34 protein-coding genes and 3 pseudogenes are annotated in these 41207 nt (G+C 45.5%); 19 read left to right on the plus strand and 18 right to left on the minus strand.

Translation table 11 applies throughout. The annotated features are described in order from the left end of the window. Positions 1 to 137: 137 nt before the first annotated feature. The 6 genes from ACE1CM_RS29010 to ACE1CM_RS29035 form a co-directional block, all read right to left on the minus strand. Entirely contained in the window at positions 138 to 386 is a 249-nt protein-coding gene (locus ACE1CM_RS29010) for a hypothetical protein (RefSeq protein ID WP_374882326.1), read from the minus strand. Between the two features lie 123 nt (positions 387 to 509). Then, positions 510 to 1679 carry a DUF3616 domain-containing protein gene (locus ACE1CM_RS29015; RefSeq protein WP_374882327.1) on the minus strand — a complete coding sequence of 390 codons (1170 nt, stop codon included), beginning with the start codon at positions 1677 to 1679 and terminating at the stop codon, positions 510 to 512. Positions 1680 to 1736: 57 nt separating this feature from the next. Next, positions 1737 to 3782 carry a S8 family serine peptidase gene (locus tag ACE1CM_RS29020; protein WP_374882328.1) on the minus strand — a complete coding sequence of 682 codons (2046 nt, stop codon included), beginning with the start codon at positions 3780 to 3782 and terminating at the stop codon, positions 1737 to 1739. A gap of 158 nt (positions 3783 to 3940) precedes the next feature. Then, the gene (locus ACE1CM_RS29025; protein ID WP_374882329.1) at positions 3941 to 4330 is read right to left on the minus strand and encodes a hypothetical protein; all 390 of its coding nucleotides are present in this window, start codon (positions 4328 to 4330) and stop codon (positions 3941 to 3943) included. Positions 4331 to 4386: 56 nt separating this feature from the next. Further along, the gene (locus tag ACE1CM_RS29030) at positions 4387 to 4794 is read right to left on the minus strand and encodes a hypothetical protein (RefSeq protein ID WP_374882330.1); all 408 of its coding nucleotides are present in this window, start codon (positions 4792 to 4794) and stop codon (positions 4387 to 4389) included. 103 nt (positions 4795 to 4897) lie between these two features. Next, positions 4898 to 5446: a hypothetical protein gene (locus ACE1CM_RS29035; RefSeq protein ID WP_374882331.1), complete on the minus strand. Its 549-nt coding sequence runs from the start codon at positions 5444 to 5446 to the stop codon at positions 4898 to 4900. A gap of 297 nt (positions 5447 to 5743) precedes the next feature. Here ACE1CM_RS29035 and ACE1CM_RS29040 point away from each other — a divergent pair, with 297 nt between their 5' ends. The 3 genes from ACE1CM_RS29040 to ACE1CM_RS29050 all read left to right on the plus strand — a co-directional run bounded on the left by ACE1CM_RS29040 (position 5744) and on the right by ACE1CM_RS29050 (position 9410). Continuing rightward, entirely contained in the window at positions 5744 to 7660 is a 1917-nt protein-coding gene (locus ACE1CM_RS29040; RefSeq protein ID WP_374882332.1) for a CHASE2 domain-containing protein, read from the plus strand. A 386-nt stretch (positions 7661 to 8046) separates the two neighbouring features. Next, positions 8047 to 8709: a LuxR C-terminal-related transcriptional regulator gene (locus ACE1CM_RS29045; protein WP_374882333.1), complete on the plus strand. Its 663-nt coding sequence runs from the start codon at positions 8047 to 8049 to the stop codon at positions 8707 to 8709. A 236-nt stretch (positions 8710 to 8945) separates the two neighbouring features. Continuing rightward, on the plus strand, positions 8946 to 9410 hold the full coding sequence (locus tag ACE1CM_RS29050; RefSeq protein ID WP_374882360.1) for a CBS domain-containing protein: 465 nt from the start codon (positions 8946 to 8948) through the stop codon (positions 9408 to 9410). A 186-nt stretch (positions 9411 to 9596) separates the two neighbouring features. Here ACE1CM_RS29050 and ACE1CM_RS29055 read toward each other — a convergent pair. Continuing rightward, positions 9597 to 9789: pseudogene (locus tag ACE1CM_RS29055) on the minus strand (zinc ribbon domain-containing protein); the annotation flags it as partial. Positions 9790 to 10440: 651 nt separating this feature from the next. Between ACE1CM_RS29055 and ACE1CM_RS29060 the strand changes: the two are divergent. The 9 genes and pseudogenes from ACE1CM_RS29060 to ACE1CM_RS29100 all read left to right on the plus strand — a co-directional run bounded on the left by ACE1CM_RS29060 (position 10441) and on the right by ACE1CM_RS29100 (position 21650). Further along, positions 10441 to 10737: a hypothetical protein gene (locus ACE1CM_RS29060; protein WP_374882334.1), complete on the plus strand. Its 297-nt coding sequence runs from the start codon at positions 10441 to 10443 to the stop codon at positions 10735 to 10737. Between the two features lie 138 nt (positions 10738 to 10875). Further along, the gene (locus ACE1CM_RS29065) at positions 10876 to 12471 is read left to right on the plus strand and encodes a peroxidase family protein (RefSeq protein ID WP_374882335.1); all 1596 of its coding nucleotides are present in this window, start codon (positions 10876 to 10878) and stop codon (positions 12469 to 12471) included. Between the two features lie 149 nt (positions 12472 to 12620). Next, entirely contained in the window at positions 12621 to 13379 is a 759-nt protein-coding gene (locus ACE1CM_RS29070) for a peptidylprolyl isomerase (protein WP_374882336.1), read from the plus strand. Next, positions 13328 to 15898, plus strand: a complete 2571-nt coding sequence (locus ACE1CM_RS29075; RefSeq protein ID WP_374882337.1) for a type I secretion system permease/ATPase — start codon at positions 13328 to 13330, stop codon at positions 15896 to 15898. Before ACE1CM_RS29070 ends, ACE1CM_RS29075 begins: the two co-directional genes overlap by 52 nt. Before the next feature lie 569 nt (positions 15899 to 16467). After that, a complete protein-coding gene (locus tag ACE1CM_RS29080; protein ID WP_374882338.1) occupies positions 16468 to 18381 on the plus strand; it encodes a pre-peptidase C-terminal domain-containing protein in 1914 nt (637 codons plus the stop codon). A gap of 224 nt (positions 18382 to 18605) precedes the next feature. Beyond that, positions 18606 to 19016: a hypothetical protein gene (locus tag ACE1CM_RS29085; RefSeq protein ID WP_374882339.1), complete on the plus strand. Its 411-nt coding sequence runs from the start codon at positions 18606 to 18608 to the stop codon at positions 19014 to 19016. A 221-nt stretch (positions 19017 to 19237) separates the two neighbouring features. Next, positions 19238 to 20432, plus strand: a pseudogene (locus ACE1CM_RS29090) (RNA-guided endonuclease InsQ/TnpB family protein). Between the two features lie 222 nt (positions 20433 to 20654). Beyond that, positions 20655 to 21065 (plus strand): annotated as a pseudogene (locus ACE1CM_RS29095) (C2 family cysteine protease); the annotation flags it as partial. Between the two features lie 177 nt (positions 21066 to 21242). Next, positions 21243 to 21650, plus strand: coding sequence for a hypothetical protein (locus ACE1CM_RS29100; RefSeq protein WP_374882340.1), 408 nt, complete (start codon positions 21243 to 21245; stop codon positions 21648 to 21650). A gap of 324 nt (positions 21651 to 21974) precedes the next feature. Here the strand turns inward: ACE1CM_RS29100 and ACE1CM_RS29105 are convergent, their stop codons facing one another. The 6 genes from ACE1CM_RS29105 to ACE1CM_RS29130 form a co-directional block, all read right to left on the minus strand. Next, complete coding sequence (locus tag ACE1CM_RS29105) at positions 21975 to 23474, minus strand: HlyD family efflux transporter periplasmic adaptor subunit (RefSeq protein ID WP_374882341.1); 1500 nt, start codon at positions 23472 to 23474, stop codon at positions 21975 to 21977. Positions 23475 to 24189: 715 nt separating this feature from the next. Then, entirely contained in the window at positions 24190 to 25257 is a 1068-nt protein-coding gene (locus ACE1CM_RS29110; RefSeq protein WP_374882342.1) for a hypothetical protein, read from the minus strand. Next, a complete protein-coding gene (locus ACE1CM_RS29115) occupies positions 25254 to 26684 on the minus strand; it encodes a hypothetical protein (RefSeq protein WP_374882343.1) in 1431 nt (476 codons plus the stop codon). Before ACE1CM_RS29115 ends, ACE1CM_RS29110 begins: the two co-directional genes overlap by 4 nt. A 134-nt stretch (positions 26685 to 26818) precedes the next feature. Then, positions 26819 to 28291, minus strand: a complete 1473-nt coding sequence (locus tag ACE1CM_RS29120; RefSeq protein WP_374882344.1) for a polyprenyl synthetase family protein — start codon at positions 28289 to 28291, stop codon at positions 26819 to 26821. 145 nt (positions 28292 to 28436) lie between these two features. Further along, entirely contained in the window at positions 28437 to 29018 is a 582-nt protein-coding gene (locus tag ACE1CM_RS29125; protein WP_374882345.1) for an RICIN domain-containing protein, read from the minus strand. A gap of 221 nt (positions 29019 to 29239) precedes the next feature. Then, positions 29240 to 31177, minus strand: coding sequence for a DUF4912 domain-containing protein (locus tag ACE1CM_RS29130; RefSeq protein WP_374882346.1), 1938 nt, complete (start codon positions 31175 to 31177; stop codon positions 29240 to 29242). A 769-nt stretch (positions 31178 to 31946) separates the two neighbouring features. Here ACE1CM_RS29130 and ACE1CM_RS29135 point away from each other — a divergent pair. The 3 genes from ACE1CM_RS29135 (at position 31947) to ACE1CM_RS29145 (ending at position 34145) form a co-directional block, all read left to right on the plus strand. Then, positions 31947 to 33290 (plus strand): glycosyltransferase, encoded by a 1344-nt coding sequence (locus tag ACE1CM_RS29135; RefSeq protein WP_374882347.1) that lies wholly within the window; start codon positions 31947 to 31949, stop codon positions 33288 to 33290. Next, on the plus strand, positions 33287 to 33433 hold the full coding sequence (locus tag ACE1CM_RS29140) for a hypothetical protein (protein WP_374882348.1): 147 nt from the start codon (positions 33287 to 33289) through the stop codon (positions 33431 to 33433). The genes ACE1CM_RS29135 and ACE1CM_RS29140 overlap by 4 nt, the downstream gene beginning before the upstream one ends. A gap of 160 nt (positions 33434 to 33593) precedes the next feature. Then, complete coding sequence (locus ACE1CM_RS29145) at positions 33594 to 34145, plus strand: hypothetical protein (protein ID WP_374882349.1); 552 nt, start codon at positions 33594 to 33596, stop codon at positions 34143 to 34145. A gap of 284 nt (positions 34146 to 34429) precedes the next feature. Here ACE1CM_RS29145 and ACE1CM_RS29150 read toward each other — a convergent pair whose 3' ends face one another. Continuing rightward, entirely contained in the window at positions 34430 to 35608 is a 1179-nt protein-coding gene (locus ACE1CM_RS29150; protein ID WP_374882350.1) for an alpha/beta hydrolase, read from the minus strand. A gap of 246 nt (positions 35609 to 35854) precedes the next feature. Here ACE1CM_RS29150 and ACE1CM_RS29155 point away from each other — a divergent pair, with 246 nt between their 5' ends. From ACE1CM_RS29155 to ACE1CM_RS29170, 4 genes are all read left to right on the plus strand, one after another. Beyond that, a complete protein-coding gene (locus ACE1CM_RS29155; RefSeq protein ID WP_374882352.1) occupies positions 35855 to 36418 on the plus strand; it encodes a hypothetical protein in 564 nt (187 codons plus the stop codon). Between the two features lie 543 nt (positions 36419 to 36961). Then, positions 36962 to 37654 carry a DUF305 domain-containing protein gene (locus ACE1CM_RS29160; RefSeq protein WP_374882353.1) on the plus strand — a complete coding sequence of 231 codons (693 nt, stop codon included), beginning with the start codon at positions 36962 to 36964 and terminating at the stop codon, positions 37652 to 37654. Positions 37655 to 37700: 46 nt separating this feature from the next. Further along, positions 37701 to 38381: a DUF305 domain-containing protein gene (locus ACE1CM_RS29165; RefSeq protein WP_374882354.1), complete on the plus strand. Its 681-nt coding sequence runs from the start codon at positions 37701 to 37703 to the stop codon at positions 38379 to 38381. 348 nt (positions 38382 to 38729) lie between these two features. Then, positions 38730 to 40109, plus strand: coding sequence for a calcium-binding protein (locus ACE1CM_RS29170; protein WP_374882356.1), 1380 nt, complete (start codon positions 38730 to 38732; stop codon positions 40107 to 40109). A gap of 51 nt (positions 40110 to 40160) precedes the next feature. On the opposite strand, the gene ACE1CM_RS29175 is transcribed toward ACE1CM_RS29170, so the two are convergent. From ACE1CM_RS29175 to ACE1CM_RS29190, 4 genes are all read right to left on the minus strand, one after another. Beyond that, positions 40161 to 40319 (minus strand): hypothetical protein, encoded by a 159-nt coding sequence (locus ACE1CM_RS29175; RefSeq protein WP_374882357.1) that lies wholly within the window; start codon positions 40317 to 40319, stop codon positions 40161 to 40163. 41 nt (positions 40320 to 40360) lie between these two features. Then, positions 40361 to 40564, minus strand: coding sequence for a peptidoglycan-binding protein (locus tag ACE1CM_RS29180; protein WP_374882358.1), 204 nt, complete (start codon positions 40562 to 40564; stop codon positions 40361 to 40363). A gap of 204 nt (positions 40565 to 40768) precedes the next feature. After that, complete coding sequence (locus ACE1CM_RS29185) at positions 40769 to 41029, minus strand: peptidoglycan-binding protein (protein ID WP_374882359.1); 261 nt, start codon at positions 41027 to 41029, stop codon at positions 40769 to 40771. Positions 41030 to 41093: 64 nt separating this feature from the next. After that, positions 41094 to 41207: peptidoglycan-binding protein (locus ACE1CM_RS29190; RefSeq protein WP_374882361.1), on the minus strand; the 114-nt coding region annotated here is incomplete at its 5' end.

Here is a 41207-nt window from a genome sequence, read left to right on the forward strand (position 1 = left end):
AGGAACCATGCCTATGAGCAAACAAGTATTCAGTTAAGTTTGTTCGACTTAACTCAGTATACTGTTGCTGACATTCGGAAATCCAGCAAATACGGCAGAAAATCTGGAGAATCCGCGCAGCTTTAGCTCGCGGAGTGTCAATCTGGAAATCCAGTCACCTCTTGAGTGGCGCGTGCGCGTTTGGCAGATTCTTCCTCAACCAGCACTCGGTAACCACCCTCAACCAACCGCTCAATTTCTGCTAAAGTGAGCAACCCCTCAATGGTAAATTCATCATTTTCTGAGGCTTTTGCCGTTGCCTGGAACAAATCTAAGTGGTAATCACCAAGGTTAATAAGGGCGCGTCGGTTGGCAGCGAATACTGTGACAAAAAATTTCCGCATCATAATCACAATCCTCCTCTTGGTTTTCCAAGTTTATTATCAAAATTGCTCGCACTTTATGCGTCGATTATTCATGGCATCGATTTCTCAGTTTCGGATTTTAAATCAGTCCATGAAGCAGTTACATCACGAGAAATTTTCACCCTCGCTTTTTTCTTGATCGCAGTAGGGAAAAACATCAGCATCAACCCCAACAACAGTATCCCGCTCGCCCGCAATCAGACGTTCCTCTGCTGGGCTATCATAGACAACGAGAATGGATTTTGCTCCTCCATAGAGAGTCAATCCTTCAGCGCGATCGCGCTTTTTACCGTGAGGAATATCTCCAAGATATTCTAATTGCTCATTCTTTTGACTAGAAAGGCTGTTATCTTTCAAAGTCAAAGGCTGTTTTAATCGGAATAAGGAATGGGCACCATCACGATCCATTGTTGGCCCTGCGAGAATGAGCAAGTCGCCACTATCTCCCTCCAAACATAGCTCCCGAATTCCCAATCCATCGAGATCGAGGAAATGTCGCTTGTATTCTCTGCCATTGTCGCCAATTGCTTTGAGGTTTAGCTGATTAGACGATCCTGCTTCGACTTCAATTTCTAGCAAGATGGCGATGCCGCGCAGCACCGGCCCTCGTAAGCCAATGAAAACTTTGTTGCCACGAACTGCTAATCCTTCAATATCAAGACCATTCTCTTTGCTGGGAAGATAGAAATAAAATTCTTTTCCCGCTAAAGAATTATTATCCTCACCTGCAATAATCTGTGGAATATCTAGATATTCGTCTTTTGCTAGTGCTTTGGTTAGCGAATTATTACTGCCATGACGCTTTAACCAGGCTCTTTGTGGAGAGTTAGCTTCTAGATCGCCAGCTTCATTAACAGGAATCCGAGCTAATAGATATCGGTTTTCTTGGCGTTCTATCTGTTTAAGCTCTTTTCTTTCGACTTGAAATTTATCTCGAGCGATTTTGACTTTTTTGCGCTTACTACTGTGAGAGCCGATAATCCAAAGAAACCCATCACAATAGTCTATTCCTTCTACATCCACTTCTCCTTTATCTTCATCAAAATCATCAATGAATTTTTTAAATTCAAAGCGCTCGTGTTTGCCAAATCCTCCATCTTCTAGTCGAGTGAATCTCTCTATTGCTGTCAATTCATCAGTACCTAACCATAGATACTTGCCTTGATGGGATACAACCACCCCCGATAAATTGTTGACTATCTGGTCTATAACTTCAGATTTCAGCTCGGGATCGCAGAGGATTTTTACTCGCTCTAATTTGGTCAATTCTGCCATTTTCCTCATCCCTCCTTCAATAAAATAGATACCTCAGAACCACTGCCAAAATACTCACTACACGGTGCGAATAACCAAGGCATAGGTCTGCGCTGGCAAGGCACGATAGGCTCTGACGACTATCTCAACGTTGCCTGTTGGGATGCCACTCCACAGAACCTGCTCCACATTATTAGTGCGGTCAAATTCTGAAGAAGTAGATGGCACATTCCCGTGACGTTCTTGCCCTGTTGCACGAACAATCAGGTCAAGATCGTTTTGTAGAGCTGCTCCTGGTGGATCTGTCCAAACCAAAGTTACCTTGAGCAAGGTCACTTTTGAATCTAAATTTATCGTGATGCTTTCCTCTTCTCCAGTGCGGAGAGCGCGATTCTCATCTCGAAATTCAATGGTGACATTGGGATCGAAAGGCCCTACGGTAGCTGCCAGATTAACTCGACCAAATCCTTGGGAAAAACTTGGGATAATACCTGCTTCTGAAGGGCTGTACTGTCCGGTTATTTCCTCGGCACCGTTAATCAGCATCGCCTTGACTAAAGCCGCACTAGGATTGGGATGAGCGCGATCGCGGATGAAAAACTCTCGCACAACTGCAACGCAACCTGCCACCAGAGGAGTTGCCATACTGGTTCCCCCCATAAAACAGAACAACGGATCGGTTGATTCTCCCCAAAAGGCTCCTACACGAGCATCGCGAGAGTGGGTGGAAAGAATTGCCGTACCTGGTGCAACAATGTCGGGTTTAATCCGGTTCCCTTGGACTGGACCGCGACTGCTAAATGCAGCCATTCCATTTACATTGTCTGCCCACAGGTCGTCCTCAATCGGAGGGACTGGAAAGTCAATATGCCAGGGATTGCCATAACGTGGTTTGCCATCGCCATAAGAAGTTGCTTTGTCTGGACGATAGCTTTCAGATGCGCCGACAGTGATGCAGTTTTTAGCTGTAGCAGGCGAACCTACAGATCCAGCGTCAATAGTACCGTTGGCATCCGAGTCGGAACCAGCATTGCCGGCGGCGAAGCAGATGACACAATCGCGGTGATTAAACACAAACTGATCAACTTCTTGGGAGTTGGTGGTATATGCACCAAAAACATCAGCTCCCCAGGAATTGGTATGTACTCGAGCATTATCATTCTGATAGGGTTCAATGAACAAATCATTCAAGTTTGCCGGTAGACCCCCTAGTCCACCTCGCCAGTCAAGAACTGACTGGAAAACGAGCTTTGCCGCAGGGGCTGTACCGCGAATCGAACCTCCCATCGTTGCGGAATATCCATCCCCCAAAACAGAACCTGCTACGTGAGTGCCGTGACCATTAGGATCGTTTTTTTTGCCATTTCGCCCTGAAGAACCATAGAGTTTAAGCACGCGACCGACGAATGCAGGGTGAACATTAGTTGTATCTCCCTTGTCGAAGCCAGTATCACAAATGGCTATGACCTGACCTTCTCCCTTAAGGTTTGAGTCATTGTGTGTTCGATCGGCACCGATAATACCGAGGGCAACATTATTGAATAGCTTGTTTTCTGGAACCTTTTGGATTGTTTTTACTTCGTCGATGGCTGCTAAATCTTCCAGAGCCTGTGGGCGAACTGTTAGTCTAATTTTGTTGCTAGAAACTTGCAGATCGTCAGGATCTAATCTAGATGCCTGGGCTATCCTCGTGCGTACAGCTTCAGCATCAGCCCCATTGTGAAGCACAACATCGATATCAACAGGTTGTTGTGCCATCGATGTTTCGATCGGACCTAGTTCTAGAAGGTTAGCTGTAGCAACAGCTGACGACGAGCGTAATGGCAGAGCTACTTTAACCTCTTGTGGGTAGACACCTGCAAACTCTACATAGGGAAGAGCCTGAACAGCAGCCAAGGAAGCAGGAGGAAATCTGCATACGTAGGCATTCTCAGGATGATACTCCAGAATCTCTAGTCCCAAACTATTAAGTTCGCTCTCTTGGGCAGGCGTAATAGGAGCAGTAAACTGAACGATCGCATAGTTTGAACCAAAACTATCAGGACTATCTAAGCCAGCGTTTCTTACTGCCCTAGATTGAGTAGTGGGATCAAAATAAATATTGTTAATCGTGATTCTAGACATTGTTTTACCTCAAGTTCAACCTAAAATGTAGAGAGGGTTAGTAATAGCGTAACCACCGAATTAATCATAGGGGTAGATTTGATGGTGCCCTGCACTTTGTTAACGCACTCCACAAGAGCTTTTATGCTGGCTAATACACGTTTATCATAACCAGGATATTATCCATTTTCCATAGACTCAAATCCTGGTCGATGCCACACAAGTTGCTGAATGTCATTGAAAGAATATTCAGCCAGCATTTTAATCTTAGGTTCACCTGTTGATCCATGTACACTTACTCCCATAACACCATCAGGTAAGTTCTCCCAAATAAAAGTAGTGACCACAGGCGTAACAACTGGTATTACAATTTCACTTGGAGCTTCGGCTACAAAATCGAAATCATAAATTCCATCTTGTGGAGGAATAAAGTAATAATAGGGGATAAGTGTAGGGTGGCTCCATTCAGTATAATTAACTACACCGGAAGCAATAATAAAAAGCTGTGGTGGAGAACTTTTTAGAATGCCTACACCTACATCAACTACTTGCCAGACTTTTGTTTGCATTGGAGTGCCTCTTAAGTTTTATTTTTAATCACAAACATTGATGTATTTTTCTCTTCTCAGCGTCTAATCCATACAGAGGTTTCCGTAAAATTTGCAGGCAGATCGCATCTACCATCGGAGCCGTACACTTCTGACATCAGTCGAGAATTATCTAGTTTATAAAGCCTACCATACATTTGAGTTGTACACCCATTCCTGATGTTTCTGCGGGATACTCTATAGTCAAAGTGTCCTTCCGTCCATTGACCAGTTATCAAGTGGTCAAATCCACCTGAAGGTGCGTCAGCACTTATATTACAGCCATTCTGGTTCCAGTAGATTATCAAGTTGTCACCAGGGCGTTGATATGCTCCTGCTATCCTTGGACATTGCTCGGCAGTATTAGCATATACAGGATAAGTTATAGAAGAAGATACAGTTATAACTGCCGCAAAAATTAGTACTGGATTTAAGGTTTTATTCATACAAAATACTCGCTTGTATTTACGTAGGTTGTAATTCAAAATCACAGTTAATACTTCTCTTGAAAAGGATGGGTTAAACCGCCAACAAAAATCCAATATTTGTTTAAGGCCAAGCGTAAAACTGAAAAGTCTTATCTTGATAGCCCCAACGCCCAAGTTGATATTCTGGCACTGAGCCTTCGGGAAGATTTATCCAATCTTTATCACTAGGCTGAAACCAACGATAAACTGACACTCCATTGGATAAGGGAGTACGGCTTACATAACATTGAAAAGTTTTACTTTGATAACCCAATTGATACATTTTCGTGTCAGGTATCTCGTCTTTAGTGATAGTAATCCAATCTTTATCATTAGGTTGAAACCAACGATAAATGGCAACACTATTTGCCAAAGGGGTTAAAGAACATGAAAAAGAATATTGCTTATCCCGATAGCCCCATGAGCCAAGCTTCCAGTCTTCAATTTCACCTGCTCTAAGAGTAATCCAATCTTTATCATTAGGATTCCACCAACGATAAACAGGTACAAGTTGGTTTGTCTGTGCCAAAATAACAGGTTTCTCTAAAGCACCAGTGTTGTTTTGAGAGAAAGATGCAGTAGCAAATAATAGATAGGAACTAATTGCAGCAATACTCACAAGCTTATTCATATCTACCTATTCCTTAAAATTTATCAATCGGCGGTATTTAAAACCAGTGTTTATGAGCATTTCTAAGATACTTGCAATATCTTCTTATATGAAGTAAGGATTTAGGAAAATAAAATTGCGGTTTAGCGCAAATGAAAATGCAATCATCTGCACCAAAACAACTCAGAAATTTAGATATTATTTACTAATAGATATAAATTTTTAAGTGTTAAGATAAGTAAATTATTCCGGACGGATTTAGATAGCGATCGCACACCGAACACTACCGTTCCCTAACTTCATCCCAATGCAAACAAAATGGTACTCCGCAAAACATGGCAAGCAACTGGCCTTTGGCTCGGAATAGGCTGGAGTATTTTGTGGAGTGTGGTGCTGTCCGAACTGCCCCTGATTCAACAACTCGACCTCGCTCAACGCGATCGCCTAATCCGCCTCAACCATTCCCGCACCCCACCCCCAGAAATCGTCCTAGTCACTATTACCGCAGCAGACTTAAAAACCTGGGGATTAGCCAACGAACCGATAATTTATAGCAACCTGGTCAATCGCCTGCTCGACGCAGGTGCAGCGGTGGTGGTGCTGAACTTACTACCCAATTGGCTGCAAACCTCAGATCATCCCAATAACCCGATCAAAACACTTGTTCAACGGCATAGCGATCGCATAGTCCTCGTTCTCCCCACCTCCAGCGCCACGAAACCCAACCCCACCGAATGGCGCAATTACGAATATTTCCTCCCTTTAACCAACAAAGGCAAACCCCTGTTTCCACCCCAGTCAATTCTAGGCTTTGCTGAATACGAGCCAGAAGCCAAACATCCTCAGAGTATCCGCAGTACCGCTCGTCAAGCGAGTTTATCTGGGCAATTTACCCTCACTCACAGTTTAGAACGCATCCAAGTCCTCGATTCAGCCGCCTTACTCACGCTCAAGAAATTTAAACCCCACAAGCAACCCCTGCAAACCCCTCAGACTCCGATTCAAATTCATTTTTGGGGAGCAACGGGAACCTTCCCAAACCTTAAAGTTCAATCGCTTTTGAGCAACAACCCATCAATCTCACAAATTCGCAACAAAATCGTCCTACTGGGATTTTCAGATACTAATAATCCTGATGCCTTTGCGATTCGCTCTCCCTTTGGCGAACTGATGCCCGCAGTCGAATTACAAGCCAACCTGCTGGCGAGTTTGCTAATGGGATCTTTTGCTCAAATAGTTCCAAGCTGGCTGCAAAAAGCCCTGATTGTATTGGGCGGAATCTTAATTAGCCAATGGATAGTCTTTGGTAAGCTTGATAATCGTGCTAAAAGGCGATGTTGGTATTGGCTTTATCCCGTCTTGGGATTGAGTGGATTTAGTCTTGTCAGCCTTGTGCTGTTTGGCAAGGGCTGGATTCTACCAATTACACTGCCCCTATTTACCTGGACTGCAACGGTCGTATCTGTATTTATCTCATTAGTGTTGGTTGTCCAAAAAGACCTCATCCACCAGCAACAGTGTGAAATTGAGCGCCTGCATTCTATTGAGCAAGCGGCGGCAATATCCCAGGCGAAAAAAATGCTACATCGGATTACTGCCAATATCCACGCAGGCCCCCTCCAAGAACTAAAGCTGGTCATGGATCGACTAGAAATGCTTCAGTTTAATGGAGGAGAATTCAACCTCGACCCCGTTTTAGATCAACTCGAAAGTCTGGGGCATCACCTGCGCCAGCAGCTGAATCAAACCCGCGCCATTACCCTAGAAATTACACCGGAATTAAAAGCGGGATTAGACGCTGGCATTAGGGCAAAACTACAACAACTGGTTAATTCTGGAGAACTCACCCTGCGAGTGATTCAACAGTTGCAACCCCTAGAAGAACCGGAATTCAACAGCCTTTGGCTGGAAGCTCGCGAGGATATTTACCATTTCTTTTGTGAAGCCATTCATAACGTCATTCGCCATGCCCAATCTCCTCACGGAATAGCCACCCATGTGCAGGTGAGCTTGTGCCAGCAAGATCGGCAATGTACCCTAACGATTGAGAACGATGGCGCAAAACTAGAACCCTCAATTTTCGAGTCTTCGACGATGCCCAGAACGCGGGGCGGGTACGGGATGAAATTGATGAAAATGATTGCTGCGGAACTTCCCAATGGAACTTTGGAGTGCGTTGCTTTGCCAGAGGGAGGAGTGCGAGTACAACTCTCTTGGAATCAAGCGTTTAATTAGTTGAACTCGTTCAACCCTTTTTAGCCTCAATTTTCCCAGGGAGACAACGAAACTTATCATCTACAGAGAGATTTTAGGACTACGATAAATAAGTAGGTAGGCGTGAATAAAGTCAACATATTTGTAGGGTGTGCATTGCCTACAAATATTGCTGCATATAAGTTTTAGCCTTTTGGTAGGCAATGCCCACCAAACGTTTAACCCTTGCCTAATACCGTTTTCCCTTCAATATGCAACAGATCCCCCTAAATCCCCCTTAAAAAGGGGGACTTAAACTTTTCCGGTCCCCCCCTTAGTAAGGGGGGTTAGGGGGGATCGGATCTGTAGCATCAAGACGGGAAAATGATATAACTACTTAAAACCAGTTCCAGTAATGCTTGGAGGCTATGAAATCTAAACCTCCTCTGTTTGTGATCCTCGAAGATCACCCAGAAGTCGCCCAGAACAACTATCTGTTTCTGCAAAAGCTAGAGCCAGAAGCGATTTGTGAGATGGCTCAGACTCATACTGAAGTCTTAGAACGTCTGCTGTTAGAAACCCCCGATCTCGTCATCATCGATCTGCTATTTGGCACCGCGACGGGCGAACAATCCGCGCAAGCGAGCCTAGTGTTGTTGCAACAGATTTTTCAGGACTATCCGATGCTGAATATCCTGATCTATACCAGCGAGTATGGATATTTAAAGCCGCTGATCAAATCGATCGGTCGCCACCAGGGAGGGTTTGTCGTCGTCAGTAAATTGGAACGACGGAAAGCATTTTTAGAGGGAGTCAGACACGCCTTGGATGGCAAACTAGAGATTCCCAGAGAACTGCGTTACGACATTGATTTAGATGAACGAGAGATGCAAGTGCTGATGTTATTGTGTCGGGAATCTCTCACCGATAAAGCGATCGCAATGCGTCTGAACTTATCCTTGAAAACCATCCAGAATTGCGTACAACGCCTCAAGGCAAAACTGAGCATCGACTATCTCGATGAAAACGATACCAGCACCCGCGTTGCCCTCTGCATGGAAGCCGTTCGGCGCAAACTGATCGTGCTATAACTCAGACGGGCTTTCCTGCCCATGCCACAAAGCCCAAAAAATTCTTGTGAGGTGGGCAACATGAGAATCAACGGGGTAGGGGCACGGCATCAGTAAGTTTTGTCATCAACTCAAATTTTTCCCGATGCCGTGCCCCTGCAATGTTGTGTTGCGCCCAATTGAAAAACCCGATAAACCTTGTTTCCCGTAATTTCATACAATTAATATAGAGGACTTACAAGAGAAAACAGCCAATGATGCCTAATACCGTTGCCGATGTGATGACCCGCGATCCCATCTGCGTGCGGCCCGAAACGCCCCTCAACGAAGCGATTAAAATTCTCGCAGATCAACGCATCAGCGGTTTGCCGGTAGTGGATGATTTCGGCAAACTGATCGGCATTCTCTCGGAAACAGACTTAATGTGGCAAGAATCGGGGGTTAATCCCCCAGCCTATATCATGTTCCTCGATAGCGTGATTTACTTGGAAAATCCCGCTAAGTACGAGCGAGACTTGCACAAGGCGCTGGGGCAAACGGTTAAGGAAGTGATGACCGACCAAGTGGTGAGCGTTCACCCAGACAAACCCTTGCGCGAAGCCGCAAAAATGATGCACGCAGACGGGTATCGTCGCTTGCCGGTAACTGATGCCAGCGGTAAAGTGATTGGCATTCTTACCCGTGGAGACATTATCCGGGCAATGGCAGCCAGTCAGGAATAAGCCGATCTGCCTTCAAGTTGCATCATGCAGATTGCCCCAAAGACGCTCTGACGGGGAGACGGGGAGACGCCCTGATGCAATTTCAATCACGATTAGCTTAGCTAAACCTGTCATTCATCCCACGTCTGACCCGTAGGGCAGCGTGGGATGAATGACTCTGCAATTAAGGCGCGTCCCCCGACCGATGACAACCTTGCCACAGTTAGAACAATTTTGACTGGTATAGTGGGGCGGCACGGCAACTGTTACCACGCCAAATACTTTACCAAAATACTCAATCCAAGTCCTTGCATTGCGTCCACGCTGCATCCGAAATAGATTTGGCGATGTGGCGATTTCTCACCATATTACTCACCTGCAAGTCCTCATACGCAATCAGTAAAAATCCTATATTAGAAATTAGCAATTAGCAAGCTGGCAACACCGAAGTTTATAACTAGCAACTTGCATTAATAATAAAATTTGTAACTTGCTTTGAGGTGAAAAAGTAGGAAAAGTAAAAAAACTAAGCATATCTTGATATTTTTATCCGCATATCAGGGGATAAAAAGTAAAATAAGTCACATTAATATCGAGTGATTAAACGGAAGACGAATATTAAGGTGGCGAGTAAAAATTCAGAGGAGGAGCTGACAGAAATTGTGCAGAAGTGGCTCGCACCTGCACTAGAGTAAGGCTGCAAAAGGGTAGAAAAATTAAATTCCCTGCCGTGCATACTCCCAAGGCTTTGGGAAAATTGATTGAAACCAATCAAGTCCAAAAAAGGAGAACATTACGTGGTGGCTAAATTCCGAATTATTTCGATAATCAACCGAAGAGTTATCTGAGAATTGACCTGATGCTGAAAAAACCAAAAATAGTGCAGATGGATAATGGGACAGCAGCAAACACCAAAGCGGCAGAGTGAAATAGCCGCAAACTTGATGATTTAGTGGACATGCTGCTGCCAAAATCATATTGGTGTGCAAGGCATCGTTGGGAAAGAGAACGGCTTGGAGTTGCGATCTTTGGTAATTTGATCGTTTCTTTTATGCAAAGTCAATCCTTTGAACGCCACGCTCAATTAGCTCAATGGCTGCACCGCCTAGTGGAAATCCTGCGTACTACTGGCGGTGCGACTTGGGAAGCATTGTTAGAGACATTAGACGAAAAAACTGCCATCATTGACCTAGATGGGGTTGTGTTGCGAGTGAGAGCTTTCGGCGGGGAACAACTCCAAGTCGAGAGCGCATATCCGCTGGCGCAAACAGGCATCTACTTTCCCAGCAACGGCGAAACGCTGCGACATGCGATCGCAGGCAAATTGACCTTCAAGTTGACCCACTAGGTCAAAATCAGTTTGGTTTGTAGGACGCATCGCATAAATTTTGATTTTTACCAAAAGATTGTAGCCAGCCGCGTCCCTACAGTCTTCCCTAGGAAATATCTATTCTCTCGCTTTTTACATGGAGTAAAAAAGAAAATCATGGCAACCAAACAAAGAGACAAATCCAGAGACGGTTTTAAGAACAGATTAGAGTCTTATGCTTTATCCCACCTGAAACCGATATGGGACTTTATTCAAAGCAACGAAGGTCTGAAGAAGGCAGTCAACAAAAAGTTGATCAACAATGCCATCTACAAAGTTCCCACTCGTCCCTATCCGTTTAGTACAATGGCTCCCTACACCTCTTGGGATTCATTAACCGATCGTACCTATTCGTCATTGCATTTAGGGCCGGTTGAAAAACTTCCCGACAACCTTCCCTCTGCCGAAGCAGCGGCTGATTTGTTCCGCAAAATAGACGGAAAAACAAAATACTCTCCTAAATCTACCGTCCTGTTTCCTTATTTTGTCCAATGGTTTACGGATGGATTTCTGCGAACAGACCGCACCAATCATTTAAAAAATACCTCGAACCACCAGATCGATTTGTGTCCCCTTTATGGATTAAACCATAGCATTACTCAAATGCTGCGATCGCATCAAGGCGGCAAGCTGAAAAGTCAATTCATCAACGGCGAAGAATATCCTCCTTACTACTACGACGAAAACGGACAAGTCAAAGAAGAATTCAAAGACTTACCCCACCTCCGCACCGAGGATAGCTCCTCACTTTGGGATAAACTTCCCGCAGCACAGAAGGAAAAAATGTTTGCAATGGGGATAGAAGTGGAACGAGATAACGTGCAAATTGGCTACGTGATGCTCAACACTCTTTTCTTAAGAGAACACAATCGCTTGTGCGATTTGCTCGCCAAAAATTACCCCACTTGGGATGACGAACGCCTGTTCCAAACAGCCAGAAATATCGTCATCGTTTTGTTGATGAGAATTGTGGTCGAGGAGTATATCAATCACATCACTCCCTATCACTTTAAATTCATCACCGACCCCCTGGCATTTACCAATGAAAAATGGTATCGCCCTAATTGGATGCCTTTTGAATTTTCTTTAGTCTATCGTTGGCACAGCGCGCTTCCCGAGACGCTAACCTACGACGGCAAACAAATGCCTATGGCGGCGACGATGTTTAACAACGACCTAATTACCAATAAAGGTTTGGGCGCTTTATTCGAGGAAAGTTCTTCTCAACCTGCGGGGATAATAGGTTTGTTCAATACCGCTGATTTCTTGATTCCGACCGAGATAGCTAGCATCCAAATGTGTCGTGAAGCCAAGTTACGCAGCTACAACGATTACCGCGAAATGTGTGGGTTTCCCCGCGTCACAGATTTCAACCAAATTACTGGAGATGAAATTGCTCAGGCAAAACTGAAACAATTGTACGGTAACGTTGACAATATTGATTTATACGTCGGATTGTTTGCCGAAGATCGTGCCTGGGAAAATTCGACTGTGCCTCCCATGATTGCGCGAATTGTCGCCATTGATGCCTTCTCCCAAGCTTTAACCAATCCCCTGTTAGCGTCAGGCATCTTCAATGAGAAAACATTTTCACCCGTCGGTTGGGAAGTAATTAACACCACGAATACTCTGACGCAGGTTGTGCATCGGAATATTCCCCAGAAAGATCGGCAATTTAAGGTTACCTTTGACCTCAAACCACGCGAGGTTTAAGGCAAAGAAACCCGGTTTTTAGGAAACCGGGTTTCTATTGCGTTTTATCTGGCTCCCAGTAATCTTATACTGGGAGCGTTTCCCATATTTGTGCATCTGACAGAAATCTTGAATAATAGATATAGAAAAACTACCTATCTGGTTCGCGCATGGAATCCCAACCATTCCTGACCATTAATGACCAACCCATTTCTCTGACACAAGCAATCCAATATTTGCAACTATCTGGCAGACTGGGAGGTTTCATCCGAGATATCCTGCGCGAGTACGTCCTAGAGCAGGAACTCAAACAAAGAGATAATTTAAATATCGACCCGGTATTAATTGAGCAGGCGGTGATTGATTTTCGCTTGCAACGTCAATTAACTGACCCCAAGCGGTTCCAGGAATGGCTCGCCAGCAATCGGATGGATTATCCTACTTTTCACGCTCAAGTTACCTCTGGGTTTAAACTCGCCAAACTCAAAGCTGAGGTAACCGCACCCAAATTGCCAGAATTCTTTATTGAACGTAAGATTTTTTTAGATCGAGTCGTTTTGTCGCGGATTGTTGTTGCCCAGCGGGAACTGGCTGAAGAACTACGCAGCCAAATTGAAGAGGGAACGGCATTTGAAACTCTGGCAAGAGATTATTCGCTCACGGAAGACCGAATAGTCAACGGCATGATGGGGCCGGTGAGTCGGGGAACGCTGCCAGATATAATTAGGGCAGAGATCGATAAAGCCAGTCCTGGAGAATTGATCGGACCGCTAGAACTGGAAGGCCGCTGGGGTTTGTTTCGAGTAGAACAAATTCTGCTAGCCTCGTTAGAAGACGCTCAACTAAGTGAAGCTCTGCAAAATGAGCTGTTTGAGCTATGGATAACCGAGAAGATGCAACAGATGATGGTCAAGCTGGAAGTCATCTAAAAAAAGTTGACGACGAACGTAACAGCTTAAATTGGGATAAACCGCCGCTTTGCTGGCTGAGTCCCGCACAGCAAGTTTACTTCAAAAATCAAGCCCAGACTCATCGCTACAAGCTGGGGGAGAAAATTTGGTCAAAAGGCGTGCCAAAACACCAGTTTGTCGTTGTTTTGGGTAAGGTGCGCTGGCGGGAAGAAGAAGCGGCTAAAGCGCTGGCTACTTTAGCGCCAGGAGATTGGTTTGGCGAGTTACTCAAGCTTTCTGGTGGCTTCAAAGCAGTAGCTGCGAGCAAAGAAGTGGTAGTTGTAAGTTGGGATGCCGCACTTTGGAGCGAAATTTCCTCCCCTCAAATCGAGGGTTTTTGGCAGGAAGCGCGAAGGCGTTTGGAACCGCAAACTCCTGACGCACCCCAGATGGTATCGGGCTATCCTGTTGTGCAAAGCCTCAACGCGGCGGCGGCTTGTTTAACAATGGTGGCACAACAGTGGCAATGTCCAGTGCAACTCGACTGGGTGCAGCGCCGATTGCGGGGACAGCGCCCCAAACATTTGGTGGAAACTGGGGAAAAATTGGGGTTGCTGCTGAAACACTTGCGAGTAACTTGGAATGATTTACCGCAACTATCGTTTCCAGTGTTGATGCATTGGGAACAGAAAGATTGGGTGGTATTGTATGGGGTTAAAGGCGATCGCATCATCATCGCCAATCCCACCCACCCCAATCAAACTTGCGAAAGCATCCCTCGCTCAATGCTAGAAGCCGCTTGGGACGGTCAATTGTGGTCAATTGAACCGATTCGGCGGCAGGAAAAATTCAACCTATCCTGGTTCTTACCAGCAGTTTGGAACTACCGAGGGTTGCTGTTGGAGGTGCTGCTGGCTTCTTTCACCTTGCAGGTGTTGGGGTTAGCCACGCCAATTATCACCCAGGTAATTATCGACAAAGTGATGGTACAGGAAAGCCTGTCCACTTTGGATGTGATGGCGATCGCATTACTAGGCGTCGCTACTTTCGAGGCACTTTTGGGCATCTTGCGACTATTTATTTTCACCCACACCGCCCGTCGCCTCGATCTGAGTTTATCAGCCCAAGTGTTTCGCCACCTGATGCGGTTGAATTTGGCTTATTTTGAATCGCGGCGGGTGGGAGATACAGTCGCCAGGGTACAGGAACTCGAACATATCCGCCAGTTTCTCACCGGCACTGCTTTAACTGTGGTTTTAGACTCTATCTTTGCAGTGGTGTATCTGGCGCTGATGCTGTATTACAACGTGCAACTGACATTAGTTGCCTTGGCGGTGATGCCGTTATTTGCTATTCTGACGCTGGTATCGACGCCGGTACTGCGCCACTGGCTGAATCAAACCTTTAATCGCGGGGCTGATACCCAGTCTTTTTTGGTAGAAACGCTGACGGGAATACATGCGGTAAAAGCTCATGGTGCCGAGAAGACAGCACGCGATCGCTGGGAAGGATTGTTCGCCCGTTTCATCCGCACCGGCTTCAAAGCTTCTACTACTTCTAATATTAGTAACAACATCGCCAATTTTCTCACCAGTTTTTCCTCCCTCCTAATTCTTTGGTTTGGAGCCAAATTAGTAATCGAACACGAGTTTACCGTCGGTCAGTTAGTAGCATTTCAAATGCTTTCTGCCAGAGTCACAGGACCCCTGTTGCGGTTAGTTCAACTGTGGCAAAATCTGCAACAAGTCCTGCTTTCTGTAGACAGAATTGGCGATATTCTCAACGTTGCTCCCGAAGCCGAACCGGGAACGGGTTTAGTTTTACCCCCCTTGCAAGGACAAGTAACTTTTGACCAAGTTTTCTTCCGCTATCGACCCAACCAAGACGCCATCCTGCGGGGAATTTCCTTTACAGTACAACCCGGTATGCTCGTAGGAATAGTCGGTCGCAGCGGTTCTGGAAAAAGTACCGTTTCTAAACTATTGCAACGTCTCTACCAACCCGAAGCAGGGCGGATTCTGCTGGATGGTTTTGATATTAAAACCGCCGATATAGCTTCCTTGCGGCAACAAATTGGCGTCGTTCTGCAAGAAGATTTTCTGTTCAATTCTTCGATTTTGGAAAATATTACCCTCGGCAATCTGGACATCACCGCCGAGCAAGTTGTAGAAGCCGCTCGATTAGCAGTTGCTCACGATTTTATCAGCGAATTGCCCCAAGGTTACGAAACCAATATTGGAGAACGCGGCACCGCTTTATCCGGCGGACAGCGACAGCGACTTAATCTCGCTCGCCTGTTTCTTTCCCAAGCGCCCATCTTGATTTTAGACGAAGCCACTACGGCTTTGGATAGCGAAACCGAGCAACAAGTTTTGCAGAACCTGCAACGAATGTTTCAGAACAGAACTGTTTTTTGGATCGCCCATCGATTTGATCCGCTCAAGCGGGCAGATTTGATTTTAGTCTTAGATAAAGGAGTTTTGATGGAACAAGGAACCCACGCAGAACTAATCCAGAAAAAAGGATTGTACTGGTCGCTCTACCAGCGTCAGCAATAGCAATCAAACTCGGCTTTGTTAGTAGTAAGCGCTTCAGCGCTTCAGCGCTTACTACTAACCGCTCAAGTAGGGTGCTAGTATCAAGACTTTGCAAAGATCGAACTATTATAAGTTTTTATAACTTTTTAGTCGTAATCGTATAATTTAATCCAGAATTTTTATCCTCATGCTAAGACTGAGGTAGAGCGCAGGCCGGAATCAACCGGAATTTCTAGAAGAGAAACGAGAATTAAACCCTCTATAAATGCGGATCTGGCTTCCAGCGCGTGGTAGTAAAGAGAGCCTTTCCCAAATAGAAGCTCTTAAAGACTGGCTTTGTTTTGAACCGGAGCTGATATCATGTCCCTGAGCAAAAGTTGTGTAAGTGCTAATAGCTAATCGCTAATGGCTGCTCTGGAAGCAATTGACAATTAGCAATGAGCAATTAGCAATTAGCCATCCATTTTTTAGAGAAACCCGGTTTCTTTACGTAAGTCCGATATCAGGCTTTAAAGCAAGCCTGAATACCATCGTGCAAAATGCACGATGTGCGAATGTTCTCTCCAGATTTTTAACTGGAGGGCTGTAAAATGTTGAAACCACAAGAATTCGATCAAACTATCTCTTCCAGCGATGCAAGTACCAGCGCGTGGTCTGCTTATCAACCACAATTAGATACAGCAGTAAAACCTACAAGCGTCATGGCGGAACTGGTGGATCTCCCCATTAGTATCAGCCAAGCTAGCTTTGAGACAACTGTTGTACCAGATCCTGGCAGCACCCCGGCGACGGCATACAATGTTGGTACTTTGACCGCTACTCCCAGAGTTCTTACTGACTCTGTCACTAGCACTGACATAGACTACTACAAATTTACCTTGAGCGCCGCTAGCAACTTCAACCTGTCTATGACAGGAATGAGTGCGGATGCAGATGTGCGGCTTTTTGCCAGCAATGGCACCACCGAACTCAACATCTCGAACCGATCTGGCAGTGCGGATGAAGCGATTAACCACACCTTGAGTGCTGGGACTTACTATCTCAAGGTCTATCCTTGGTCTGGTGCTAACACTGCCTATACTTTAAGGCTGTCTGCTACGTCGCCGAGTCCCACCAGTTCACCCAGTAACCTGCTACCGACTGAAACCAACATTGGTACTCTGATTGGTACTCGCATCTTCAGTGACTCTGTTAATAACACTGACACCGCTGATGTCTACCGCTTCAACCTCGGTGCTACGAGTAACATTAACTTGACCGTAGCGGGTTTGGGTGCTGATGCCGATGTGCGTCTGATTCGAGATGTCAACAATAATGGCATTGTTGATTTGGGTGATGAGCTGCAACGTTCGCAAATCAGTGGTACTCCTGCCGAATGGATTAGCCGATCTTTAGGGGCAGGCAACTACTTTGTCCAAGTTTATCAATACAGTGGCAACACCAATTACTATCTGAGCGTATCTACAGGGGATTGGTATAGTCAGAATCTCCGCGACCCAGGAATTATTGGCTTGGGGCGTCAGTTTGCTGCTGACGGTCAACTGAATCGCAATGACATGATGGCGATTTTGCGGGATACGAAGGATGGTAGTGTTATTGATACCACAGAGCTTACAGACTTGCGGAAGTTTGTCGCTGGTCGCCGGTCGTTGATGCCAGACTACGTGTACAATCTGGCGAACAAGATTGTTAACCCCTACGATCCGAATATCCGATCTGGAATCGGCAACTTGCTTGGAAACGACGCCGCAACCAAAATGGAAAACCTGATCGGGAAGCACTTCTTGGGGACCTATCGTCCGACAGCAGCTAGCGGTACCACCTACAGATCTGCTAGTGGTTCTTTATTCCAAAATGGCATTAGCTATCAAGATATAGACCAGGGTAGTCTTGGTGATTGCTACTACTTGGCAGCTTTGGCGGGAACCGCCTTGCGGACTCCCAACACAATTCAAAGCATGTTTACCGACAATGGTGACAACACCTACACCGTTCGCTTCTACAACAATGGTGTGGCTGACTATGTCACGGTAGACAGGTACTTACCAACTGATGCAGCGGGAAGATTTGTTTACGCTAACCGGGATAGTGGCAAACTCTATAACAACACCAGCAATGAGTTGTGGGTTGCTTTGGCGGAAAAAGCCTACGCTCAAATGAATGAGGCCGGTTGGACTGGTCACGGCACTACCAACTCCTACGCAGCAATTGAAGGGGGTTGGCCTTATGACTCAGTTCGCCAAATTACAGCTCGTAGTACTACGGTCGATTGGTCGTTAACATCAACTGATTTGCAGCCAATTTTGAATGCTTTCAATGCTGGTCGCATAGTTCTACTTGATGGGTATCACATCTTAGGCGATCCAAATAGTCGCCATTCCTACACGATGGTGGGCTACAACAACGGTCAATTTGCCATCTACAATCCACATGGATACATTCAATATTTCAATTGGAATCAAATGGTACAGAAGTTCTACGACTGGGGCTATACGAATAGCTGAGACGCTTCAAGTATAGTCTTCCACAAAACCTGAGTAAGGGGTGACTTAGATAAAACTCTACTCAGTCACCTCTTTAACAAGCTCTTAAATTAAGTGAGGTGTTAAAGCTGTTCAAGATGATCAAAATATTAGTTTTACTGGCTCTAGCTACAAGCACAGGTTGTAGCTCTGTTCCTTTCACACCAGCCAACAATTTGCAGGTATCTCCATCAATTGAAACTGCCATGCCCTCAACAACCAATCCTGTTGTCAGAAGCGTCACGCTTCTGGCTAGAGAGGAAAGAAGACATCCTGTAGGAGTACCCTCTCAACCCAACCGAGATATCGGGTTTGCTTCTGTGTTTCTCCGCATCGAGAATACCAAAGAGGAAAACACCATACTTACCATTAAAAATGTAGAGATTCGTAACGCTTCTGATGGTACGGTACAAGCCTTTAGTCGGCCTCCACAAGAGATTCATTCCATACCGGAAGAAATTCGCTTGACCCCGCTAGCTAACGCTGAAATTGGCTTCCACTTTACCAATAAAACCGGATATTTGGGACAGGATAAAGTCAGAGCGGTTGTCACCTATCAGATTGGAGAGCAAGTCAGCGTCGTCATGTCAGATCCGGTTGAAGTAAATAGACATTGATTGTCACTTCTCCCTGCTCAGTCATAATTCAGAATGATGCAGATTCTGTGCTGATTTTTACCTAAAATAAATCGGGAGCATTTCATCCACCGTGATTTATCCGGTGGATGAAATGCGACGCGGCGGTTTTAACCGCAGTCAAATAGTTAACTTTTGTATTTAGGGAGAGCCAGTAGCAGTAAACACCTATATAATCAAAGCAGGTCGATTAAATGAGCGCCATGATTGTCTACGAATTCAAAGCAAAAGGAAAGATTGAGCAGTATCGGAAAGTTGATGAAGCTATCCGGACATTTCAATTCGTCCGAAACAAAGCTCTTGCGTTATGGATGGACAATCGTGGCGTTAAATTATCTCAACTGAGCAAGTTAAGCGCTATCTTAGCTTCTGAATTTGAGTTTGCTAGCCTTCTAAACTCTCAGGCAAGACTTGCCGCTACCGAACGCGCATCTTGTTCAATTAAACGTTTTTACGATAACTGCAAGTCCGGAAAACCAGGCAAAAAAGGCTACCCGAAGTTACAGAAAAACAATCGTTCCGTCGAATATAAACAGACGGGGTGGAAGCTTTCAGAAAACCGCAATTTTATCAGCTTTATTGATAAAGTCGGTATTGGCAAGCTAAAACTTGTTGGAACTTATGACTTGCACTACTACCAAATCGACCAGATTAAGCGCGTCCGGATAATTCGTCGCAGCGACGGATATTACGTTCAGTTCGTCATAGATGCGGAGCGCCATATCGACATCCATCCGACTGGTAAAACAATTGGGTTGGACGTCGGATTGTCAGCTTTCTACACCGACTCTCAAGGTCAGAAAATAGAAAATCCCCGTCATCTACGTAAGTCCCAAAAGGCTTTGAAGCGGTTGCAGCGCCGCGTTTCCAAAAAGGAAAAGGGTTCTAACAACCGCTTCAAAGCCGTTAACCGATTAGGACGCAAGCATTTAAAAGTTTCCCGCCAGCGTAAAGACTTTGCTGTTAAAACGGCTTTGTGCGTGGTGAAATCTAACGATTTTGTGGCGTTTGAGAAACTGCTTGTCCGTAACATGGTTAAAAATCATCATTTAGCTCTGTCTATAAGCGATGCTGCAAGGGTCGCAGTTCACGGAGTGGTTAGAGTATTTTGGCAAAGTTTATCGTCGAATTGTGGTGGGAGTACCGCCGCAGTACACCAGCCAAAATTGCTCTAATTGCGGTGGAATTGTGAAAAAGTCGCTGTCTGTACGCACCCATACTTGTCAATGTGGATGCATTTTAGACCGCGACCATAATGCGGCAATCAATATTCTCTATAGAGCGCTAAAACAGACTGGCTATCAATTGAGTACCGAAGGGCATTCGGGAATTCAAGCTTGGGGAGAGGCAATCCTCTGCTCTGATTTGGCAACAAGTCTGAGTAAGATTTCTCGTTGAGCCAAGAATCCCCCGTCTTTTAAGCGGGGGAGTGTCAATACCTGGCAGCTTTAGCGGCAGCAGCGGTTGATAAACCCGCTCTAATTCAGAATATGTTCATCGACAATGGTGACAACACCTACACCGTTCGCTTATACAACAACGGTGTAGGGGGAAACCTACTCCTGGGGAGATCGGGTATATGCTAGTTGGGGCGGTGGCTCCTACAATGAATCGGACAACGAATTGTGGGTGGCTTTGGCGGAAAAAGCCTACGCTCAGATCAACGAGTCTGGGTGGCTTGGTCGTGGGGATAGCACCAATTCCTATTCAGGGATTTCGGGAGGCTATGAATGGCAGGCTATGGCACAAATTTCAGGGCTGACTACCACTACTAGGTGGAGTACGAATGATATGACACAGCAGGAGCTAATCGACCTAGTTAATTCGGATCGATTGCTAGAGGCTGGAGTCTTCACTAACGACTACGGTTTAGTCAGCGGTCATGCCTATGGGATTACCTCTTACAACCCATCCAATGGCACATTTCAGTTCCGTTTCCATAATCCTTGGGGATTTTACCATGCTGATTTGACTTGGGAGCAACTGATGAACACCGCAGGCTCAATCCGCATTAGTTGGACGCTCTCGTAACCAGGTTCCCTATAGGGGTTTTCTAACGAGTCCAACAGATTTAAACAGGGACAAGGGAAGGGGGTTAAAGTGGTCAGAATGTTTCTATTACTGGCTCTAGCGACCAGTGCGGCTTGTATCCCTATTTTGTTCGCGCCAGCCTATTCTATGCAGGTGCATTCAACGATCCAAACTACTATGCCTTCAATCAGAAATGTTGCGATTAGAAGCATCACGCTCCAGGCGAGAGAAGAAATTCAGCCTCCTGTAGGAATACCCCCTCGACCCAACAGAGACATTGGCTTTGCTACTGTGTTTCTCCGGGTTGAAAATCCCAAACAAGAAGATGCAACGCTGATCGTTAAAAGTGTTGAGATTCGCAACGTTTCTGATGGCGCACGGCAAGACTTTAGCCAACCTGCTCAAGCAATTAATTTAAGACCCTTGGAAAATTCTGAACTCGCATTTCACTTAACCAATAAGACTGGATACTCCGGACAGGATCGGGTGAAGGCAGTGGTGACTTATGAAGTTGGGGAACAGTTGCTCGTGATTGAGTCCGATCCAGTTGAGGTTAATATATACGGAATCAAAAGTTCTAAGTAGCTCAACCTGATTAACTCAGGACTTACCCACGACGATCTTATAACCTTTGTTTCTTGCTGCTATCTCTAGTTCTAAGTAGGTGAGTATAAATAAATTGAACAAGAGGCGGGGGGGACGCCCACCCCACAAGAGTCTGAAATTCTTGTGGGGTGGGCATTCTGCCCGCCCCACGCTTGCATAACTATTTTGACTTTATTTACCTGCACCTACTTAAAGCGACGATTTTTCGTAGAAACCCGGTTTCTTTGCCAGGACTTATATCATGTCCGGTTGTATCGGTTGCGTAAGGGCAGGGCATCGCCGTGAGGATACAAAACCTTGGATTTACCTCACTGAGAAAGCCTCACTAAACCGCCGTGTAACTGGCTCGATTAAGAAAGTCAGGACAGATTTCTGGCGGGTGACAATTTCTCCCGTAGCTGCCATGCCGGGAGTAAACGCGACTGCTTGACCCCGAACTTGAATTGAGTGTTGATTAAGTCTGATTCGGGTAGGAAAAACCATGCCTAAGTCCTTATCAACAATGGCATTCGGACTAATTTGCATCACCGTGCCGTCAATCGTGCCAAATTCCTGAAACGGAAAAGTTGCCATTTTCACCTTGGCTTTCATTCCCTGATGAATAAACCCAATATCGCGGTTGAGGACTTTCACTTCTAGCACGATTTCTTCGCCTTGTGGCAGCAGGGAGAGCAATTCTTCACCGGGTTGCACGGGGCCTTTTGTTGCTTTAATGCTGTAAACTGTTCCGGGAATCGGTGCTGGAATAGTTTCTAATTCTCGTTGTTTCTTAGCCTGTTGCAGTTGACCTTCAAAAGTTACCAGTTCTTCGCGGCGTTTGTTGAGTTGGGTAATGATTTCGCTCTGGCGTTCGGAAGCTAAACGAGCGGCTTGATTGCGAGCAGCTTGATACGCTTGTTCGGCTTGGTTAATTTCTTGCTGTTGGGCAGCGATATCTTTTTCCAGGGAGGTTACTTTGTCTTGTGCATTGGTGACTTCATTTTGAGCTTTGGTGATGTTGTCTTGCGCTCTAGTAACCTCGGCTTGAGTTCTATTCACTCTATCTTGCGCTTCCAAGTAATCGAGTCGAGGGATAGCACCTTCAACGACTAAAGTTTTTAAGGATTGTTCCCTTTTTTGAGCTAGTCCCAGACTGGTTTCTACATTTGGCAAAATGCTTTTGGCGTTGGCGAGGTAGGTTTTGGTGTTGTCTAAGTTAGTTTTAGCGTTGACTAAGTTTTCTTCCAGGCGAGTCTTTTGAACTTTGGCGGCATTGATAATAGCAAGTTGGCGATTTGCTTCTGCTATAGCAGCAGCTTGACGCGCTTCAAAGTCGCGGATGCGAGCAAATAAGAGCTGGTCTTGCAGCATCGTTCCGGCTGTTTTGGCTCCCGTTCTTTCGGCTTCCAAACGTCTGATGTCTTCCCGAATTAGCTGGGCAGATTTGGCGAGGCGGTCAACTTCAGCTTGGGGTAAAGCGGGGTCGCGTTCGATTAAAACATCGCCTTTTTGGACGCGATCGCCTTCTTTGACGAACACTGCGCGAATGATTCCTTCACCGAGCGATCGCACTGGTCTTACCGGCGCCGATGGTATCAACTCTCCCGGCGCGACGGCTACCTCATCCACTAGGCCCAAATGCGCCCATGCGATCGCCCCAATTATCAGCAAGCTAATGCTCCCCGCTAACAATCGCGCGTACAAAGGCGGTAACTCTTGCACCGCCTTACCCAGTTCGTAAGACAGTTGCTTTTCTGGTTCAACAAATTGCTGTCTGGTCTGGCGAGCTTGAACTGGGGAAGATGTTAGAGGTGTTTTACTCAACTTTCACACCTCCAGGCTGGCCTTTTTATGCCATAAATTACCTGTTTTAATTCTAACGTTTTAATTCGGTTCCGGCTCGATTTCTTATTAGTTTTTAACCGTTCCTCGATGGTTCGCTCTTCAGACAAGGGGAACATCGACCATGATGCCAGGGCTGAAAAACTGCTAAATTTCATCCTTGTTTCATTTTCTTATGCCACCCTAAGAATTACAGGACTGACGCCAACACCAAAGTTTCTCTGAAAAATCGTCGTTTTGGAACTAAAGATATGCCTCCCAACGCTAGCGCGAACGACGGAGGATAGGAACAGACACAGGTGATAGGACTTAAAAGAAACAGGACTTAGGCAAATCACATTTGTTTGTAAGGTAGTAGTAATTGGTAATTGCCCACCTGCTTACCTGCCCAGTAATATCGTGTCCGCCTGAATACCCATAGTTAGGACTGACGCACCAGAGGGGGAGACACGGTCGCGGGTCGAGATTTAATTAAGGGCTATTTGCCGGACATCATATGACAATTAGCAATTAGCAATCAGCAATTAGCCATCCATACACCAACCTTCTCTTTGTCCAAAGTCCAATTCATAGAAACAAAGGTGATTTGCGTAATTCCTGTTACACTTACCTAGTTTCAGATTGAACGAACCACTCCAGGCACAGAGGACGCAGAGGTAAGAGAAAAGAAGAGGGAATCAGGTAAAATTAGCATCCCTCACAAGACATATTCTCCATAAATTAAGCCTTTTGCTTGCAGCGTTTCTCCGGGAAGAAATAACCTGACTTCGAGGCTGCCTGTTACTTCTTCAATGAAGGTGTATTGGCGGTCTTGGTTGTCGGGAACTACTAGCTCTATTGCGGTATCAAAATTGACGTTTAGTAATAATCTCTCTTGTAGATCGGTGACTTCGACTTGCAAGGTTTGGGGGACTTTTATTGTGCGATCGCTAAACAGGGAAGCCATGTTTCCAGGTAGGCGCACGGGTAATATTGCGTCGCGGGACCAGTTCCAATTAATCCGTAAATTAGAACCGAGAAATATTTTGTATAATTCGTTATCTATATATACAAAAATGTAGGATAAGCCTTTGAGGGAATGGTCTTTGTTGCTGGGTTGGTCCAGAACTAGGGTTAATTTTCTGCCGTCTTCGCAAGTAGCAAAGGCGACAAACCATTCCCAACCAATATCGTCTCCCCAACGAAAGCGCCCAAAGTTGCGATCGTGATAGCTATACCAATTTGGTTCGATATTGAAGTTTTGCCCGCCTACTGATAATTCTCCTGTTAGTTGCAAACCGGGTACTATACCCCAGCCGATGAAACCTGTGCCGAAAGGCGAATCTTCTGTGACTAATAAGGGTGCGGCTTGGGCTTCTCCTTGCAAGCGAATCGATAATTGCATTCTTTGATCTTGGACTTCTATTGTTGAGTGCTTGCCGTTAATTTCTAGCAAGATTCCTTCGCCTTGAATCCGCAAGGGATTTCGACGCACCATGTCGGATTGCCATTCTAAGCTGAAGGCTGTACCGAAGGTTGGTAAACTCGCATCGATTTGATATTCTGGGGCAAGTTGTTCGTTGGCTATGTTTACTAAAAAGCTTACTTGAATTTCTCCTTGTCCTGGTCTGCCGATCAAGGTAATGTTGACCAGTATTCGCACTTTTCCCTCTCTATCTAATAGGATAAAGTGATACCAATCTTTCCAGTCGATCGGGGAGGCGGGGTCATCTAATGGGATGCGTAAGGCTTCAACGTGGGCCAGTAATTGTTCGTCGATGGTCATCTTTGTAGCGATCCTCCTTCTGGAAAAAGATTGCCTTTTTTGGTTTGTTCGGAAGGCGTTGGAGAGGCGAGGGGGGTTGTGCTTTGATCCGAAGCGATCGCGCCCAATACACCACCCATTCTTGGCCATACTACCCCTAGTCCCAAAACAACGCAACTAAACCAGCGTTTTGCATCCATACCCATCGATTCTACGAAGGCGTCTGCCGTCGCACCGGATACAGAAATTTCACTTTTCATCTCACCTAAAAGCCATTGTTCTGCCATTGGCAGCAAACCACCTTGACCGATTTTAGTGCCAACTGAAGCGTGATAGGCTGATGCGGCTTGGTGAGTTATGGTTAGCCAACGGGGGACTTGTGCGGCGGCGAAAGCTAGTACTCCGTTGTTAAAGAAATCGGTTTGGTTTAACTGGGCTAATAATTCTCTCCCGGCTTTGGTTTGTCCGTATTTGTCTCCTTGAATGCACAGCAGAAGCATCAATTCTACTACTAGCCAACGCGCTGGAAGTTTATCTAAATCTGCTATTGCAAAGATGAAATTGTTAGCGCTTTCGCCGTTCAAGCTTTCCCCAGCACCAATCTCTTTCAATTTGTTACCAATTCTAGGGGATATTTGCCCTAGTCCTAAAAGTATTCCCGCCAACCAATTTTCGGCATTTCTTTCTTCTTTGGCGATGAAAACTTCTGCTTTTGTTCCTGGTGCCAGACTTAACAGCCATTGTTCCCAAATATTGACTAAGCTATGACCGCCGAAGATGATATTTGTAGTTTTGAGGCTATCGGCGATCCAGTTGGGAATTTGTGCGGATGCGAAAGCGATCGCTTTCTTTTCAAACCAGGCAGTTGTCTTTAGTCTAGCAAGTAACTCCGCCCCCGATTCTCTTTGGGCGTATTCCTCTCCTTTCTGGCACAAAATCGCTAATATTTCCGCCGCCAACCACCGCGATGGCAGTTTATCTAGATCGATCACTCCTGATATCAAACCAAAACATCCTGCTGTTGTTTGGTCTACCGCGGCGGGCAACAAGTTTCTCCCAATCGAATTGCACGGTAAAGTCACTGGCAAGGAAACTTCGACCGTTTGAGCTTGCTCTTTTCCCCATTCTGGTGACACAATTTCTAGTGAGATGGCAATCGCTTCTTCAACCATTCCCGGAAAGCGTAACCAACTCTTGAGCCTCTGTCCGGGTGGCAATATAAAAGGTATTTTAACTGTTATTTTTTGTTTAAATTTTTCCTTATATAGATATAGATAAGGTGGTTCAATGCTGCTAGGCATATCCATAACTTCACCGTTATCTACCACCCAATCATCTACGGTTGGACGGAACAATACTTTTTCACTTATTTGGCTATCAATTAACAGGTGGATAACCAATGTTGACCCTGGATTAACTTTTATTTTCAACTGGGGATAGCCACTCATTGAATTTCTCTGATTTTACTACTTCAGGACTTAGGCAAAGAAACAAAGGTGATACGACAATCCTTGGTTTGGCAACGAGATATCAATCAATAAACCGGGTTTCTACGAAAAGGTTTCTGATACTTTTCCGGGCTTCACACATTTCGATAGATTACATAGTTGATTAGTTCTTTAATAAATCGACCGTCGTGGACTGGGCATCCCCATTCTTCTTCGGGTCGTAGGGGGGTTGAGGGTCGAATAAAATCTATATTATCAAAAATTTCTTCGGCTTTTTTGGCTAGCGTTCGCGCCACTTTCCACCCATGTTCGATACTACCACACCGCTGCATTTCTTCCATAATAAATGTGAGTTGGTCTGGCGTTTTTTGCTCGCGTGCTAAGGCTAAAATTTCTAATATTTCAGATGCTTTTCCACTCTGTGCCAAAACGTGATTTAGCATTAACGTGCGTTTCCCTTCGTAAATATCTCCCCCAATTTCTTTCCCATAGGTTTCGATTTGACCCTGCAAATTCAACAAATCGTCTTGAATCTGAAACGCAATTCCTAAAATCATGCCAAATCGAGTTACCCCCGCCAACTGTTTAACCAAATCCTTCCCACTTGCTGATGGATGTCCGACAATCAAACCAATTCGGCAGGGAGTAATAAACGTATACCAGCAAGTTTTTTTGACGCACATTTTAAAATAGTCTTGGTCGGTTAGATTTGAGGCGTTGGTGGCTACCCAATCTAATTCCATCGCCTGTCCTTCGACAGATTGCTGCGCCATGAACTCGATTTCATGCAGCACGTTTAGCGCTTTGGAAACTCCGATTGCCGATAAATTTTCTAACAATAAACCTACGGCTAAAACGTTTGTTGCATCGCCTACATTAATCGCGCGGGGAACCCCTATTATTTGGTGTAAAGTTCCCTTACCCCGTCGCGATTCGGAACCGTCTTCGATGTCATCGTGAATCAGAAAAGCGTTATGATAAAGTTCTAAAGCCGCTGCCGATGTCAACGCATCTTGTCCCATTCCTCCCACCGATCTCGCGACGCTGATGCACATCGTGGGTCGCAACATTTTGCCGATTCGGAATGGATAATCCGTCAACAATTCATACAATGGTTTATAAGAACCTGTTATATTATTTTTCCGATCAACAAATTCTTTAATTTTTTCAACTACTGCTATCCGGGATTGCTCTACTGCCTCGTTGATAATTTGATTATCATACTTCAATTCTTCTCTTGAAGTTGCTGGGATTTCCCCCAACTGAAGGCTTTGTCTTGACTGGTTACCTAAAGCGATCGCTAACTCCCCTTCCACTGATTTTAACTCGCTTCTCCCGCTCTGAGTGCTATTCTCCTCAACCTCTTGCCTAGAAGTCAGCCGAGACGATATATATTCGTTTTTAATCCCGTTGCTTAGATTGACTTCTACAGCGACTAAGGGTTGGTTATGCACTTGTTCCTTTGGTGTCGCCGTGACGATTTCAATCGCTTCATCACCTGGTGGCAGAAGTAATTTTGATTGACTTACTCCATTGCGGTTAGGTTTGTACGTTAACCAAGTGAAGAATCCGAAATAGATCGCAAATAAGAAAATTTCAAGCATCATTTATTTTCTCTATTTTTATCCAATAAAATTCCTTTATCGAGCAGCCGTTGGTGTTTTTTGCTACTATTGCCAACCGAGCTATGCGGTTTTTGTTGAGCGGCTATATCTCAAAATTTGTAGCATCTAGCGCTCTTCCTATTGGCTATTATGTCGATAAAGGTTTTGCTAAAGCTTCTGCCGGAATCGGCACAAATTCCCATTGCTGATTGGGCGTTCCGTTAGTTTCATTGACTTGGTACATTACAACGGGGGTAAAAGGCTCGTTCATGCTTCCTAGAATATCGATTACTAAGCCATTGAGCTTACTTTTGAGCAAGCCTTCTTTACTATTTGTCCATTGCTGGTTCGGCGTCCCGTCACTACCGTTTACTGGGTTAACGACAACTGGGGTAAAAGGTTCTGTGTTGCTTGCTTGAATATCTAGGACGAAGCCGTTGAGCCTACTTTTTATTAACCCATTTCCGCTAATTTGCCATTGCTGATTAGCTGCACCATAAGTCCCCTGAACTGGGTGAACTACAACGTTTGCATTAGGTTCTGGGTTGTTGCCTGCAATATCCAACACCATGCCATTCAGCTTACTTCTGATTAAATAGTAGCCAGTCCTACTGCTTGACTCCTCTGACCTTGATTCCTGTGACCTTGATTCCTGCGACTCGGCACTAGGCACTGTCGTTTTTGCCTTTTCTGTCAGCTTTTTTATTTGATTTTTCAAAAAGTTTAACATAATATCTTCCCCGTTTTGGATTGAACAATGCTGGCAAATAATAACTCGTTCCTGTAAGTTTGGTCAGAGGGTCGGTAGATCAATTAGGCTCGTAGGATATTTAACCCAAAGCCCGACTTTTCTACCAATGTCATCATACCAGAACCTATAAATTATTAGACTCTGCCGACCCATTGCCCCAAGGAACTTTCGTAAGTAAATCAAGAGCTTTAGCTTTTCCACTACTCTTGGTGCTTAAGCGCCTGTATTGCCTCTGGGGGTATTTCCCAATAGGCGTAGACGTTTTTGCGGTCGTGCAGCATCATAGCTAGGACGACATCATCTGTGGGAATGCTTTTGGCAACCCGCAGCTTTCCAGATCGAGTTAATGATAACCAGTTTCCTGCCTGGGTGAGCAATCCCAACTCGACGATATAATCCCGATTTTCCTCTGGTAGCGCCAGGAGAAAATATTGTTCGTTGGGGTTACAGTCGAACTGTTCTATGTCAGCAAGTGAGTGTTGTTCTGAGTCTGGAATGTCGGTGATATCGTATAGCCGCAACACTAGCTTTTCTCCCCCTTGGCGTTGTAAGGCTTCGATTTGCCTTGGGTCAATTTCCCAATAAGCGTAGGCGTTTTTGCCGTCATAAGGTACTAAGAATATACGGCTGTGGGATGGGGCTGGTGCGCGGTACGCGGCTTCCCCATTGCCGTTGCTGCCATATAGTAGACCGATTATATTGCCTGTGGGGTAGTTATTGTTCACCCGCACTGCCCCAGATCGAGTTAATGATAACCATTGCCCTGTCTCGGCGAGCAATCCCAACTCGACGATGTAATCTCGATTCAGGGCTGGTAAGGTGAGGAGCAAATATCGGTCTTGGAGATTACAGCCGAATTGCTGTAGGCAAGCAAGTGAGTCATGCGCCCCTTGTGCGATGTTTGTGATATCGTACAGCCGCAACAGTAGCTCTTTTCCCCCTTGGCGTTGCAAGGCTTCGATTTGGGCTGTGGCAATTTCCCAATAAGCGTAGGCGTTTTTGCCGTCATAAGGCACTAAAAATAGGTGGCTGACAGCAGGCGCAGCAGGTAGGGCAGCTGGTGCGGCTGCTGCCATCTTAGCTGCTGATGATGCTGCGAGCGCTTTTCGATTTTTTAGCAACAACCAAAGCAATCCTCCCAGTGCGGAAATCAAGAGCAGCCACATCCACCAAGGTATTCTCCCGTCTAACTTTGCTGTTTCTCCACCCCTGGGAGATATGTCTGCAACTGTCTGATCCGGTGCAGTAGGATCGGAAATCGCTTGTTTCACAACCTGCTGGTTCGATGTATCGGTTGCATAGCCCAAAAACCATTGGACTGCGGGGTTGGGAGTTGGCCCATAGTAGACGTAAGACAAGGTTTGGGAGAAAGGATATTTAGGATTGTCGGGTAAGACTCCGTGCATCGGCAGAATTCGCACGTTTTTCCGCCCCAGTACTTGGTCTGCGATCGCATAACCAATTCCGTTTTTCCCCAGATGCTTAATAACTTCTGTCGTACTATCTTTTCCGATCTGCTCAGCGTTTGATCCTGTCTTAAACCCACCCGTTTGGAAAACTTTGTAGCTTTGAAAAGCTTTTCGAGTATCGCTATCAGCGGGACGGTCGATCAGCCTAACTATCCCTGGCTTACCCCCAACCTGGGACCAATTCCTAATTTCTCCGCGGAAAATCCGCCCAAATTGGTCAAAGGTCAAGCTTTTATTAAAGGCATTATCTGGCCCTACCACGATCGCAATCTTTTGTCTGCTCAAGGGAACTTGCACCAGTCCTTGCGCTTTTTCTTTCTTGGTTAAAGGACGACCGATCGCAGCTATATCGATTTTTCCCTCCACCAGTTCTTTTAGCGCCCGATCGCTTCCTTGCTCGGAAATTTCCACTTTCGTACCGGGAAACTTTTGCTCAAACCGCTGTTTCAGCGCTTGGTTAACTCTTTTCATGCTGCTCGATCCATCCACCCGCACTGTTGTCTTACCGGGTACATCTGCGGCCAACGGGAAAGAGGTTGGTGCTGCCGCTTTAGCCACCACGGTATCGATCGTCCCCGCTGCTGCTATTGGCTTTGGCGTCACAGCTAATAGAGCCAGGAATATTGCCAACGAGATCGTATTTTTCTCTTTGTTGCTGAAGGTAGCCATAATCAATATTGCCGAGCCTTTTTTATTTTTCGTTCTTATTCTATCCTCTGTTCAATCCCGTTCCTTCAGAATTACACTGCTTTCTGAAATATTCTACTCTATTTTCTATTTATCTCTCGAATATCTGCTAATTGCTAATTGCTAATTACTTATTCGTTATCAATCCTATATTAGCCAGCAATTACCCATTATCAACCCCGAATTTAATAGCTAATAGCTAACACCTATTAACTATTTTTTCATCCTACTGACTTACCCAAATTACCTTGTTTTCTATGTTCCAAACTGCCTAATTCCTGATCCCATTTCCCCTGATTTAGCCATTAGCCGCTGGTTTTATATCCCTAGCAACTATATTTCTTCTATTTTTCTTGGTACAGCCGCTCTTTTTTCTCTTCCTTGTTTCAAAATCGCTTATAACTATATAACCTCTTACTAAATAAAAAAGAGGTTGTAATAAAAGTTTACAGAAGGGGAGAAATCGATCAAAGGCTGGGAATCTATGGCGAGCAATAACAGGTAGGAAAAGTAGGAAAAGTAGCAAAAGTAGGAAAGGGAAAGTTAATAAAGATACAACTAGAGAGTTAATATGAAAAGTTGTTGTTAATTAATCCAGAACTTACGCAAGGGCGTTGCGAGAAATCCGGTTTCGACCATCGAACGCGAGTGGGGAAGGGAGGCATATCTCTCGTTACCAAACCAACGATTTTTCGGAGAAACCGGGAACTTGCGCGTAAGTCCTGTAATCTTCAAATAGGGGGAGTAGAACGTGATAAATCACCAAGCCAAAGTGGCATCGAGTCGGAAAAACGGCAAAAAAACGAGCAAATATATAGCGATCGCCACCTTTGGCTCGTTAGGAGATGTTTATCCCTACATGGCGATCGCAAGGGAGTTGCGGCAAAGGGGACATCGTGCGGTGATTGCCACCAACGAGATCTATCGCCACCTGATCGAATCTGAAGGCATTGAGTTTCGCGGCATTAGACCTGATGGGTTAATCAACACAGAAGAAGAGGAGTTTATCGGGTTGCTCCCCTACAACCAGCAGGCGCTTGACTATGGTATTAGTTATCTGATCGCGCCGCATTTGCGGGCAACTTACAGCGACTTGGTGGAATTGGTCAGGGAAGCCGATCTAGTGGTGACGCACCATCTTGCGTTTGCAGCAATTCTGGCGGCTGAAAAAACTGGAACTCCCAGGGTATCCGCTGCCCTATCACCGGCTTCGTTTATGTCGGTGTACGATTGTCCCACTCTTTCACCTTCAGCGACATCTGCTTTTGATCGCGCCATGACGCTAATTGCCAACGATGGCATGTATCGCTATTTCCGGTGGCAGGCACGGTTTTGGAGCGCACCCATGCGGCAGTTGCGGGCTGAACTGGGTTTACCGCCTTCAGGAGATCCGTTTTTTGAAGGTCAGCATTCACCTGAGTTGGTGCTAGGTTTATTCTCGCCGCTTCTAGCTGCTCCTCAACCCGACTGGCCGAGTCAAACTCGCGTGACTGGGTTTCCTTTATACAACTATCAAGAGCGCCAAGGTTTGTCTGCCGAATTGGAGCAGTTTTTGCAAGCTGGGGGGCCCCCGATTGTCTTCACTTTAGGCTCGTTAGTGGTGTGGACTCAAGGGGACTTTTATTTAGAGGGAGCGATCGCCGCCCAGCAGTTAGGCTACCGATCGGTCTTGCTGATGGGAAAGGAGGCAGATCGCATAGCTTCTCACCAACTACCTTCGGGAGCGATCGCGGTAAACTACGCCCCCCACTCAGCAATTTTTCCCCGTGCCGCAGCGATTGTCCATCATGGTGGGGTGGGAACAACAGCGCAGGCTATGGGTTCCGGTCGTCCCATGCTGGTAGTTCCCTGCGCTTACGATCAGCCAGATAACGCCGCCCGCTTGGTGCGATTGGGGGTAGCGCGTACGCTCGACCGTCAGCATTGTACGGCAGATCGGATTGCTGCCGAACTCAAACATCTGCTGTTTAACCCCAGTTATGCAGCCAAAGCTGCCGAAATCGGTCGTTCGATCCAAGCAGAAAATGGTGCCGGGACTGCTTGCGATGCGATCGAAGCGTATTTAGAGAACGCAGTAGAAAGGCAAGGGAATTGACAGAGCGATCGCGCGCCGATTATTTTTCCCATCGGCGCTTCTACCAACTTGCAGCATACATCCTGATTAATTTCCTATTTATTACAATGACATCGTTTCCAGTTGCATCAGAATTACGACCTGTAGTGGCAATTAGCAATTAGCAATTAGCAATTAGCAATTACCAACAAAGGCCGATCATTCCGATGCCACCGGATTTGATATGACATGCTGCTGCAAAAATCATAAAATTGGTGTGCAAGGCATCGCCTTGAAAGAGAACCGCTTGTAGTTGCGATCCCTGGTAATTTGATCGTTTTTTTTATGCAAAGTCAATCCTTTGAACGCCACGCTCAATTAGCTCAATGGCTGCACAGCCTAGTAGAAATCCTGCGAACTACTGGCGGTGCGACTTGGGAAGCATTGGTAGAGACAGTAGACGGAAAAACTGCCATCATTCACCTAGATGGGGTTGTGTTGCGAGTAGGAGCTTTCGGCGGCGAACAACTCCAAGTCGAGAGCGCATATCCGCTGGCGCAAACAAGCGTCAATTTTCGCAGCAACGGCGAAACATTGCGAGATGCGATCGCAGGTAAATTGACCGTAGATGCAGCAGTAGTTTCCGACAAAATTTATCTGCGCGGTAACTTACAAGACTTGCTGGGAATCCACCAAATCGCCAGCGGAATTTTAGCCGACAGTGCGATTAACCCCCAGTTGCGGCGTTTGTGGGCAGAATTCGACCAATCTTGGTTCCATCCCCCTTCTTTACCCCCTTGCCTTCCTCTGGAACAGCAAAGACCCGACTCCGGCGATCTGATCCGCCAAGTGCCGGAAGATGTGCTAGCCATTCAAGTTGACCTACCACCAGAGTAAGCCCCGTTTTAATCGGTTTGTAGTAGGGACACGGCGTCGAATAAATTGTTATTTTTACCAAAAAATTGTACCCTGCCCTGTCCCTACAGTCTTTAAAAGCTCCCCTGATATTATTTCCGGTTAAACACCCATAGTTAGGAATGACGCGGTGACACGGTGACACGGTGACGATCTGAGATTTTTATTCAGGGTAATTAGGCGGACATCATATGATTTATCACTAGCAACTTGAGTTAATAGCTTAAACGTAGGGTGCGTTAGCGAAGCGTAACGCACCGCCACCGCTAATAGGGAAGAGGCGGCAGATCGTCAGCTGGATCTACACTATTCATTTTACTGGTATTAATCTCACCCTGGGTGAGAAAGCGAAATGTTTCCTGGTACAAATTCTTCCAGAAGTGGTTAGTCATCCCCTGGCTAACTTCTCTTGGATCTACCATCGGGTGAGGTACAAGGTCACTCGCTTCATACAGATAGCAGCGATGACCCTTAGCTTCACCCCCCAGAGAATTATAAAATTTCTGGAGTACCTGGTTATTCGTAGCGTCATCATGTTCTGTCAGCACTAAACAGGTGGGAATATTCTTTAAAGCTTGCAGGTTTTTATCCCGGCGAACAAATGCACCAAAGCGGTTAGCCGCAGTTAAACAACCTACTGGAAAGCTAACATTTTGCTCCCAAGAAAATTGTCTCAGGTCTAATGGCCCGGTTAAATTAATGTACCGCTCCAGGATTTCATTTTCAACCTCCAACAAAGGAGCGTAGGCGACTACCTTTTTAATTCGATCCGGTCGCGATGCGGCTAGTCCCAAAGCTACCGCGCCTCCCACGGATAATCCCACCGTATAAATCGCTCCTGGCATTGCATCCAATTCTGCCAAACGTTGTTGAGCGTCATGCAGGTAATTCATATGGGAAGAGGTGAAATAGCGATTGAAATCTCGGTCGTTGTCACCCTCAATCGCCAATATCATATCCCCCATATCGGGAGATAATTTCAATATCCGAGTAACCAGGGATAGCATCTGGCGTTTCTTTAGTCGCTGAAATTGCCACAGACTATTACCGCTACGATTAGAGAAAAAGTCCGCTAAAACTGGATCTTTCCGCACTCTTTCTCGCAAAGGTTCAAAATATTCAGGCTTTAGATCGATTTGGGGCCAGTAATTATCGGGCGGGAGAAAAGCATGACCAGCAAGAGGAATTTGATAAATATTGAAGTCGTTACGAAATAGGTAATCTGCTAATATTTCCATCTGCTTTGGCTTGGCAGAAAAGCCATGAAAAACCATCACAGTACCGCGAATTGGTTTCCCCAGTTCGTGAATTTGGTAATAAGGGCAGGCACTTTCTCGCTTGTTTGGGTCAGCCCACCATTTGAGAAAATAACTTTCAATCGCTTTTTTGGTTTGAGCGATTTGTTCGTCAGTTGGAGTGATGCGGATATCTGAATTATTTGTCATAGAGGCGGCCTCAAGGTATTTACAATCTTTAAAATGTAGCTTAAATTTTAATTCATATAAATAAAATTGTATTAACAAAATTTTACAAATTTAAGGTGTTTTTATAGGTTTTACATATTGACAATTGTAAATCAAGACAGCAAGATTAAAACATTAACTTGATTTGAATCTCCAACAGCAAAACTTGAGATAGGGTAAGTTGGAAAACTGTGCATTAAAAAATCCAGTTACGAGAGGAAAAAATTTATGAACAAACAAGTTACAGCCTCTAAAAGCTCATCATCCTTGACTGATCCTGCGACTATTATTGACATAGATGCAACGAGCAATAACAAAACAAATCCAGTCACCCGGTTCTTCACAGCAGGAACCTATGAAGTCACGGCGATCGGCGCATCACAAGGGGGAAAGTATGATGCGTGGAGTCTGTGGAATTTTACGACCGGATGTGACGAAAAAGGAGAAAACTGTATCACCGGGTGGGTGAATGAATATAATATCGCAGCGCGTGAATTTAGCATCAATGTTCCCAGTACGGGAAAATATGCAACAGTGGAACAGGCGCTTGCTAACGCTGAAGGTACATCATTTACCTTGATATCAGATGGTCAAGTTAACTTTTTTATTGGCGACGACTTTCTCTCAGATAACCGTGGGGGAGTGTCCCTAGCGGTGAAAAAAATTCGCCAAGCTGAGGCCCTGCCGCAATTGACATCAGCTTCCTGGGTTCTGTTAACGATAATTTCTCTTACGGTAATCGTACTTTGGCTCGTGGTTAGCGTGGTTACTGCTAACCATGCTGTCGGATAAAAAATTGATTGTTGCGTTATCCAACAGGTGGAAAGTCCATCTGGAATATAGAGTCCCATTGATTTTATGTTGCTCCCAGTAACCTTATACTGGGAGCGTTTTGCATAGGACTTACGCAAACACCAAAGTTTCTCTGAAAGATCGTGCCTGGGAAACTAAAGATCCCAGCCAGAAACCCGGTTTCTCTCAAAGATCGTGCCTGGGAAACTAAAGATATGCCTCCCTTCCGCAATCGCGTTCGCAGCCAGAAACAAAGGTGATAGGATCGTCGTGGGTAAGTCCTGTAATTCTTTGAGAACTCATCCAAAATCAGCCTTGTTGCAAGTAAACTTTTATTGCGATTGCTAGACTCTCCTGTTGACTGGAAAGTTTACTTTATTTACAAACAGACCATTAACTAGAGGAGCTTGCTGACTCACAACTTACTCAAAATTTGAACCTAATCTTAAAACAAACAGGACTGACGCAAACACCAAAGTTTCTCTGAAAAATCGTCGTTTTGCAACTAAAGATATACCCAGAAACAAAGGTGATAGGATCGTCGTGGGTAAGTCCGGAGAAAGACAACCAATCGATTTCTTAAATGAGGTGGAAACTCTGAGTAAGAAAGTCATAATTTACACAGGGATGAGTCTATTAACCAGCAGTGCCATTACAGGAGTAGTACTTGCCAATGGCACCCAAGCTCAATCTGCAAATTCAAGACAAAATCTACACCAGCAATTGGCTCAAGTTACCCCTCGCCCAAGAGGGATGATGGCTCAAGCAGATCGCCATTTCATCGAAATGATGATTCCCCACCATCAGGGAGCAATAGACATGGCAGATCTGGCTTTAAGGCGCGCCAAACATCCTGAAATCAGAAGACTGGCCCAAATCATTAAAAGAGATCAAACTCGCGAAATTCAGCAGATGCGAACCTGGTATAAAGCTTGGTACGGCACACAAGTCCCTGCTACCTCAATGGGTGGTATGGGAATGATGGGAATGCATAGGCATGGGGATATGATGGGAGATTTAGAAGCGCTGAGAAATGCTTCTGATTTTGACCAAGAATTTATTCGTCAGATGATTCCCCATCATGAAATGGCTCTCAGAATGTCCAGCATGGCGCTGAACCACGCTACTAAACCGGAAATTCGCAACCTCGCTAATTCTATTATCAAATCTCAAACCGATGAGATTAACCAAATGCGGCAATTTTATCTAGCTTGGTATCGGCGATCGCCTGATTAAATTCCCGTTACCTTCGAGCAATAAACTTTTCTAAATGGAGTAAACAATGAAGTCTTTTATTACCGTAATTGTCATATTCTCAACTTTATTTCTGGCTCAAAGTTGCTCGTCATCAAGCACATCTCAAAACCCAAGTCAAGCCCCTACTCCAAATGCAACCATTGCTGGCAATAAGGTTGAAGAACATACGGGGCATGGAAGCAGTGGGAATCACAGCATGGCGATAAATTTGGGGCCAGCAGATGCCGACTATGACCTGCGGTTTATTGATGGGATGACACCGCACCATCAAGGGGCAGTTTTAATGGCTAAAGAAGTCCAGCAGAAATCTAAACGCCCCGAAATGAAACAATTGGCTGACAACATTATCAAAGCTCAAAATCAAGAAATCGAGCAGATGAAGCAGTGGCGGAAAAATTGGTATCCCCAAGCTGGAAATCAACCAATGGCTTATGATGCCAAAAAAGGTCAAACGGTGGCTATGTCTCCAGAACAAATGCAGAGTATGATGATGTCTCAAAATTTAGGATCTGCCGATGAAACATTTGACCAGCGCTTCATCGATGCGATGATTCCTCACCACGAAGGGGCGCTAACAATGGCTCAAGATGCTCTTAAAAAGACCAAGCGTCCTGAAATTAAGAAGTTAGCCCAAGAGATTGTAACTTCACAACAAAAAGAGATCGACCAAATGCAGCAGTGGCGAAAGGCTTGGTATAAGCAGTAAACGCGATCAATGAGCTTGAATCCTATTCGTATACCGCTGAATTGATGCCTTTGAAGAGTTAGCGATCGCCACTGTGGTGAAGTGAGCGATCGCTCAACTTTTGTAGTGAAATTTTAACTTGAAGCGAGTTAATCGATCAGCCTGGTTTAATCAGGCCATGTAACTTTTTGTAATAATTTGCCAAACAGGTAACAATGCTAACTTGAATCATGTTTTAATAATTTTAGGGAGCGTGATGAATTTGGCTAGCTATAATAATTTATTTGTTGTAGATAAAAAAGGTAGAACAGCCTGATTTGCTTAAAAAGTATTGGCAGCACAGTTAAATATTTACAGGTCTAAAACATCATGGTTTCTTTAATCGGCACTTTGATGGATGACTACCTCCTTGGTACTCAAGACGATGACATCATCTCAGACCCTTATGGTAATGACACCATCTTAGGCTTGAGAGGCAACGATACCCTCGACGGTGGCCCAGGCAGCGATCTCCTCGTAGGAGGCAGCGGCAATGACTTGATCTCTGGTGGATCTGGCCCTTATTCCGATCGGGACACCCTCGATGGCGGCTTAGGCAACGACACCCTCAGAGGCGGGTATTCCATTGCTAGCAACCTGATCAAGGGTGGGGCTGGCGATGACTTGATTTATGGTGGTATTGTGTCCGGGGTTGAAACCCTCTCTGGCGGCTCTGGCAACGACACGATCAAAGGCGCCAGCGAGATGGCTCAATTCTTCTCTGACGGTGGCCCTGAAATCCTCGATGGCGGATTTGGCGACGACCTACTCTATGGGCATTATCGTTCTACTCTGTATGGGGGACCGGGCCAGGACACCCTACATATCTTCGTCAACTCTGGATCTGCTTATGGCGGTTCTGGCGATGACATTCTGATCAGCGACTATGGCAGTGACCTTCATGGCGAACAAGGGGATGACTCCCTCAATGGTGGGGGATTCAATGACAATCTCGACGGGGGAACTGGCGATGATACCCTCAATGGCGGGCAAGGTTTCTTCACTCGGGCGGGTTTTGTCCCAGGAGGTAGTGACATCCTCGACGGTGGGTCAGGCAATGACCTCATCTATGGCGGACAAACCTCTAGCGCCAGCAAATTATACTTTGGCGACACGCCAGAAGAGCAAGATACCCTTTATGGCGGGTTTGGTCATGACACCCTGAAGGGAGAGGAAGGTCGCGATCTTCTCCAAGGCGGAACGGGCAACGATCTGCTCTTCGGTGGAGGAGACAATGACATCTTCTACATCGGTGAAAACTATCCCATATTTATCGATGGCAATGACACCATTGAAGCAGGAGCTGGCAATGACACCCTCTCTGGTGGAGCTAGCAATGACCTCTTGAGTGGGAATCAGGGTGCTGATAGTTTCTTGTATAGCACCAACAAAGCTTTCAACACGATCGCTATCTGCGTCGATACCATTACTGACTTTAAGGCAAGGACAGACACAATTGTTCTGAGCAAGACAACTTTTACTGCTTTGACCACTGCAATGGGTGATGGTCTTGCAGCCGATCAGTTTGCACTTGTGGCTGATGACACAGCTGCTAGTGTCAGTAAAGCTCTCATCACCTACAGCATAGGTACTGGTAACTTGTTCTACAACCAGAATGGAATTGGTGATGGCTTTGGAGACGGAGGCCAATTTGCCACACTACAAGGTATCCCGAAATTAAATGCTACAGACTTCATGCTGATTGCCTAGTGCTGTAGGTAGTGAATATTAGTTTGAATCAGAACGGCGATCGCTCACCTTTTAGAGAGCGATCGCTGTGCTTTTAGGATTATCTTTGGTCAGCCAGATCCGCCTACCAATTACAGCGGCTTGCAGCCGCGTCAGGTACAGCGTTTTCGCTTTGTTTGTGTAGCGGCTGCCATTTTTGCTGCCGCTACACAAACTTTCGGTGTACCTCACTCATTTGCAATCCGCTGTAATGATCCTACCGATTACCTTTATTAGTTATCAGCCAAGGCATTGTAGGTTTTAGACCCAACAATCCCATCGACCGTCAACTTATATTTCTTTTGGAAATCTTTCACTGCTGCTTCTGTTGTTGCCCCGAAAATTACGTCAACTTTTAGGCCGTACTTATAACAGTTTAGAACCTTTTGCAGTATTTTGACGGCTAGGCCAGTGTCATTGCGACGCAGCGTTGGCATGTTGATAATCGCAGTTGCTTCAGTCAGAGTTGGTTCCTCAGTAAAATATTGTTTGTTTCTCCTCTTCTAAAATACTCTTGATTGCTAGGTTTCCACAGTACCCTATGGGGGTAATTTTATTCGGAAAAATAGCATGAATAAAAATAGCGTTCGCTTTTGTTTAACGAAAGCGAACGCCTGATTTTTTAACCTAGTTGTAGTTGATTAGGGCTTACAAGCACTACCCAAAGCCCGCCAGGTATTTTTACCGACAACTCCATCCACTGTCAGTTTTTGCGCTTTTTGGAACGCTTCTACAGCCTTCTTTGTATCTGCATCGAACTTGGCGTCAAATTCCGTGGGGCTGAGATAGCCATAACAGATCAGCAGCTGTTCTAGGAAGCGGACGGCTTCACCAGAGTCACCATTTTTGAGAACGGGCATGTTGATAGAAGCAGCGGCGGCGGATTCGATGTTAGCTTGCATGGTTAATTTCTCCAAAAGTTAATGCGTGGTTGACAATAATTCAAACAGGTTGTTTAGTAGTTGATTAGCGCTTACAAGCACTACCCAAAGCCCGCCAGGTGAGTTGACCGACAACTCCATCCACTGTCAGTTTTTGCGCTTTTTGGAACGCTTCCACAGCCTTCTTTGTGGATGCATC

The sequence above is a fragment of the Microseira sp. BLCC-F43 genome (genome assembly GCF_041929235.1).
Taxonomy (GTDB): domain Bacteria; phylum Cyanobacteriota; class Cyanobacteriia; order Cyanobacteriales; family Aerosakkonemataceae; genus Microseira.

What these genes read in the sequence shown, in the direction of transcription:
- ACE1CM_RS29040 (WP_374882332.1), top strand. Translation starts at nt 5,744, where the DNA reads ATGGTACTCCGCAAAACATGGCAAGCAACTGGCCTTTGGCTCGGAATA.
- ACE1CM_RS29165 (WP_374882354.1), top strand. Translation starts at nt 37,701, where the DNA reads ATGAAGTCTTTTATTACCGTAATTGTCATATTCTCAACTTTATTTCTG.
- ACE1CM_RS29180 (WP_374882358.1), bottom strand. Translation starts at nt 40,564, where the DNA reads ATGCCAACGCTGCGTCGCAATGACACTGGCCTAGCCGTCAAAATACTG.
- ACE1CM_RS29030 (WP_374882330.1), bottom strand. Translation starts at nt 4,794, where the DNA reads ATGAATAAAACCTTAAATCCAGTACTAATTTTTGCGGCAGTTATAACT.
- ACE1CM_RS29075 (WP_374882337.1), top strand. Translation starts at nt 13,328, where the DNA reads ATGGATAACCGAGAAGATGCAACAGATGATGGTCAAGCTGGAAGTCAT.
- ACE1CM_RS29115 (WP_374882343.1), bottom strand. Translation starts at nt 26,684, where the DNA reads ATGAGTGGCTATCCCCAGTTGAAAATAAAAGTTAATCCAGGGTCAACA.
- ACE1CM_RS29085 (WP_374882339.1), top strand. Translation starts at nt 18,606, where the DNA reads ATGCCCTCAACAACCAATCCTGTTGTCAGAAGCGTCACGCTTCTGGCT.
- ACE1CM_RS29035 (WP_374882331.1), bottom strand. Translation starts at nt 5,446, where the DNA reads ATGAATAAGCTTGTGAGTATTGCTGCAATTAGTTCCTATCTATTATTT.
- ACE1CM_RS29145 (WP_374882349.1), top strand. Translation starts at nt 33,594, where the DNA reads ATGCAAAGTCAATCCTTTGAACGCCACGCTCAATTAGCTCAATGGCTG.
- ACE1CM_RS29170 (WP_374882356.1), top strand. Translation starts at nt 38,730, where the DNA reads ATGGTTTCTTTAATCGGCACTTTGATGGATGACTACCTCCTTGGTACT.
- ACE1CM_RS29125 (WP_374882345.1), bottom strand. Translation starts at nt 29,018, where the DNA reads ATGTTAAACTTTTTGAAAAATCAAATAAAAAAGCTGACAGAAAAGGCA.
- ACE1CM_RS29015 (WP_374882327.1), bottom strand. Translation starts at nt 1,679, where the DNA reads ATGGCAGAATTGACCAAATTAGAGCGAGTAAAAATCCTCTGCGATCCC.
- ACE1CM_RS29080 (WP_374882338.1), top strand. Translation starts at nt 16,468, where the DNA reads ATGTTGAAACCACAAGAATTCGATCAAACTATCTCTTCCAGCGATGCA.
- ACE1CM_RS29045 (WP_374882333.1), top strand. Translation starts at nt 8,047, where the DNA reads ATGAAATCTAAACCTCCTCTGTTTGTGATCCTCGAAGATCACCCAGAA.
- ACE1CM_RS29100 (WP_374882340.1), top strand. Translation starts at nt 21,243, where the DNA reads ATGCCTTCAATCAGAAATGTTGCGATTAGAAGCATCACGCTCCAGGCG.
- ACE1CM_RS29150 (WP_374882350.1), bottom strand. Translation starts at nt 35,608, where the DNA reads ATGACAAATAATTCAGATATCCGCATCACTCCAACTGACGAACAAATC.
- ACE1CM_RS29120 (WP_374882344.1), bottom strand. Translation starts at nt 28,291, where the DNA reads ATGATGCTTGAAATTTTCTTATTTGCGATCTATTTCGGATTCTTCACT.
- ACE1CM_RS29025 (WP_374882329.1), bottom strand. Translation starts at nt 4,330, where the DNA reads ATGCAAACAAAAGTCTGGCAAGTAGTTGATGTAGGTGTAGGCATTCTA.
- ACE1CM_RS29155 (WP_374882352.1), top strand. Translation starts at nt 35,855, where the DNA reads ATGAACAAACAAGTTACAGCCTCTAAAAGCTCATCATCCTTGACTGAT.
- ACE1CM_RS29060 (WP_374882334.1), top strand. Translation starts at nt 10,441, where the DNA reads ATGCAAAGTCAATCCTTTGAACGCCACGCTCAATTAGCTCAATGGCTG.
- ACE1CM_RS29185 (WP_374882359.1), bottom strand. Translation starts at nt 41,029, where the DNA reads ATGCAAGCTAACATCGAATCCGCCGCCGCTGCTTCTATCAACATGCCC.
- ACE1CM_RS29050 (WP_374882360.1), top strand. Translation starts at nt 8,946, where the DNA reads ATGCCTAATACCGTTGCCGATGTGATGACCCGCGATCCCATCTGCGTG.
- ACE1CM_RS29010 (WP_374882326.1), bottom strand. Translation starts at nt 386, where the DNA reads ATGATGCGGAAATTTTTTGTCACAGTATTCGCTGCCAACCGACGCGCC.
- ACE1CM_RS29065 (WP_374882335.1), top strand. Translation starts at nt 10,876, where the DNA reads ATGGCAACCAAACAAAGAGACAAATCCAGAGACGGTTTTAAGAACAGA.
- ACE1CM_RS29110 (WP_374882342.1), bottom strand. Translation starts at nt 25,257, where the DNA reads ATGACCATCGACGAACAATTACTGGCCCACGTTGAAGCCTTACGCATC.
- ACE1CM_RS29130 (WP_374882346.1), bottom strand. Translation starts at nt 31,177, where the DNA reads ATGGCTACCTTCAGCAACAAAGAGAAAAATACGATCTCGTTGGCAATA.
- ACE1CM_RS29070 (WP_374882336.1), top strand. Translation starts at nt 12,621, where the DNA reads ATGGAATCCCAACCATTCCTGACCATTAATGACCAACCCATTTCTCTG.
- ACE1CM_RS29020 (WP_374882328.1), bottom strand. Translation starts at nt 3,782, where the DNA reads ATGTCTAGAATCACGATTAACAATATTTATTTTGATCCCACTACTCAA.